Genomic DNA, 56,420 nt, shown 5'->3' with positions numbered 1-56,420 from the left:
GACTCCAATCGGGGCACGGTGGTGGAGTCCGGTAGGAACCGCCTGAACCCTGCCATGATGATGCCTTCCGCCTGCGCTTCGCGCGTCCCGAAGCTGCGCGACCGCATGCCGACGGCGGCACGTGGTTCGAAAAACACGACGGGGACATCGCCGCCTCCTGTCGCCGGGGTCGCGGACGACAACACCCTGGCGTCGGTGGCGACGTCCGACAGCGTCTCCTTGACCAGGTCGTGGTCCGGGCCGGGCCGAAGCGCACGATCCTCCGGATAGCGGGACATCACTGAGTCGCTGACAGCGACAGGAATCTCGTCGAGACGCCAGCTGTGTTCGATGTCGCCGTCGCGGAGCGTGAAGAAGAAGTCCCCCGTGGGCTCGACCACGAACTCTGCGTTGTCGACCGCGTCGAGCAACGCGTGCAGCTGCGGGTACGGCACCGTGCGCACCCGCTCGGCGACCGGACCGACACGCAGCAGAGTCAATGCGCGACTGGCGAGGTTTACCCCGGCCCGCTGAAACCGCTCGTTGTCCTCCTGCGTCAGTGACGAGGTGACGAGATCCCGGTACTCCAGATCCGTCAGCTCGTAGTGCATGATGAGGCCGACGGCATTCAGGACATCGATCCAGGTACCCGCCGCGAGCCCACCCTCGGGGGAGGCCCACGCCGACGAATTCGAACCTGCCAAGCGACCCACCACCGGCGCGGATGCAGAATTGGGTGCCGCCGAGAACTGCTCCACCGTGGCGTCGACGAGCCGCCCCGACTGAGGCAGCCACAACACGCAGTGTCCGTCCAGAACCCCGTCGTTCCAGCGCGGGTCGGGCCGTCCGTGCTTCGCCGACTGATCGTTCGCGGGATTCATGATCGACAATGTGACGGTGTACACGTGAGAGGCGACGCCAAGTTGCTCGTAGGCGTGATGCAGCACCATGGAGCCCTCGACGGACGCATTCCCTTCGAACATCTCCACACGGCTAAGCCACAGCACTGGAAGCAACATCTCGATCAACAAGGCAGGATCGAACTCCTCGGCGCCCAGCAACGCGGCCACCCGCGTGTCATCGATCGACGACGTCATCAACCCATCGACAACATGGCTTTCGTCAGGTAACGCGCCGGGACCGCCGCGAGACCGCGTTGCCCGATCCGGTCGCCGTTCGTGCCGGTACCCTGCGGAGTTCGACATGCACCGCAGACTAGAACGGGCCACCGACAATCCCTGTGGCCGGACCAACGCGCGCAGCCGCTGACCTCGGAACTGGACCGGCTCGCACATAACAAGACATTCGACAGGCTTGACACCGCCGTCCACCGGGGTGGGATTGACCTCGGGCGGGCACTGCAGGGGATGGCCGTTTCGGCGGCCCTATTGATGAGGGTTGTGAAGATCATGGCGTCTGACTCTGGTGCGTCCACTTCTAGCTGGCCAGGGGCATGGCGGCATTTTGGTGGTTCGTGGGTGTGGTCGCGGAGACGGCCAGCGGCTGGCCACCCGTACTGTTTCGTGCACCAGAGTGCATGGGACATTGCCGATGTTCATGACCTCGCCGCAGGTTCAGGTCCAATGGTTGCGTTGGAGGCATGGCAGGAGGGGCGCTGCGCGTTGTGTGGTGGCGAAGTACCGTTGCGTTGGACCGTCGCTGATCATTGCCACACCACAGGATGGGTCCGGGGCTTGCTGTGCATTAGCTGTAACAAGCTGGAGTCGCACCCTCCACGGAGCATCCGCGATCCTGACCGTGCCCAGGCGCTTGTCCGTTACCGCGCCCACCCGCCGACCAGGCTGCTCGGCCTTCGCGTCCAGTACCGAGACGTGCGGGCAGGATGGCGATTTGCGTGTGCCGCGCGACATCAGGCGGAACTCGATCGGCTCCTCGCCGAATTGGAGGCGCAGGAACTCCGGCGGGCCGCGCCAAGTCCCGGGATGAAAGCTGCAGCGCCGGCATACCTGCCCTCTAATGTGCCTGCATCCGGTCCAGCTTGACTGGCTGCGGCGTTATGGCGGCGTGTGACAGCTATGGAAGAACTCATCGTCTGGCCTTCGAGTTCTGACAGCGAGCGGTTTGACCGTGTGGTGAGGGCCTACCGCCGCCAGAGTGGGTCGCGCCGAAAGCTGTCACCGATCCCCGCGCCCTCGGATCTAAGAAGACGACTGATCGTCGGATGGTGGTGGGTTGAGGGTTTGTACGGCGTTTGGGCCGGGGTGGGGGATGGTGGCGATCGTGGGGTGGTCGTAGGTGAAGTCGAGTTGGTCGTAGTCGCGGCGGTAGGCGGCGGGGAGTTCGTTGTCGCCGATGATGATTTGGAGTCGGTCGGAGGCGGCGTCTGCGAGGGTGATGAGGCGGCGGTAGAGCGCGGCGGCGAGGTTGTCGGCGTTGTTGAGTGATGTGCGGGGGCTGTCGATGAGGAGGAAGGCGGGGTACAGGGTGTCGCGGCGTCGGAGCGCCACCGTGATGAGGGTGATCCAATACGCGATCTGGGTGGTGGTGCGGACCCCGCCGGCGGGGCTGAGTTTGATGTAGGACTGGCCGTTGAGAAGCGGCAGGTAGTTGGTGCGGTGGATCTGCGCGGTTTCGACACCAGGGATGCCGATGGCGGCGACGGTGGCGGCGAACTCGGCGTCGAGTTCGTCCATGAGGTCGGATTTGTGTTGGGCGAGTTGGTTCTCGGCGTTGGTGACGGCCGTCTGCAGGCGGTTTACTTCGCCTTGTAGGCGGTCAGCTTCGGCGCCGAGGTCGTCGACGCGGTCCCATTGGCGGAGCACGCCTTCGAGTTCGTGTAGTTGGGCTCGTGCCTGGGTGAGCCGGCGGGTGGCATCGCTGAAGGCTTGTAGTTGCGGAGTGATCCGGTTTCGGGTTCGGGCGTCGAGATCATCGCTGAGCTTGGCGATCAGTTCGTGGCGGTTGACGATGCTGGCATGGGTGTCGGTGAGTTGATCAGCGACTGTGAGGATCAACTCGTCCATCTCGGCGAGTTGGTCGTGGAGTTGGCGCTGCTCGTAGGACGGCTCCGATGTCGGCGCTGTACCGACCGCGAGTGGATCGGGTTGCAGACACAGTCGGCACTGGTCGTGGGGTGTTTCCCGGTGAGTGAGGTCCTGGAGACAGCGCGGGCATACGGCGAACTCGATGCTGGCGAGTCGATCGCCGGCGTCCTGCAGGCGCCGTAGCCGGTCGAGGTCGAGTACCACGCGGCGTCGTTCGCTGGTGTACTCGGCTTGCTGCTGCGCCAGGCGTGTGGCGGTGTCACGGGCCGCGGCGAGACTGCGTTCTGCTTCGCTGAGTAGGTCGCGAAGTGTCAGGGTTTCCCGATCTACTACTGGATCCACCGCGTTGCGGAGTGCGTCCATCTCAGCGAGTGCGGTGGCCTCGTCTCGAGTGGCGGTTTGCACAGCGTTCTCTGCCGTGATCCGGCTCGTGGTGCCGGAATCCCGCAAGAACTGTACGACGAGGCTGTGGTCGTGGTTGGCCTGATCGCGTTCGCCGTTGCGGGTGGCGAGTTCCGAGCGCAGCCGCAGGATTTCGGCGTCGGTCAGGCCGAACAGTAGTTCGAAGACCGATTTGCGTTTGGGTTCCCGGTAGGATTCCTTGCTGGACGCGATATCGCGGTTGATGTCCGCTTGACGGACGTACATGAACGTGAATACGTCCGCGAAACTTATCCGTGCGCCGGCGTTCGTCGTGGTTCGTGTGCGTGCTGCCGCACGTAGGTCGGCGGGTAGTCCCAGCGCGTTCAGTAGCAAGGCGCTCAACGACGGCTCACCGTCGCCTGTGCGCTGGTCAGGCAATCGCTCATGAGTGATGAGGTCGGTTACCCGGACCACCTTGCTCTTCTTACTGTCCAGGCTGCGGGTCAGTCCGAATCGCTCGTTGCCGACGGTGACGCGGAGCTGGATCTCGCGGACGGCGGTCACCGCGACCTGGGCGAGTTCACCGTTGCCGCCGAGCCCGTACTTGATCAGTTCGAATAGCGTGCTCTTGCCCACCCCCACCGGGCCCGCGAGCACAGTCAGTGCGGACGGGAACTGGTAGGTGACCTCCCCGTCGGTGGTGTCGACGGTGACAGTGTCGATGCGGAACCGGGTGGTCATCGGATGACCTGCCGGTGTGGTCGGTCCATCAGCTCAGGCAGGTGCTGGTAGATGAGGTCCTTCAACGCGTTTCCCGACAAGCCAGCGGATGCTTGCGCGATGGCGTGACAGCGATCGGAGATCTCCGCCCAGGGCTCGGTCTGCGCTACCTGGCTGGCGAGGCGTTTGCCGGCAGCGGTCGGAGCGAGAGCCACACTGCCGCGTCGCCCGGCGACATAGTTGAGTAGCCCGCGCCCGACCAGGGCTCCGATCACGGGGTAGTAGCGGTCGTCCCAGGGGCCGTACTTGTAGCGGATCATCGGGGCCTCGACCTCGGTCGGATCATGGTCAGAAGACTGGCTGAGGTGCAGTTGCGGATCGCTCGGATCGAGGTCCGCGAGGACGCGGGGGGCGACCGCCGGATAGCGCACCAAGAAGTCCAACTTGGCCAGTTTGGTCAGACCATCGAGCTTGCGCTGGTGTCCGGCGGCCCCTGCGACGCTGGCGACGAGGAGCAGAACCCGCATCTGATGGTAAGCAAGATCGTCACGAACGGCGGTGAGCGCCTCGACTGAGGAGGATGGCGTGGTCATGGGGTGACCGTCCTCTCGGCTCGAAGCCGGGCGATCTCTGCGGACACGTCGAACTGTGCGCTGAACCAGACATGGCAGCGGGCGGCCAGTTCACACACTCCACCGCGGGCCAGTTCATCGTCGAGCCCGTCAGGCCGCTCGCCGTCAGAGATGCGGGCCAGGTGCTCAGCCAGCGCTTTCCAGAACAGCATGCCCCAGCTGCCGGTGGCGGTGCGGCTGGCGGTGGTCGCTTCATCAGCGGCGCGCATCAGCGCACGCTCCACGGCAGCACGGGCGCCAGTTCCGCCGGGCACGTTCTCGCGCCGGGACCGCCAGTAGTCGCGATAACCGATTCGAAGTTGCTCGGCCCGTTCGATACTCGTATCGGCGCATCCACCTCGGGCCATCTTGACGCTGAGCTTCGTCAGTCGAGCGGGCGGAGTGATCGGTACGTAGCCCAACGGATGAGCGAGTGCCACCCGGATAGCCACGCCAATGTCCTGCACCGTCACGACACGAGAGGCCAGGTCACGCTGCTCCTCAACCGACATCGGTGTCGCGTTCCCGCTGGCCGACCTGGTGCTCAGCACAATCGGAAGCGCCCCGGACGAGACCGGGCCCTGCGCACGCATGCGGGTGCGAAACACTGCCAGCACCGCTTCCCAGACCGCCGATGGGGGAACATCAAGACGCCCCAGCCGCGCGAGTATCGGCAGGGCATACATGCTCGGCGCGGCGTGACCGACCACGCTGCGGTTGGGCCGCTGGTCGTCGATGAACAACACCGAAAGAAACGCTCGGACTTCCTGCAGATGTGTCGTCTCAACCTCGACGCTGGCGGCGATCGCACCGTCGGGCGCTTGCCACCGAGTCGGCAGGCCCTTCCGGTACACCAGCAACAGCCTGGCGAACCCGTCCACCTCGGCCGCCACTACCGCTTGCGTTTCTTGATCCAGTATGTCGCCTGCGGCTTCCTTGTGAAGGACTGTGATCGCCTTCGCCAGCTTCCGCGGGGCGCCGGCCGCTAACGCACCACAGGTCACGAGCCGCGCACGCGGCATACGTCCCAAAGCGAGCCAGCGACCGAACAGATGACCCAGACCGCCTTGATCAACAAGTTGAGAAACGGTGGTCCACGCGCCAGACGCAGGCTCACGGTGCTTGGCCGACACCAGTTCGGCGTCCGACCCGAGCGCGACGACCCAATCCTCATGGCGCTCGCACATGATGCGCCGGTCCGCGTCGGACGGGACGTCGCCGTCAGCGGTCGTCGTGTCGAGGTAGAGGCTCAAACCATCTGCGGCAGCCATGGCCGCTTGCCAGTCATACAGGTCGGCGGTACGGGCACCGGCATCATCAGCGGGAGGAACGCTGACAACGGCATCCGCAGCCGTGTCCACAAGCCCCTCCCCGCACCTCGTGTGTGATCACCGCATCAAACATCACGGCGGACACACCGGACAGCAGAACGATTGCCAAAATCACCCGATCGTGTGACATGACGGCACGCTCTGTGGAAGTCGCGCCGCCCGCAGTCGGTGTTACTCACTCGGGCAGCACACGCTGGCGTACATGCCCGTGGCCGTGTGGTCGATGGCCAACACAGACCGGTGCTTGTGGTGTACGAATCCGAGTTCACGGCCGGGAAGACCAGCGGATCTATGCCGAACACGGCCATGGTCATTTCTGCGGTGGTACTGGTACCGGCTCCCACCGGGCGACCGGTACCAGTACCAAGCCGGTTCAGGCGGCGAGCGGGTGTGGTTCGCCGGTGAGGGCTGATAGGGCGGTGGCGACGTCGTGGACGGCGGCTTTGACGTAGGTCATGGTGGCGTTCTTGTTGTCTCCTTCATCGAAGTGGCCGGCGTAGGCGTGGGCGATGGCGAACCCGAAGTTCCGCTCCACCCAGGTCAGCGTTGTGTGCCGGATCCAGTGCGCGGACACGTTCAGGGTGGTGATCCAGGGCAGGTAGCGGCCGAGGCGGACCCAGAGGTGGTCGTAGCGGCGGTGGGTGATGGGGTTGCCGTTCCGGTACCGCAGCAGTTGCCCGCCCGGGGCATCGGCCGAGCCCCGCTCCTGGGCGTGATCGAGGAGCGCGGTCATCAGCGACCGGGAGACCGGTTGCCAGCGGGCGGTGCCGTCCTTTTCCCGCAGGTAGATCAGGCACTGGTCTTCGTTGAGGTCCCGGGGGCGCAGGGCCAGGGCGCCGCCGGTGCGGCAGGCCGACTCGGTGTGCAGCCGCAGCAGCAGCGTGTCCAGTTCCGGGTCGTCGCCGGTGGTACCAGCGTGGAAGTTGATCTCACTCATCTGGTTGGCGGACAGGGCGTGCCGGACTGATCCTTGCCGCCGGGGCTTCGCGGTCCTGCGGGCGGGGTTCTCGTCGGGCTTGATTAGCTCGTCGTCCTCGGCGTGCCGGTAGATGCAGCGCAGGGCGGCGATGAAGTTCTCGGCGGTGCCGCGCCCACCTCGTGAGTTCCGGCGCTGGATCGCGTTGGCCTTGATCTCCTCGGCGAACTGTTTGATCTCGGTCGGTGTCGGCTCCAGTAGAGTGCGTGATCCCCACTTGGCGCGGATCCGGTTCCAGTACGAGCTGTAGGTCTTGGCGGTGCCGGGGGAGACTGCGTCCTCGACCTGTGGGATGTAGTCGTCGAACGTCGGAACGGGGGGTCGGTCGGCGGGATCGGTCATCAGGTCGGCCGGGTCGACGTTCATCCGCTGCAGCAGCATTCGCGCGGCCGCGACCAGTTCCTGGTTCGCGGCTCCGTCGGCCTGCGCGTTCCGACCGGGGGAAGCGTCCGCGGGGGACGGTGTGAACTGTGTCGTCATCGCGCGCCTCCCGTGGGAGTGCTCTGGCAGCTGTTCAGTGTGGTCAGTGCGGCGTGGTAGGCGGTGATCATCGTGTCCAGGGCCGCGAGCGGGTGCACGACCAGGACGTCGTGGTTCGGGTCCGCGACCACGAGCACGAGATCCCGGGCGCCCAGGCCGTTGCGGCGGCGTAACGCGGCGGGGAGCACGAGGTAGGGCTTGGCGCCCATCACGAAGGCCCCGGTGGGGTCGCGGTGCGCGACGACCGACCCGTCGACCAGCGCGATGCTCAGGCAGTCACCGGCCGTCCAGCCCAGGGCATCGATGGTGGATCGGTTGGACAGCCGGCCTTCACTGTCGAGGCGGCCCATGCCGTAGACGAGCGTCCCGGCTCGGGGCCGCGCCAGCAGCTCACCGACCTGGAGCTGGGTGTTGCGGCCCGCGAGAAGCCGACGGCCGGAGCCACGCGCGAGAGTGGGAGGAACCAGCGGAGCGATCTTGCGCTCAGTCACGCTGGCCACCCCCGCGAAGGGGAGAACGGCGCCGCCGCGCGGCAAACAACGGCGTGACCGACTGGGAGGAGTACTGAATGCTTCCGGGAGATTTCCCTGGCATTGGTGTCCGAGGGGGGACTTGAACCCCCACGCCCTTGTCGGGCACTAGCACCTCAAGCTAGCGCGTCTGCCATTCCGCCACTCGGACTCTGTGGTGGTGCATAGCGTAACGGATCGTCTCCGAGGCCCCCAACCGGCCACCTCCCTCCGCTGATCATGCCGCTGACGTGGGGATTCGCCCTTTGGCTCGGCACGGCGGACCGCACCAACCACGATCGACAGTGGTAGGAAGACCCCGTGACCGACCACACGAACACCACCGCCGAGGCCCAGGACGAGGCCGTGCGGCTCACCAGCGAACTGATCCGCATCGACACCACCAACACCGGCGAACCGGACACCACCGTCGGCGAGCGGGTCGCCGCTGAGTACGTCGCCGAGAAGTTGACCGAGGTGGGCTACGACATCACCTACGTCGAGTCGGGGGCGCCTGGCCGGGGGAACGTGTTCGCCCGGCTTCCTGGTGCCGACCGCTCTCGGGGGGCTCTCCTCGTTCACGGGCACCTCGACGTCGTTCCCGCTGATCCGACCGAGTGGTCCGTTCACCCCTTCTCCGGCGCCATCCAGGACGGCTACATCTGGGGCCGCGGCGCGGTCGACATGAAGGACATGGTCGGCATGACCCTCGCGGTCGCTCGGCGGTTCAGGCGGGATGGGGTGACGCCGCCTCGGGACCTTGTCTTCGCTTTTCTCGCTGATGAGGAGGCTGGTGGGGCGTTTGGCTCGCAGTGGCTGGTGGAGAACCGGCCTGACCTGTTCGAGGGGGTCACCGAGGCGGTTGGGGAGGTGGGCGGGTTCTCGGTCTCGCTCGCGGACGATCTTCGGGCCTACACCATCGAGATCGCGGAGAAGGGCATCGCCTGGATGCGGTTGCGGGTGCGCGGCCGGGCGGGGCACGGGTCGATGATTCATGACGACAACGCGGTCACGAAGCTCGCGGCGGCGGTCGCTCGGTTGGGGAGTCATCGGTTTCCGATCGTGCTCACCGACTCCGTTCGGGCTTTTCTCAGTTCGGTGACCGAGCTGACGGGGCTGGAGTTCGATGAGGACGATCTGGCCGGGTCGGTGGCCAAGTTGGGGCCGCTCGCGCGTGTTGTCGGGGCCACGCTTCGGGATACGGCCAATCCGACGATGCTCACCGCCGGCTACAAGGCCAACGTGATTCCGTCGGTGGCCGAGGCGGTGGTGGACTGCCGGGTGCTTCCCGGGCGTGAGGCGGCGTTCGAGCGGGAGCTCGACGAGATCCTTGGGCCGGACGTCGAGCGGGAGTGGGTCACGCACCTCCCCTCGGTGGAGACCTCGTTCGACGGCGCGCTGGTGGACGCCATGACGGCCGCGATCACCGCGGAGGACCCGGGCGCCCGCACCATTCCCTACATGCTCTCCGGTGGCACGGACGCCAAGGCGATCCACACGCTGGGCATCCGCTGTTTCGGGTTCGCGCCACTGCGGCTGCCGGCCGACCTGGACTTCACCGCGTTGTTCCACGGCGTGGACGAGCGGGTTCCGGTGGACGCGGTCCGGTTCGGCACCCGGGTCCTTGATCGGTTCCTGCGGAACTGCTGATCCGACTGAACCGTTACGCTGCCGCCCGCGTAACGAACCTGTGGCAGTCAGAACGATCAGCACTTGACCAGAACCCGGAGGCACCGGTGCCCGATTTCGTCGGCGGACTACCGCTACACCCGCTCGTCGTCCACTTCGTCGTCGTGCTCCTGGTGATCGCCGTCGGCGGGGCGATCATCATCTCGGTCTGGCCGGCGGTGCGTCGCCGGTTCGGCTGGCTGGTGGTCGCCGCCGCGGGGGTGGGCACTCTGCTGGTGCCGGTCGCCACCGACAGCGGGGAGTTCCTGGAGGGCCGGATCGGTACCAGTCCGGCGATTCAGGCGCACGCGGAGCTGGGGGACCTGCTCGTGTGGTGGGCGTTGGGGCTGTTCGTCGCGGTGACGGCGCTGATGGTCGCGTCCCAGCGGGCGGCGAAGACCGAGGCGGCCGAGGTGGACACCTCTGAGGGTGGCGGCACGGCGGTCGCGACGGACACCAAGCAGGCCAGCGGTACGACCGTCGCCATCATCGTCGCGGCGGTGGTCACGGTCGGCCTTGCCGCGGCGACGGGGATCCACACCTTCCGGGTCGGCGACGCCGGCGCCCGCCTGGTGTGGGAGTTCGTCGAGGACACCCCGCCGGCCAACGGCGGCGGCTGAGTCGCGGCGACTAGGTACTCAGTCCGGGCAGGAGACCGACGGTGCGGCGGCGCTTGAGCACCACCCGTCGGCTCCCGTCCGAGTACAACCTGACGTTGGACAGTTCCCATCCGGCGAACTCGGCGTGGATGGACAGTTGAGTGGCCGCTGCGCGTCCCGACACCCCGGGTGGCAGTCGCAACGGCCGATACTCCCAGTCCCCGTCGATCACCCCGTCAGCACTCATACTGCGATCACCTGTATTCCCTTTCCGGTCGCGGACGCGACGACCACACGCCCGCTGCTCGGGTCAACGGCCACGGAATTGGGTTGTTCCACGGTCGGGAAGCGATGCCGCTCCACGGGCTCCTCGCCCGCCACGTCGAATCCGACGACCTCGTTACGTTCGGTCAGGGTCACCCACACGAGGTCCCGCTGCTGGTCATACGCCAGCCCGTACGGTGAGCCGGCCACCGGATACCGCTGGCGCATCAGCAGCGGGTCCACCGAGAACGCCAGCAGCGCCCCGCCCCGGGTGTCGGCCACCAGCACCCGGCCGAACCGGTCGGTGACCGCGTTGGTCGACCCCTCGCCGGCGCGCAGGCCCTCGTCGACCGTGCCGGCCGGCACGTCCAGTTGGAACACCGCGTTGCGCAGCCGGTCGAACACGACCGCGTTCTCGCCGGTCGACAGGACCTGGTCGGCGCTGTAGAGACCACCGCTGATCATGCGGTAGACCTTGTCGCCCCCCAGGACCGCGACGGCCTTGCGGTCACGCACCGCGACCAGCGTCCGGTCGCCGTACTCGACCGCGCTGACCAGGTCGCCGTCCACAGGCGCGGCGTCGACCTCGCCGTCGGGCAGGGTGATCCGCACCAGCTCACCGTCGACCGAGGCGAGCAGCGGGCCGCCCGGGCCGGCCAGGGTCACCGACCGTGCCGGGCCGGGCAGCGACACGGTGGTCGGGTCGCTGAGCGTGTCGGCGTCGGTCAGCCGGTAGAGCAGCACGGCGGGCGGCTTGTCCACGGCCACCGCGAGCACCTGGTGTTCGGCGTCCACCGCCATCGACGTCGGGGTACCGGACAGTGCGGTCACCGTGCCCGCCGGCGCCGCCTGAGCAGCGGGGGAGCGGGCCGCGGTCGCCGCGACCGGGTTGTCCGACACCATCAGCTCGTCGCTCGGTTCGGTCGTGGAACACGCCGTTCCCGCCGCGGCGCTACAGATTACGGCCGCGACAATCATGCGACGCAACATCGACCTCCGACACGTCTCCGGGGCCCCACGGTCGCGACCACGGTGCGTCACGCCGTCGGGACATCCCTCCAGCATCCTCCAAATACGCTCAGGACGCTAACCCCCGTTTCCGGCGGTTGTGCACCGGGGGCGATCACTGGCGGCGACGGTCTCCAGGCGGTGTCCGACAGCCTCGGCGAGCCCTTCGGCGCGCGCTGCCACTCCCCACATAATTTTGACTATTAAATATCAACTATATAGATGTCCGATATTAGCGCGCCGGAGCGCGCTCAGCCAGGACCAAGAACCAAAAGAGGCCATGAGGGGAGGGGTCTGGTCCGGCACACCGAGCGTCAGCCGAGTCGGGTCTCCGGATAGCCGAGCTCCAGATCGCTCACGTCGTCCAACGCCGCCCGGATCGCCGCCGGCAACGTCAGCTCCTCGGACACCAGCGACCCGAGCAGCTGCCCGGTGTCCCGCGCCCCGACCACGGCCGAGGCGACGCCCGGCCGGTCCCGCACCCAGGCCAGCGCCACCGACAGCGGCGAGGTCGCCAACCCGTCGGCCGCGGTCACCACCGCCTGCACGATCCTGGCCGCGCGCTCGGTCCGGTGGTGGTCAACGTAGGGCGCGTAGTGCGTGGACGCGCCCCGCGAGTCGGCCGGTGTGGCCGCCCGGTACTTCCCGGTCAGCACGCCCCGCCCGAGCGGCGCCCAGGCCACCAGTCCGATCCCGTGGTGCGCGGCCGCGGGCCCGACCTCCCGCTCCAGCCCGCGCTCCAGCAGTGAGTACTCCAGCTGCGCGCTCACCAGTCGCGCGCCGAACGGCTTGTGTCGCTGGGTCGTCGCGGCCGTGCCGAGCTGCCAGCCGCAGTAGTTCGACACCCCGGCGTAGCGGACCTTCCCGCTGGCCACCGCGTGGTCGACGGCCGCGAGCGTCTCCTCGATGGGCACGGTGATGTCCCACGCGTGCAGCTGCCACAGGTCGATGTGGTCCACGCCCAGCCTGCGCAGCGATCCGTCCAGCGCGCTCAGCAGCGCCCCGCGCGATGCCCCGCCGCCGAACGGCCCGTCGTCGCGTCTGGCGACCGCCTTGGTGGCGAGCACGATGTCCTGTCGTGGCACCAGGTCGTCGAGCAGTGTGCCGAGGATGCGCTCGCTCTCGCCGTCGTTGTAGACATCCGCGGTGTCCACGAGCGTGCCGCCGAGGTCGGCGAAGGCGACCAGTTGGCTGGCGGCCTCGTCGGCGTCGGTGTCCTGGCCCCACGTCATGGTGCCCAGGCCGATCCTGGACACCCTCAGCCCGCTGTCGCCGAGGTGTCGTTGCTCCACCGGGGAAGCCTAAGCGGATGACCTCGTTCCCGCTGGCAGAACCCCCGACCTCCGCGCAGATCACAGTGTCGCCGGGGACAGTGTCGGTATGGTCTGCCGATGCGACTTGGACTGAACCTCGGCTACTGGGGTGCCGGCAACGACGCCAACAACCTGAAGCTGGCCAAGGAGGCCGATCGGCTCGGCTACTCGGTGGCCTGGGCGGCGGAGGCCTACGGATCGGATGTGCCAACGGTGTTGGCGTGGGTGGCGGCCCAGACCGAACAGATCGACGTCGGTAGTGGGATCCTGCAGATTCCCGCCCGCCAGCCGACGATGGCCGCGATGACCGCGGCGACCCTGGACACGCTCTCCGGTGGGCGGTTCCGGCTTGGCCTCGGGGTGTCCGGCCCGCAGGTCTCCGAGGGTTGGTACGGGGTGAAGTTCGACAAGCCGCTCGGGCGCACCCGGGAGTACGTGGAGATCGTGCGGCGGGCGTTGCGGCGGGAGCGGGTGTCGTTCGAGGGCAACCACTTCACGCTTCCGCTGCCGGACGGGCCTGGCAAGCCGCTGAAGCTGACTGTCCATCCGGTACGGGAGAGCATCCCGATCTACCTCGCCTCCATCGGTCCCAGGAACCTTGAGCTGACCGGGGAGCTGGCCGACGGCTGGTTGGCGATCTTCTACTCGCCGCGGTTCGGGCCGGAGTCCCTCGAGCTGATCAGGAAGGGCCGGGAGAAGGTCGGTAAGACCCTCGAGGACTTCGACGTGGTGGCGACGGTGCCGATGGTCGTCAGTGACGACTGGCGGGCGGCGGCCGACGGGGTGCGCCCGTACGCGGCGCTGTATGTCGGGGGGATGGGCAGCCGGGAGCAGAACTTCTACAACAACCTGGCCTGCCGGATGGGCTTCGAGGCCGAGGCGGCCGAGGTGCAGAACCGTTACCTGGCCAGGGACTACGTCGGTGCGGCGGGCGCGGTGCCGTTGGAGTTCATCGACCAGACCTCGTTGCTCGGCCAGAAGGAGCGTATAGCAGAGGGCATGGTGGCTCTTGCCGAGTCGGGGGTCACCACACTGTCCATTTCCACGGTGCTGCAAGATCTTGAGCACAGCATCGCGACCTTGCGCGTCGCGGTGGAGGCGCTCGATCTCGCGGGAGTTGGGTAGTTGAGCTGGCTGGAAGCCCTCGTTCTCGGACTTATTCAGGGACTCACGGAGTTCCTGCCCATCTCCTCCAGCGCGCACTTACGGGTTACCGCCGCGTTCGCGGGCTGGGAGGATCCGGGTGCGGCGTTCACCGCGGTCATCCAGCTTGGTACGGAGACCGCGGTGATCCTGTACTTCCGCAAGAAGATCGGGCGGATTCTGGCCGGGTGGTTCCGGTCGCTGCGCCGGCCGTCGATCTGGCGGGATGATCCGGACGCGCGGATGGGTTGGCTGGTGATCATCGGCACGATTCCGATCGCGGTGCTCGGTCTGCTGTTCGAGGATCAGATCGAGCACGCGTTCCGGGATCTGCGGTTGATCGCGATGACGTTGATCGTGTTCGGCATTCTGCTCGGCGTGGCTGACCACTTTGGACGCCGGGAGCGTGATCTGGACCACCTGACGGTGCCGCACGGTGTCGGGTTCGGGTTCGCGCAGGCGTTGGCGTTGATCCCTGGGGTGTCCCGTTCCGGTGGCACGATCACCGCGGGCCGGCTGCTGGGTTATCGGCGGGAGGAGGCGGCGGAGTACGCGTTCCTGCTGGCGGTGCCGGCGGTGTTCGCCTCCGGGCTCTACCAGCTGGCCGACATCGGTGGCGGTCAGGCGCCGGAGTGGGGGCCGACGGTCCTCGCGACGATCGTGTCGTTCGTGGTCGGTTACGCGGTGATCGCGTGGCTGATGCGGTTCATCAAGACGCACAGTTTCATGCCGTTCGTCGCCTACCGGCTGGCGTTGGGCGCCGCGTTGCTGATCTTGGTCGGCACCGGTGTGCTTGAGCCGGATGCCGGCCCGGCCATGTGATCTACTGGCGGGGTGGCGACCGTCGTTCTGCTCAGGCATGCCCGTTCCACCGCCAACGGCTCGGGCGTGCTCGCCGGCCGCATGCCGGGTGTCGAGTTGGACGAGTCCGGCCGTAAGCAGGCGGAGCAGTTGGTGGCCCGGCTCGAGCCGGTGCCGTTGGCCGAGGTGGTGTGCTCGCCGTTGCTGCGCTGTGCGCAGACGGTGGCGCCGCTGGTCTCGGCGCGCGGTATCGAGCCGGTCACCGAGCCGGATCTGTCCGAGGTGGACTATGGCGACTGGACCGGCCGGGAGTTGAAGACGCTGTTCTCCGAGCAGCTGTGGTCGGTGGTGCAGCAGCATCCGTCGGCGGCGGTGTTCCCGGCGGGGGAGGGCCTCGCCCAGGTGCAGACGCGGGCGGTGCGGGCGGTGCGGGCGCATGACGCGCGGATCACCGCCGAGCACGGTCCGCGTGCGGTGTGGTTGCTGTGCAGTCATGGCGACGTGCTGAAGTCGATCATCGCGGACGCGCTTGGTCAGCATTTGGACAGTTTTCAGCGGATTGTGGTGAATCCGGCCTCGGTGTCGGTGGTGCAGTACACCGACACCCGCCCGTTCGTGCTGCGGATGAACGACAACGGGGGCGAGTTGGCCAGCATCGTGCCGCCGGCCCAGCCTGCGGAAACACCGTCGGGTCACGCTGTCCCAGGTGGCGAGACAGGACGATCCGTCTAGTCTGGCAGACACATTTGGTGAACTGTGCGAAACCTGTCGGATCGGCCGGCCAACTGTGCCAGTATCGTGCACCGTTCCTGCGCCGCTCGCATGCGGCGAACATCTGCAGAACAACGTGACCGGACCGGCTTCGTCGGTGGGTCCAAGGAGAGACGATGACGCAGCCATACGGTGGGCAGCCGCCGCAGCAGCCAGGTGGTGGCCAGTACTCCGGCGGGCAGTACCCCGGCGGTGGCCAGCAGCAGCCTGGCGGGTCCCAGAACTACCAGCAGGGGGGCGGCGGTTACCCGCAGGCTCCCGGCTACCAGCAGGGTTACGGCGGGATGCCGGCCGCCCCGGAGGAGCGTGGCGGTGGCGGGCCGGTCGCCCGGCCGGGGGTCACCACGGCCGCGGCGGTCCTGGCGTTCGTCCAGGGTGGTATCACGCTGATCACCTCGGGCATCCTGCTGCTCGGTCTGGCCGCGATCGAGAGCTACAACAACGACGCGAGTGCCGGCGGCGTGGATATCCAGGGTGGTCTGGGTGAGGCGTGGGCGGTCACGATCATCCAGCTCGTCGGTGTCGGCCTGCTCATCTGGGGCGGGGTGAAGCTGATGTCCGGTACGGCTGGGCATTTGTTCACCATCGCGGCCGGTCTGCAGATCGCGCTGTGCATCTACTGGCTGGCCCGCGAGGCGGCGCCGTTCGTGCCGGTGTTGTTGATCGTGATGCCGATCACGGCGTTGGTGCTGGCATTGGGGAAGGCCAACAAGGAGTACGCGCAGTCGCGCTCCGGCCGCCGTTGAGGTAGTCGCTGAGTCAGCTGGCCAGGAGTTCCACCTGGGCGAGGGTGACCGTCGGTGTTCCGGTGTTCTCGGTGATGTCCAGCCGGTAGTGGGTGTAGTGCCCGGGGTTGGTCACGGTGAACGCCCTGGTCTGCCGCCGCCACCGGAAGGTCTCCCTCGTCCGTTCGTCCAGCACGACCCAGTTGGTTCCGTCGGACGACCCGCGCAGCGCCCAGCCGCGCGGGTCGTCCCGGCCGGTGCCGGAGGTCAGCGTGTAGCAGCGGACGGTCGCGCCGGTGCCGGAGGTCCGGTATCCCACCCACGCGGTCGGGGTGCGGAAGGTGACCTGGGTGCGGCTGGTGTCGTCGAACAGCGCGGCCACGTTCGGCCCGTCGCTGCCCTCCCCGTGCCCGTCCACGTCGCAGGTGAGGTCGAACATCGTGCGGGGCTGGGTGTCGGGCGGGGTCAGTGAGGGCGGCAGCGCGTCGGGTTCGCAGCCCCATCGGGATGGCTCGGACCCCATCTGGAAGTCGAGTACCGCGCCCTTGGCGATGACCTCGTGCGGCAGCCAGGCCTTGTCCCACGGGACGCCGTTGACCGTCAGGCCGTGCACGTAGACGTTGGTCGGGCTGTTGTTCGGCGCGTTCACCACGAGCGTGGTGTCCGGGCCCAGTCGTACGGCCATCCTGCGGAACAGCGGTGAGCCGATCACGTACTCGGGGCTGCCGACGCGCAGCGGGTACAGGCCAAGCGCGCTGAGCAGCCACCAGGCCGACATCTCGCCGTTGTCCTCGTCGCCGAGGTATCCCTGGCCGATCTCGCTGCCGGCGTAGAGCCGGGACAGCACCTCGCGCACCTTCTCCTGGGTGCGCCATAACGCGCCGGCGTAGGCGTACATGTAGATGATGTGGTGTGCGGGCTGGTTGGCGTGGCCGTACTGGCCCATCCGCACGTCGCGAGCCTCTGGCATCTCGTGGATGGTGCGCCAGTAGGCGCCGCGGGCGCGGCCGGTCTCCTGGGTGGCGAAGAACTCGTCGAGCTTGGTGGCCAGCGCGGCGCGGCCGCCGAGCAGCGCGGCGAGTCCGGCGCCGTCGTGGGGGACCGAGAACGCGGTGTTCCAGCCGTTGGTCTCCACGTAGTCCCCGCCCCAGGCGCGCGGGTCGTAGGAGGTGGCGGCCTGGCGCCAGCGGCCGTTGTCCTTGCGGCCCTGGAAGAATCCGGTGTTCGGGTCGAACGCGTGCACGTAGTTGCGTGCCCGGTCGAGGAAGTACTGGTGGTTGTCGCGGTCGCCGACGGCGGCGGCGAGGTTGGCGATGGCGAAGTCGTTGACGCAGCCTTCCAGCGTCCAGGACAGTCCTGACTGGACGGACGTGGGCGTGTAGCCGAGGAAGATCGAGCGGGCGAGTCCCTTGCGCCCCACGGCGTCGGCCGCCGGGGTGACGGTGGCGTTGCGCAGGGCGGCCTCGTAGGCGGCGCGCAGGTCCAGGTCGCGGACGCCCTTGAGGTAGGCGTCGGCGAACGCGGCGTCGGAGCTGGTGCCGGTCATCAGGTCGGCGTGGCCGGGGGAGGACCAGCGGGCGATCCAGCCGGAGTCCCGGTACTGCTGGACGAACCCGTTGGCCAGCTCGGCGCAGCGCACGGGGTCGAGCAGCGCGTAGGCGGGCCAGGTGGTGCGGTAGGTGTCCCAGAACCCGTTGTTGACATAGACCCGGCCGGGCACGAGGGTGGCGCCGGTCTGGGTGGGGGTGTTCTTCTTGGCGGGCTTGGTGAACGGGCTGGCGTAGGCGTAGGTGGGGTTCTCGACGGTGCCGGTGTTCTCGTGGCCGCGGTTGGGGTAGAGGAACATCCGGTACAGGTTCGAGTAGAGGGTCACCAGTTGGTCCTCGGTCGCCCCGTCGACCTCCACCCGGTCGAGGATGCCGTCCCACAGTTGGGCGGCGCGTTCGCGCACGGTGTCGAAGGTGTCCTCGTCGGCGATCTCGAGCCACAGGTTGCGTTTGGCCTGTGCGAGGCTGATCAGTGAGGTGGCCACGCGCATGGTGACGACGGTTTCGCCGTCGGGGTCGGGTTCGAACCGCAGGTAGCCGCTGACCTTGCGGGACAGTCCGCGCCGCAGCCGGCCGCCGGAAACGATCGGGCGGTCGAAGGTGGCGTGGACGAACATCCTGGTCGCGCCGGCGGACAGTCCACTGCGGACGTCGGAGTAGCCGGCGACCGTGCCGGCCACGGTGTCCAGGGTGAGGCCGCCGCGCCGGGTGATGTTGTCGAAGATCAGGTTCGCGTCCTCGCCGGGGAAGGTGAACCGGAGCATGGCCGCGTGGTTGGTGGGCGCGATGTCGACCCGGATGCCGTTGGTGAACCGCACGCCGTAGTGGTGGGGGCGGGCGAGCTCGTTGCCGTGGCGGAAGGTCAGTGCGCGGGCTCGGCGGCCGGCGCGGGGGGTGCGGGCGGCGGCCGAGGGCAGTACCTGGAAGGTTTGCCGGTCACCCATCCAGGGGCTCGGCTGGTGACTGACCGAGAACGCCTGTAGGGCCGGGAGGTTCTGGTCGGTGTTGGCGCGCTGGTAGGTGTAGATCCAGTCGGTGGCGCCCGCGTCGGTGACCGGGGTCCAGAAGTTGAACCCGTGTGGCACGGCGGTGGCGGGGAAGGTGTTGCCCCGGGAGTAGGCCTTGGTGGAGTTGCTGCCCCGGGTGGTGATCACGTGGTCGACCGGCCTGCGGTGGTCGACCCGGTGCCGGTCGGCGATGGTGATGTCGTCGAGCCAGCCGGCGAACCGGGCCGGGCCGGCGGGGTTGTCGTAGCTGAGCAGGACCCTGGTCACGACCTTGCCCTCGGCCACGCCGCCGATGCGCACGAACCGCCGGTTCCACTGGTGGGGGGCCAGCGCCTTGGACTCGCCCTGTCCTCTGGCGGTGAGTGGGAAGCCGAGTTGGTCGGTCAGGCCGAGCTCGCTGAGGCGGGAGCCGTCGTCGAAGGCCAGGTCGACCGCGACGTAGGTGCTCGGGTAGCGCAGGTCCTCGCCGAGCAGTTCGGGCAGGATCACGTACTCGAGCACGGTGTCGCGGGAGACCAGCAGGTCGACCAGGAACAGTTTGTTGACCACGCTCGCCTGGCCGCGGCCGGGGTGGCCGCCCTGGTAGCGCAGTGCGCGGACGCCGGTGAAGCCGACGCCGGGTTTGGCGGTGTAGGGCGCGGTGGGGCCGGCGCCCTCGCGGGTGCTCATCGTGGCCCCGGCGGCTCTCGGCGCGCCGTTCTGGTCGTGGTCGACCTCGTCGATCCAGGTCAGTGGGGGGTCGGTGTTCTCGAAGGACGAGAAGAAACCCCGAGCACTCATGCAGCGACACTCCTCGCAGGGTCGATCGACGCCGGTGGCGCATGATCCCATTTCCGGCGCGCGCGGTCACGAAGCACCCTGCTGGCCGGTGCTTGACCTACACCTAGGTCCAGCTCATAGCGTTCCTGACACCCGGTTCGCCGGGATTGTCGGTACCCGGTGCTTCACTGGTTGAGCACTCGTCACACCAGGGGGAACAGTTCGATGAGCATGGAGACCACGGCGTGGAACTCGCTGTACAACGCGATGCACGCCACCGAGGACCGGCGGCCGTTCTCGGCGCGCACGCTGCGGCGCATCGCCGGGTTCGCCCGCCCCCACCGCCGGCTGCTCGGCTGGTTCATGCTGCTCAGCGTGGTCTCGGCGGTGTTGGCCGTGGCCACGCCGGTGCTGGCCGGTCGCGTGGTGGACGCGATCGTGGCCGGGTCGGCGTCCTCGGTGGTGGTGGGCCTGGCGGTGGTGATCGCGGGGATCGCGGTCGCGGAGGCGGGGCTTGGCCTGGTCACCCGGTGGTTGTCGGCGCGCATCGGTGAGGGCCTGATCCTGGACCTGCGCACCACGGTGTTCGACCACGTGCAGCGGATGCCGATCGCGTTCTTCATGCGCACCCGCACCGGCGCGTTGGTCAGCCGGTTGAACAACGACGTGATCGGCGCGCAGCGGGCGTTCAGCGACACCCTCTCCGGTGTGGTCGCCAACCTGGTGATGCTGGTGCTGACGCTGGTCGTGATGATCGGTATGTCGTGGCAGATCACGTTACTGGCGCTGGTGCTGCTGCCGGTGTTCGTGCTGCCGGCGCGGCGCATGGGCACCCGGCTGGCGCGCCTGGAGCGGGAGGCGGCCAACCACAACTCGATGATGAGCACGCAGATGACCGAGCGGTTCTCCGCGCCGGGCGCGACGCTGGTGAAGCTGTTCGGCCGGCCCGGTGAGGAGTCGACCGAGTTCGCGGTGCGGGCCCGGCGGGTGCGGGACATCGGGGTGCGCGCGGCGATGGTGCAGTGGGTGTTCATCACCTCGCTGACGCTGGTGTCGGCGTTGGCCCTGGCCCTGGTCTACGGCGTCGGTGGGTTCTTCGCGCTGCGCGGCGAGTTGGACGCGGGCACGGTGGTCGCGCTGTCGTTCCTGCTGACCCGCTTGTACGCGCCGCTGACCGCGTTGGCCAGCGCGCGGGTGGACGTGATGAGCGCGTTGGTGTCCTTCGAGCGGGTCTTCGAGGTGCTCGACCTGACCCCGCTGATCATCGAGAAGCCGGACGCGGTCGCGGTGCCCGACGGTCCGGTCGCGGTGGAGTTCGACCACGTGCGGTTCGCCTACCCGTCGGCGGACAAGGTGTCGCTGGCCTCGCTGGAGGAGGTGGCGAAGCTGGACACCCGTGGGGGTGTGGACGTGCTGCACGACCTGTCCTTCCGGATCGAGCCGGGTCAGCTGGTGGCGTTGGTCGGTTCGTCGGGTGCGGGGAAGTCGACGATCGCCTCGCTGGTGCCCCGGCTCTATGACGTCGACTCCGGCGCGGTGCGGCTGTCCGGGGTGGACGTGCGCGATCTGGGGTTCGCCTCGATCCGCCAGACGCTCGGGCTGGTCACCCAGGACGGTCACCTGTTCCACGAGTCGGTGCGCTCGAACCTGCTGTTGGCCAGGCCGGCGGCCACCGACGAGGAGTTGTGGGAGGCGCTGGGCCGGGCCCGGCTGGACACGTTGATCACCTCGCTGCCCGACGGGCTGGACACGATCGTCGGTGAGCGCGGCTACCGGCTCTCCGGTGGTGAGCGGCAGCGCCTGACGATCGCGCGGCTGCTGCTGGCCCGCCAGCGGGTGGTGATCCTCGACGAGGCGACCGCGCATCTGGACTCCACGTCGGAGGCGGCGGTGCAGGCGGCGTTGGGTGAGGCGTTGGCGGGGCGGACGGCGTTGGTGATCGCCCACCGGTTGTCCACGGTCCGGGCGGCCGACCAGATCCTGGTGATCGAGGACGGCCGGGTGGTGGAGCGGGGGACCCACACCGAGCTGTTGGCGGTGGGCGGGCGGTACGAGGAGTTGTACCGGACCCAGTTCGAGCAGGCCCCGAACGGGGTGATTGCCTGAGTCGGTGCTGGATGAGCTGCTGTGCCGGGGCTGGCCGGCGCTGGCGGAGTCCGCTGTGGACGGCTGGCTGGTGCGGGTGTCGGCCGGGGTGACCCAGCGGGCGAACTCGGTGGTCCCGCTCGGCGAGCCGGCCGAGGTGGACCGGGCGGTGGCCGAGGTGGAGCGGGTGTACGCGGCGGCCGGTCTGCCGGCGGTGTTCCAGGTGGGGCCGGCGGCGCGGCCCGCCGATCTGGACGCCCGGTTGGCCGTGCGCGGCTACACCACGGGCTCGCCGACGCTGGTGCAGGTCGCGGACGTGGCGACGGTGCTGGCCGGGCTGGCGGGCGCGCCGGTGCCGGTGACGGTCAGCGGTGAGCCGGACGAGGAGTGGCTGGACCTGTGGTGGCGGGTCGACGGCCGGGGTGACGCCGCGGCGTTGGCGGTGGCCACGAGGATCCTCACCGGTGGCCCGGCGCGCTACGCGACGGCCAGGGGCGCCGACGGGCGGGCGGCGGCGGTGGCCCGGTTGGCGCTGGTGGGGGAGTGGGGCGGGTTGTACTGCCTGGCGGTCCGCCCGGACGCCCGGCGCCAGGGCCTGGCGGCCGCGGTGACCCGCGCGCTGGCGGCCTCAGCCGAGAGCGGTGGCGTGCGGCGGTTGTGGCTCCAGGTCCGGGAGGAGAACGCGGCGGCCAGAGCGTTGTACGCCGGCACCGGGTTCACCACGACGGCCCGCTACCACTACCGGACCCAACCAGTGGGGCCCGCTGGACCGGGTCGTTGACCGGTCGTCACTTTCTCGGCTGTGGCGTTCGCTCCATGGTGTGTCGAGGTGGGCCTCGATCCGTGGTTGACCGTAAGCCTCAACCACGGATCGAGGGTGCGTCAGACGGTGGACAGGAAGCGGTCCAGGACGTTCGCGCCGAAGCGCAGGCCCTCGACCGGGACCCGTTCGTCGACGCCGTGGGCCATCAGGCGGTAGTCGAAGTTCTCCGGCAGCCACAGCGGCGCGAACCCGAAACAGTCGATGCCCAGCGGCGCGAAGGCCTTCGCGTCGGTGCCTCCGCCCAGGCAGAACGGGACCACCACACCCTCGGGGTCCTCGGCCACCAGCGCGTCGGCCATCGCGGTGAACCACGGCGAGTCGACCGGGGTCTGCACCGGCGGCTGGTCGGCCAGGAACTCCCGGGTCACCTCCGGGCCGAGCAGGCGGTCCACCTCGTCGAGCAGTTCCCGCTCGGTCCCGGGCAGTACCCGGGTGTCCACCCTGGCCTGCGCCAGGCCGGGGATCACGTTCACCTTGTAGCCGGCGGAGAGCACCGTGGGCGTCGTGCTGTTGCGGATGGTGTTCTCCGCGATCTTGGCCGCCGGCCCGAAGCGGCGCAGGGTCGCGTCCACGCCCTCGTCGCTGGACAGGTCGACCGGCAGGCCCAACGCCGTCCCGGCGCGCTCGAAGAACGCCCGCACGGTCGGCGTCAGGCGCACCGGCCACCGGTGTTCGGCCAGCCGGTTCACCGCGGCCACGAGCTTGGTCACCGCGTTGTCGTCGTTGCGCCGGGAACCGTGTCCGGCCCGGCCGTTGGCGGTGAGCAGCAGGTGCGAGGTGCCCCGCTCGGCCGTGGCCACCGGGTAGAGGCGCACCGGCTCACCGGCCGCGTTGACCGCGCGCACCGTGTAGCCCCCGGACTCGCTGATCGCCGCGCCGACCCCGTCGAACAGGCCGCGGTGCTCGGCCACCAGCCAGTGCGCGCCCCAGTCGCCGTTGTCCTCCTCGTCGGCGACGAAGGCCAGCACGATGTCCCGCCGCGGCGCCCGGCCCTCGGCCGCCCACCGGTGCAGCACGGTCAGCAGCGTGGCGCACATGTCCTTCATGTCCACCGCGCCCCGGCCCCACACGAAGCCGTCGCGGATCTCGCCGGCGAAAGGGTGCACCGACCACTCGGCCGGCTCGGCGGGCACCACGTCGAGGTGGGCGTGCACCAGCAGCGGCGCCAGCGACGGGTCGCGCCCGGACACCCTGGCCACCACGTTGCTGCGCCGCGGCGAGCGCTCCAGCAGCCTCGGCGCCACCCCGGCCGCGGACAGGTGCTCGGCGACGAACTCCGCGGCCTCCCGCTCACCGTGGGAGGAGCCGCCGCCGAGGTTGGTGGTGTCGAACCGGATCAGTTGCGCGCACAGGTCCTCGACCGCCGGCTCACCCATAGCTTCCCTCCACGGCACCGCTCGCGATCGCGGTGACCACCTTGAACGCCTTCATCGCCTCGGTCATCGACGCCGCGTCGAACCCGACCCGGCGCACGTCGAGCTGGTCCACGGTGGGGATGACCGCGGTGGCGGCGGCCAGGTGCGCGGCGTCGAACTCCACCTCGATCCGGTGGGCGGCGGCCGAGCCGGTGAACCGGCCGGCGCGGGTCATCGCGGTGGCCGCCGCGGCGGTGATCTCCTCGGCGGTCACCGCGGGCGGTTTGCAGATCGCCGCGTAGCGGCTCACGCACTCCTTCACCGCGACCGCGCCCGCCCCCGGCGCGTAGTCGGCGGCGTCCAGGCAGGTCAGGTCGTCGCCGGTGACCAGCAGGACCGGTACGCCGTGTTCGGCGGCCAGCGCGGCGTTGAGCCGGCCCTCGCTGGCCAGGACCCCGTCCAGCCACACGCCGGTGATCTGGTTGGGTAGGTAGGTGTGTGACAGCACCCCCTCCACCCCGGCCGCGGTGTGATAGCCCAGGAACACCACCCCGTCCACGCCGCTGTCGATTCCCTGCATCATCGACAGCGGCTTGTGCTTGCCGGTGAGCATCACCGCCCGGGTGTCCAGCTCCTCGAGCAGGATGTTGCGCTGGGTCGAGTGCGCCTCGTTGACCAGCACCGCGCTCGCGCCGCCGGCGACCAGGCCGGCAACACACGCGTTGACGTCCCCGGTGAACACCGGTCGCAGCCGCGTCCACTCCGGGGTTCCGATAGCCACGTCCGCCGTCCAGGTGACGCCGGTGGCGCCCTCCATGTCGGCCGAAATCATGATCCGCACGGGTCACACGTTACGGCTTGGTACACGTTGCCGACAGCGATTGACTTCCTCGGGCGGCAAGTGGTTACTTCCTCTCAACTATCAGGAAGAGGTGATCAACTGTGAGATCGAGGCGTGTCGCGCTCGGTATCACCTTGCTTGTGTCCGCCCTGGTCACGGTACCCGTAGCGGTGCCGGCCGGCGCGGCCACGACCGCACAGGCGGCACCGGCTGTGAAGGCCGAGCGTGGCAACCAGACCAAGCTTCTCCGGGTGGGGGTCACCCAGGAGGTTGACTCGCTGAACCCGTTCATCAGCATCACCAGAACGGGCACGGACATCCTGCGCACCGCCTTCGACTTCCTCACGGTCTACAACCAGGAGGAGCAGAAGCCCATCGGCGGCCTCGCCGAGAGCTGGGAGACCTCCGAGGACCAGCTCACCTGGACCTTCACCCTGCGCCCGGACCTGAAGTGGTCCGACGACCAGCCGCTGACGGCCAAGGACGTGGCCTTCACGTTCAACACGATGCTCACCAACGAGGTCGCGCGCACCGCCAACGGCTCCTACACCGCGCAGTTCGAGTCGGTGGAGGCCCCCGACGAGCGCACCCTGGTGATCACGACCAAGGTGCCGCAGGCGACGATGACCGCGCTGGACGTCCCGATCGTGCCCGAGCACATCTGGTCCAAGGTCACCGACATCGGGGCCACGCCGCAGTTCCCGATGGTCGGCAGCGGCCCGTACACGATCACGGAGTTCAAGGAAGCGCAGTTCACCAAGATGGCCGCCAACGACAACTTCTGGCGCGGCCGGCCCAAGATCGACGAGCTGCACTTCATCTACTACCGCAACGCCGACGCCGCGGTCACCGCGCTGCAGAACGGCGAGATCGACCTGGTCAACCGGCTCACCCCGACCCAGTTCGACTCGCTCAAGGCCGACCCGAACATCGCGCTCAACCAGGCGCAGAACCGCCGGTTCGACGAGATCCTGCTCAACCCGGGCGCGGCCACCGCCGACGGCACCCCGATCGGCGACGGCAACCCCGCGCTCAAGGACATCAAGCTCCGCCAGGCCATCGCCACCGCGATCGACACCGAGACCCTGGTCGACAAGGTCTGGAGCGGCTACGGCGAGGCGGCCGCCGGCTACATCCCGCCGGTGTTCAAGGAGTTCACCTGGACCCCGCCGGACGACCTCAAACGCGAGTTCAGCCTCGAGGAGGCCAACAAGCAGCTCGACGAGGCCGGCTACCGCATGGGCCCGGACAACGTCCGGCTCGACAAGCAGGGCAAACCGCTCAACCTGCGCCTGCTCACGCACGCCGAACGCAACGTCGACGAGACCGCAGGACCGTTCGTCAAGGGCTGGCTGGCCGACATCGGCATCAACGTGACCATCCAGGCGGTGTCGGACACCCAGGCCAACGAGGCCACCACCCGCGGCGAGTTCGACCTGGCGTTCTCCGGCTGGAGCGCCAACCCCGACCCCGACTACGTGCTGTCGCTGCAGACCTGCGCCAACCGGCCCAACGCCCAGGGCACGGGCGGCACGCCGGACTCCTTCCTGTGTGACGAGGAGTACGACAAGCTCTACACCCAGCAGCTGCAGGAGTTCGACCGCGGCAAGCGGGTCGAGATCGTCAAGCAGATGCAGGAGATCCTGCACGAGCGGGCCACGCTGGTCATCCTCGGCTACGAGAACGCGCTCGAGGCCTACCGCAAGGACTCCTTCGAGGGCTTCTCCCTGCAGCCGCGCGAAGGCGGCGTGATCATGAACCAGCAGGCCTACTGGGGCTACTACGGCGCCACGCCCGCTGGTGAGGGCCCGGTCCCGGTGTTCACCGACGACGGCACGGCCGCCGAGGGCGAGGCCGACACGACCGACGCCGCCGCCGCCGAGGAGAGCAGCAACACCGGGCTGATCCTGGCCATCGTCGGCGGCGTGCTCATCGTGCTGTTGATCGGTGGTTTCCTGCTGGCCAGGGGACGCCGCAAGACAGCAGAAGACCGCGAGTAGGAAAGCGAGTAGCGAACACACGTGTCGGACATCCTCACCCCGACCGAGAACGCGCTGGCGGAGGTGTCGCCATCCAGCAGAGGTGGCGGCACCCTCCGCTACGTGCTGACCAAGATCGGTGGCGGTCTGGTCAGCCTGGCGTTGGTCATCGTGCTCGGGTTCCTGCTGTTCCGGGTGTTACCCGGCGACGTCGTCCAGAGCATGTTCCGCGGCCGGCCGGCCTCACCGCAGCAGATGGCCGAGTTCATCGCCCGTCACGGACTGGACAGACCGCTGCCCGAGCAGTTCCTGTACTACGTGACGGGTCTGTTCCAGGGTGACCTCGGCCAGTCCTACGTGTTCAACGTGCCGGTCGCCGAGAAGATCCTCGAGCGGCTCTGGCCGACGGTGCTGCTGGTGGGCACCGCGACGATCATCTCCGTGGCGCTCGGGCTGTGGCTGGGCACCCGGTCGGGGTGGCGGCGGGGGAGCCGGTTCGACCGGGTCTCCACCGGCGTCGCGTTGGCCCTGTGGTCCACGCCCACGTTCTGGCTCGGCATGCTGCTGCTGGCCGCGACCAGCGGGCTGTTCCCCACCGCCGGGCTGGTCTACTCCGACACCCCACCCGACTTCCTGTCCCAGGCACTGGACATCGCCCACCACATGGTGCTGCCCACCATCACCCTGGTCGCGGTGCTCTACGCCCAATATCAGCTGGTCATGCGCTCGTCGCTGCTGGAGGAGATGGGCGCGGACTACCTGACCACCGCCAGGGCCAAGGGCCTGCGCGACGACCTGGTGCGCCGCCGCCACGCGGTGCCCAACGCGTTGCTGCCCACGATCACCCTGGTGTTCCTGCACATCGGCATGGTGATCGGCGGCGCGGTGACCACCGAGACCGTGTTCTCCTGGCCGGGCCTTGGCCTGCTGACCTACGACGCGCTGCGCGTGCGGGACCTGCCGCTGCTGCAGGGCGCGTTCGTCGTGCTGGCCGCCGCGGTGATCTTCATGAACGTGCTCGCCGACGTGCTCTACCGCGTACTCGACCCCCGGGTGCGTGCCTCATGACCGACACCCCCAACACCCCCAGCGCCCGCACCCTGGCCTGGCGCCGCCGCGGCACCGCGTTCGCCGCCGGCTGGCGCCAGTACGCCAGCCAACGCACCGGCCTGGTCGGACTCGGGCTGCTCCTGCTGATCGTGCTGCTGGCCGTGCTCGCCCCCTACATCACCGACCAGGAGGGCCTGGACGTCACCCAGGCCACCGGCGGCCGGATGGAACCACCCAGCGGCGAGTACCCGCTGGGCACCGACCGGGTCGGCCGCTCGGTGCTGCTGCTGACCCTGTGGGGCGCGCGGGTGTCGCTGCTGGTCGGGTTCGTGGCCACGCTGCTGTCCATCGCGATCGGCACCATCATCGGCATCCTGGCCGCGCACTACGGCCGCTGGGTCTCCGCCGGCCTGATGCGGATCACCGACTTCTTCCTGGTGCTGCCCTCGCTGGTGCTGGCGATCGCGCTGTCCACGGTGATGGAACGCGGCATCGGCACGATCATCCTCGCCATCGGGCTCACCTCCTGGCCCGCGGCGGCCAGGCTGGTCCGCGCCCAGACCCTGACCATCGAGGCCCGGCCCTACATCGAACGCTCCAAGGCGCTGGGCGGCGGGGACGTGCACGTGATCAGCAAACACGTGCTGCCGGCGGTGCTGCCGCTGGTGTTCGTCAACACCACCCTCGCGGTCGGCTCGGCGATCGTGCTCGAGTCGACGCTGTCGTTCCTCGGCCTCGGCGACCCGGACCCGATGCGCCCCTCGTGGGGCTCGATGCTGCGCTCGGCGTGGCTGGACAGCGCGGTCATCGCGGGCGCCTGGTGGTACCTGCTGCCGCCGGGCATCGCGATCGGGATCGTCGTGCTGGCGTTCACCATGTGCGGACGGGCACTGGAAGCCGTCCTCAACCCACGGCTGCGGGAGGGCTGAGGCATGTCGGAGAACCCGCCACTGCTGGAACTGAAGGACCTGACCGTCCGCTACGGCGGCCGCGCCCGCGAGGTCGAGGCCGTCCGCGGGGTCGACCTGACCCTGCAGGCCGGCGAGACCCTCGGCCTGGCGGGGGAGTCCGGCTGCGGCAAGTCGACCCTGGCCATGTCGGTGCTGCGGCTGCTGCCGCCCTCCGCCACGATCGGCGGCCAGATCCTGCTGGCCGGCCAGGACGTCTCCACCATGAAATGGGGGCGGCTGCGGGCGCTGCGCTGGACCACGGCTTCGATCGTGTTCCAGGGCGCCATGCACGCGCTCAACCCGGTGCGCCGGGTGCGTGACCAGATCGCCGAACCCATCGTGCTGCACGCCGACACCCCGCCGACGGCCGCCGCGCTGCGCAAACGGGTCGACGCGCTGCTGGCCCAGGTGGAGCTGCCATCGGCCAAGGGCGAGTCCTACCCCCACGAGCTGTCCGGCGGGCAGAAACAGCGCGTGATGATCGCGATGGCGCTGGCCTGCGACCCCCGGCTGGTGATCGCCGACGAGCCGACCACCGCCCTGGACGTGATCGTCCAGGCCCAGGTGCTGGAACTGCTGACCAAACTGGTCGCCGAGCAGGACATCGGCCTGGTGATGATCAGCCACGACCTCGCCGTGCTGGCCGCCACCTGCCGGCGCCTGGCCGTGATGTACGAGGGGAAGCTGGTCGAACAGGGCGAGTCGACCTCGGTGATCGCCAACCCCCAGCACCCGCACACCAGGGCGCTCGCGGCCGCGTTCCCCACCGTCGGCGACCCCGTCTACCGGTACGCGCCGGCCACCAGCAACGAACTGGGCCTGCCCGAGCGGCCGGCGCCGGCCACCGGCGAGCCGCTGCTGGCGGCCAAGGACGTCCAGGTCACCTTCCACGGCCGCGGCCGCCACGTCACCCACGCCGTGGCCGGCGTCGACCTCGACGTGCGCCCCGGTGAGATCGTCGCGCTGGTCGGCCAGTCCGGCTCCGGCAAGACCACCCTCGCCCGCACCATCCTGGGCCTGCAGAAACCCACCGGCGGGCAGATCCTGTTCGACGGCACCCCCATCCCCACCTCGACCCGGGGGCTGCGCACCTACCGCCGCCGCGTGCAGCTGGTGCTGCAGGACCCCACCAGCGCGCTCAACCCCCGCCACAGCGTCTACGAGTCGGTCGCCGAGGGCCTGCGCATCCACCGGGTGCCCGGCGACGAACGCGAGCACGTGGCCGCCGCGCTGGAGGCCGCCGAGCTCCGCCCCCCGGCGGAGTTCATGCCGCTGCTGCCCCACCAGCTCTCCGGCGGCCAACGACAGCGGGTGGTGATCGCCGGCGCCCTGGCCCTGGAACCCCGCCTGCTGGTCGCCGACGAGCCGGTGGCCTCGCTGGACGCCTCGGTGCGCGGCGAGATCCTGGCGCTGCTGCTGCGGCTGCGGGCCCGGCTCGGGCTGGCCGCGCTGGTGATCACCCACGACCTCGGGCTGGCCTGGAACATCGCCGACCGGGTCGCGGTGATGTACCAGGGAGAGCTGGTCGAGGTCGGCGCGGTCGACGACGTGCTCAGCGCACCCCACCACGACTACACCAGGTCGCTGCTGGCCGCGCTGCCGACCACCGGGGTCTGACCAGTCAGTCGCCGGGTCAGTCGCCCGGTCGGGCGCCGACCCGGCGGACCGCCGGGTCGAACACGCTCGCCGCCAGGAACAGCACCGCGCAGCCCAGCATCAGCCAGGCCAGCTCGTGCATCCCGGCGGTGTCGGCGCCATGCCCGAACACCGCCCCGCCCACCGCACCGGCCAGCATCGCGCCCAGATACGAGAACGTGCGCAGCAGCCCGGCCGAGGCGGCCACCCGCGCCGGGTCGGCCTGGTAGTACATCGCGTTCTGGTTGCCCAGGCTGTTGAGCCCCTGCGGGATGCCGATCAGCGCCGAGATCCCGACCAGCGCCCACACCGGGGTGTCGCCCTGCACGAACAGCAGCAGCGCGCACGCGCTCACCTGGGTCACCCCGCCCACGATCAGCTTGCCGCGCACCTGCGCGCGCCGCCCGGTGATCGTCGAGGACAGGATCGCCACCAGGAACGTCGGCAGCAGCACCAGCCCGGCCACCGTCGCCGACAACCCCCGGCCGTGCTCGAGCCACTGGGTGAACCCGAACAGGAACGAGTAGGCCACGGAGAAGGTGACCAGCGTGCGGACGAAGGTGACCAGCAGCGGCACGTTCCCGCCAAGCACCCGCAGGTCGACGAACGGGTCGGCCACCCGTAACTCCCGTACCGCGAACCCGGCGCCGGCCGCCAGCGCCACCACCGCCAGATACCAGCTCGCCGGGTCCATCATGAACAGCAGCAGCGCGGTGAGCGCCACCGCGAACAACCCCATCCCCGGCAGGTCCAGCGGCACCCGCTGGGCGGGCCGCCGGCCCCCACCGGGCAGCCGCCGGGCCCCGTACACCAGACACAGCGCCGCCAGCGGCACGTTCACCAGGAACGTGGCCTGCCAGCCGCCGACGTCGATCAGCAACCCGCCCAGCGGCGGCCCACCGGCCGCCACCGCCTGCCCCGACACCGCCAGCACGGTCAACGCGCCAGAGGGGTTCGCGCCGCCGTCGTGGCGGATCAGGTACATCGCCGCCGGATAGCCCGCGCAGGTCCCCAACCCCAGCAGCACCCGCGCCACCACCAGCACCGGCAGGTTCGGCGCGACGGCCCCCAACACCCCGGCCACCCCGACGGTCGCGGCGCCCACCAGATACAGCGGCCGGGGCCCCACCATGTCCACCAGCCGCCCCGCCACCGGCTGCCCGACCGCGGTCGCCAGATACAGCGCCGACACCAGCCACGCGGTCTCCGATGGCGGCGCGCCGAAGGCCAGCCCGATGGGCACCAGCGCCACCGCGATGATCGAGGAGTTGATCGGATTCAGCACGTTCCCGAGCACCATCGGGGTGATGAGCCGCCGGTCAAACGCGGCAACCGTCATGACACCACGTGCCGTATCGAAGATCGCACGGCCACACGGTAACCCCCGCGCGACCGAAAACCGGCCACTGCGGCAATCAGACCAACGGTCCTGTGTAATCTCAAGCCGCCATGTCTACCACCACCGGGGCCCCACCTGTGACCTCCGCCGACGGCGCGACCACCGCGGAATCCGGGCAGCGGCGCGCACATCCGCTACCGACCCGCACCATCGCGCTCGGCACCATCGGTAGCGTGCTGATCTTCCTCAGCTCGCTGGGCGCGGGCGCGATCCTCGCCCAGGACCCGCTGCTCGGTCGCGGCGCGCTGTCCTGGATCCGGTACGGGCACGGGCGCATGCTCGCCACCCTCGTCCTCTACGTCGGGTTCCTGCTCGTGGTCTGGGCGTGGGTGCGGCTGGGCCGCCACGTGCTCGCCGGCCGCGTCGGCACCCGGCCGGTGCTGGTCGCCGCGGCCTGCTGGATCGTGCCGATGCTGGCCGCCCCGCCGGTGTTCAGCCGCGACGCCTACCTCTACATCGCCTACGGCACCCTGCCCCTGCACGGCTTCGACCCGTTCACCGTCGGGCCGGGCAACCTGGACGTCGACCCCGTGGTGGACAACGTCGACTCGTTCTGGCAGAGCACCCCGGCCCCCTACGGGCCGCTGTTCATCCTGCTGGCCAAGACCGTCATCTCGGTCACCGGCACCAACATGATGCTCGGCGTGCTGCTGATGCGCCTGGGCCTGCTGATCGGCGTGCTGCTGCTGCTGTGGGCGCTGCCCCGGCTGGTGCGCCACCTCGGCGGCCGGCTGCCGGTGGCGATGTGGCTCGCGATCGCCGGCCCGATGACCGTGGTGCACCTGATCGGCGGCCCGCACAACGACGTGCTGATGGTCGGGTTCCTGGCCGCGGGCACCGCGCTGGTGCTGGACCGCAGACACGTGCTGGGCATCGTGCTGGTCACCGTCGGGGTCGCGGTCAAGGCCACCGGCGCGGTGGCGCTGCCGTTCCTGGTGTGGGTGTGGGCCGGACACCTGTCCTCGACCATGTGGCGCAACTTCGCCCGCGCCTGCGCCTGCTCGATCGGGATCTTCGTGGCCACCTTCGCCGCGGCCACCATCGCCTCGGGGGTGAACCTCGGCTGGATCGCCGCGCTGGACGCGCCGACCGCGATCGTGAACTGGCTGTCGCTGCCGACCGGCGCGGGGGAGCTGGTGCACTCGTTCATCGGCCTGGTGATCGACCTGCCGAAGGTGTACTTCGTCAACACGATGCGCGTCCTCGGCGCGCTGCTGATGGTCGTCATCCTGGTCAAGCAGTGGTGGCGGGCCCGCGACGGCGGCCCGGACGCGGTCAAGCGGGCCGCGTTCGCGCTGCTGCTGGTCGCGATCCTCTCGCCGGCCACCCTGCCCTGGTACCTCACCTGGGGCTTCATGCTCGCCGCCGCGCTGCCCTGGAAGCGCCGCCAGCTGGCCGTCCAGGTGAGCCTCGCGGTGTTCCTCGTGCTCACCTACACCCCGGCCGGCGACGACCTGCTCTACGACTGGCTGTTCATCCTGTGCGCCGCCGGCGTGTCGGTGCTGGCCGGGGTCTCGCTGCTGCGCCACGACCCGCTCAACCTGTTCACCACCGACCGCGAGCCGCTCGTCACGGTCGGGCCACGTGCTGCGCACTGAACCGACCACTCTGGACATGACGGCGAGTACCTGGCGACGACCCCTGGTCATCGGCCTGGTCGGCGCGGTGCTGCTGCTCATCGGCGGGCTCGGCGCCGGCGCGGGCGCGGTGACCGACCCGGTGATGTCCGACGGCCCGATCTCCTGGATGCGCTTCGGCCACGGCAAGCTGCTCTCGACCATGGTCGTCTATCTGGGCTACGCGCTGCTGGTGGTCGGCTGGATCCGGCTGGGCCGGGAGGTGATCGCCGGCCGCGTCGGCACCCGGCCGGTGCTGGCCGCCGCGGCCTGCTGGACGGTGCCGCTGCTGGTGGCGCCCGCGCTGTTCACCCGGGACGTGTTCTCCTACCTCGCGCAGGGCGCCATCGCGCTGGCCGGGTTCGACCCGTTCACCGACGGCCCGACCGTGCTGCTGGCCGACCCCGAGTTCATCGAGAACGTGCACCCCTTCTGGCACAGCACCCCCGCCCCCTACGGGCCGCTGTTCATCCTGCTGGTCAAGGGAATCGTCGCGGTCACCGGCACCAACATCGCCGCCGGGCTGCTGGTCGTCAAGCTCACCAACCTGCTCGGGCTGGCGCTGTTGCTGTGGGCGCTGCCCCGGCTGGTGCGCCACCTCGGCGGGAGCCTGCCGGTGGCGGTGTGGCTGATGGTGGCCGGGCCGCTGACCGTGGTGCACCTGGTCGGCGGCCCACACAACGACCTCATCATGATCGGGTTCCTGGCCGCGGGCACCGCGCTGGTCCTGGACCGCCGGCACGTCGCCGGCATCGCGCTGGTCACCGTCGGGGTCGCGGTCAAGGCGAGCGCGGCGGTGGCGCTGCCGTTCCTGGTGTGGGTGTGGGCCGGACACCTGTCCTCGACGCTGTGGCGCAACTTCGCCCGCGCGGCGGCGGGCGCGGTGGCGGTGTTCGCCGCGGTGTTCGCCGTGAGCACGCTCGCCGCCGGGGTCGACCTCGGCTGGGTGACGATGGTGAACGCGTCCTCGCGGCTGGTGAACTGGCTGTCGCTGCCGACCGCGGCCGGCCAGCTGGTGCACGGCATCGTCGGCGCGCCCTTCGACCTGCCCCGCGGCCCGTTCGTCACCGTCACCCGGATCCTCGGCCTGCTGCTGCTGGGCTACGTGCTGGTCCGGCAGTGGTGGCTGGCGCGCGAAGGCGGGGCGGACGCGGTGCGCCGGGCGGCGGTGGCGTTGTTCGCCGTGGCCCTGCTGTCGGCGACCATGCTGCCGTGGTACCTGACCTGGGGCCTGTGCCTGGCGGCGGCGGTGGCGTGGAAGCCGCGCCAGCTCGCGGTCGCGGCGGGCGTCAGTGTGTTCCTGGTCGCACCGTACTCACCCGACGGTGAGCAGCTGACCGACGTGTGGTCGCTGATGATCATCGCGGCGGCGCTGTCGGTGCTCGCCGCGGTCTCCCTGGTGCGGCCGGACCCACTGCGACTCTCCCGGCGACAACCGGAGCGATAACCGGCGCGATAAACGGAGTTGCCGGTGTCGGCGCACTGGGGGAGTCTGCGCGGATGGGCTCCGCATTCCTGGTGAACTTCGTGTACTGCCATCCGATCGGCCACGTCGTCGAGGGACTGCACTACGCGCACGGCTATCACGTGGCCGACCCGGATCGCCGGATCAGTATGGCGCTCAACACAAGCTCGGCCCACGAGCTGACCGGCTACGCCGAGTTCGTCGAGCGCACCTACCCGATCCCGGTGGACCTGTTCGACACCGACGCCGACCACACCAGGGCACTGGCCACCCTTCCGTCCACTTGGGACACTGTGGTGTCCGACTTCCGCGGCTACGACCCGGCACAGCGATCCCTGTTCCCCGGCCTCGCGTCCTGGTTCGACGCGAGCACCGGCCAGCTGAGCGGACAGAAGGGCTTCGCCGGGTTCCCCAAGCCGGTGCCCTACGCGCCGGGGGAGCACCTGCGCCTCACCCTGGCGCCGGACCCGACCAGGATGCCCGGCGACGGCCCGCGGATCGCGATCCTGCCCGGCGGCAGCTCACCGCGCGCCTACTACCCGTCGACCAGCTCCTGGGAGCTGGTCATCGCCGCGCTGGCCGCCCAGTTCCCCACGGCCACGTTCTGTCTGGTCGGCAAGCTGCACGCCGACGAGCGCACCGCCACCACCTTCACCCGCGCCGAGCTCGACCGGCTGACCGCCGCCATGCCCCGCGCCCTGGACGTGGTCGACGAGCCGCTGGTCGACCAGCTGGCGGCGGTGGCCGCCTGCGACGTGCTGGTCTCGCCGCACACCGGTTTCGGCATGGTCGCGCTCGCCGTCGGCACCCCGTGGCTGACCATCGGCGGCAACCGCTGGCCGGAGTACTTCTTCAACGGGGTCCCGTTCTTCACCGTCATCCCCGACCTGGACCGCTTCCCCTGCTACAACCTGATGGCCGAGGACCCGCCCATGGTCACCGACACCGACGGCGGTGAACGCTCGCCGAGCATGACCCAGGCCAGGATCCGGGCCGACCTGGACGAGATCGTCGACGGCGCGGTCCGGCTGATCGACCGCCGGTGGAACTACCAGACCGCGCTGCACGACCACGCCACCCGCATGCTCGACGCCCTCGACGGCGACCGGTCCCGCCTGTGGTCGATCGACAACGTCCTGGTCGACGCCCTCGGCTAGACCCTCGGCTGAGCCGGTCACACCAGGGCGGGCTCGGCGAGGGTGAGCGTGCCCGCGTCGGCGTCCAGGGTGGCCGCCACCCCCAGCGGCACGGTCAGCTGCCCGGGAACGTGACCGAACCCCAGCTCCCACACCATCGGGATGCCCAAGCCCCCCAACAGATCCATCAGCACCGCGTACACCTGCTCCGGTTCCCCGCAGCCGCTCCAGGACCCCAACGCGATGCCGGCGACCCCGGTGAACCACCCGGCCCGCAACAGCTGGGTGACCATCCGGTCGACCTGGTACGGCTCCTCGTTGACGTCCTCCAGCAGCAGGATCGCGTCCTCGGGCGGGGCATCCCCACCGGCCAGCCCCGAGGCCAGCAGGCTCAGGTTGCCCCCGACGATGATCCCGCTGGCGCTGCCGTGGCTCATCGTCGCGACCGACGGGCCGGTCAGCGAGAGCATGGTCTCCGGCTCGAACAGGGTGGCCCGCAGGGACTTCTGCGCGGTGTCGTCGAACGAGCCGGTCGCCACGGTCGGCGAGAACACCGTCGCCAGGCCCAGCTGCGCGCCGATCGCCGAGTGCAGCGTGGTGATGTCGCTGGACCCGGTGAAGATCTTCGGGCCCGCCGCGGCCATCGTCTGCCAGTCCAGCAGGTCGACCATCCGCAGCGTCCCGTAGCCGCCGCGGGCGCAGACCACCGCCTCGATCGCCGGGTCGCACCACGCGCGCTGCAGGTCGGCCGCCCGGTCGGCGTCCCGGCCGGCCAGATAGGGCAGGTCGGGGTGGCGGTCCAGGACGTGGTCGCCGACCTCCACGGTCAGCCCCCACTCCGCCAGCACGCCCACCCCCCGGTCCAGCAGCTCGGGGACCACCGGGCCCGACGGGGCGACCACCGCCACCCGGCTGCCGGCCCGCAACCGCCGCGGCCTGATCCTGCTGGTCGTCATGAGCGCAGCTCCAGCACCGGCACCCCGGGCGGGGTGAAGCCGAACACCTGACCGTAGAAGGACAGCTCGGCCTCGAGCACGGCCCGCATGGTCTGCGCCTTGCGGAACCCGTGCTGCTCACCCTCGAACGTCAGATAGGCGTGCGGCACACCGGAGCCGTCCAGCGAGGCCACGAACCGGTTGGCCTGCACCGGGGTGCACACCATGTCCTCCAGACCCTGCAACAGCAGGACCGGTCCGGCCAGCTGGTCGATCCGGTTGATCGGCGAGCGCTCCACATAGCGGGACTCGTGCTCGGGCAGGGTGCCGACCAGCGAGTCGAGGTAGCGGGACTCGAAGTCGTGGGTCTCGTCGACGAAGCCGAGCATGTCCAGGATCGGGTACATGACGGTCCCGCAGCGGAAGGTGTCGACACTGGTCATCGCCGCCGCCGCGGTCCAGCCGCCGGCCGAGCCGCCGCGGATGGCCAGCCGCGCGGGGTCCGCGGCACCCTCCCGCGCCAACGCGGCGGCCACCTCGGCGCTGTCCTGCACGTCGACCACCCCCCACTGGCCGTTGAGCGACTCGCGGAACTCCCGCCCGTAGCCCGACGAGCCGCCGTAGTCGACGGCCACCACCCCCAGGCCACGGCTGGTGAAGAAGGCGAAGTCCAACGCCAGCGTCGGCCTGGCCTGCCCGGTCGGGCCGCCGTGCACGAACACCAGGTACGGCGGCGCGGTGCCCGGCGGCGCGGCGAAGTCGGGGTTGCGCGGCGGATACACCAGCGCGGGCACCGACCGGCCGTCCTGGCCGGTGAACCGCCGGAGGGTCGGGATCGGCAGGTAGGCCGGGTCGGGCAGGTCGTCGCGGGCGGCGCTGAGCCGGGTGGTCGCGCCGGTGGCCACGTCCAGGCGCACCACCGCGACCCCGGTGGTCGGGGTCCCGGCGGCACTGACCACCGAGGTCCCGTCGGCCACCAGGTCGGCCGACCACCAGGACAGCTCGGTGTCCACGTCGGTCACCGTGGCGGTGTGCTCGTCGAGCACCGCGAGCCGGCTGGACCGCAGGACCGCGAACCGGCCCTCGCCAAGGGCGGTGAACCAGCGGGCGCCGATGGCCCACAGCGGCCCGCCCAACTCCTCGGCGCACGGCGCGAGGTTGGCGGCCGACCCGTCCAGCCCGATGCGGAACAGGTTCCACCAGCCGTCGGGGTCGTTGAGCGCCAGCAGGGACTCCGAGGTCTCCCACTCCACCTGGCACACGCTCTGGCGCGGCCCGCCGGCCAGCACGGTGTGGTCGGCGAGATCGGTGACCGGGGCAACGCACAGGTCGGTGCCGTCCCAGGGCATCCTCGGGTGGTCCCAGCCGATCCAGGCCACCCGGGTGCCGTCGGGGGACAGCCGGGGTCCGGCCAGGAAGTGCTGCCGCGCCCCGAGCGCGGTCACCCCGCCACCGTCGATGGCGACGGTGACCAGGTCGCGGTGCACGTCGGTCGGCAGGTCGCCGGTGACCGTCTCCCGCACGCACAGCACGGTGCCGTCCGGGCCGGGGGACAGGTCGGCGTAGCGCAGCCCGTGTTCCCGCTCGGGCACCGGGGTGATCGGGGTCGGGGCCGCCGGCGCGTCGACCGGGGTGGCGTAGAGGCGCTGGTCGGCCCAGTTGGTGAACACCAGCAGCTCACCGTCCGGGCCGTCGACCACCACCCACGGCCGGCCGCCGTACTCGTGCACGCGGTTGCGGACGTTCCACGGCGCCGGTAAGACCTCGACCGGCCCGTCCGGGCCCTCGTGCAGCACCGCGAGCCGGCCGCCCTCGGTCGGGCGGCTCTCGGCCCACCACACCCGCCCGCGATGCGTGCCGACCCATCGGGGTTCCCCGCCGGACGCGGCCGCCTCGGCGGCGCTCAACGGTGACTCCCAGCTTCCGAATTGTGCGATCTTCACCACGGGCGAAACCCTAACCGGTGGGACGCCCGTAGGGGGCTGTCGATAACGTTCCCGAACAACATCGACTTGTCGCGGAACAGGCCTGCTCGTCGACGTCGTTTGCCGTAGGGTCGGAGGTGCCATGGCTCGTGTCATTCATGTCTTCCGCCAACCTGATCGGTTCGTCGCCGGCACGGTTGGCCAACCCGGCGACCGCACGTTCTACCTGCAGGCTTCGGAGAGCGCCAGGACGATCAGCGTCACGCTCGAGAAGCAGCAGATGTCCGTGCTCGCCGAGCGCATCGGATCGCTCCTGGAGGAGGTCCACCGCCGCTTCGGCGCCGACCTGCCCGATGAGACCCCCGACGACCGGGTCGACCTCGACCCGCTGCGCGTGCCGGTCGAGGAGGAGTTCCGGGTCGGCACCATGGGCCTTGGCTGGGACTCCGAGACCCGCGCGGTGGTCATCGAGCTGCTCGCGATCACCGAGACCGAGGTCGACGAGTCGATCGTGCTCGACGACACCGACGAGGGCCCGGACGCGGTGCGGGTGTTCCTCACCCCGGCCGAGGCGCGGGCCTTCGCCGAGCGCGCCGACCGGGTGATCAACGCCGGCCGCAAACCCTGCCCGCTGTGCGGCGAGCCGCTGGACCCGGCCGGGCACGTGTGCCCCCGGCAGAACGGCTACCGGCGCACCGAGGACGAGACGGAATAACGTGCTGCCGTCCGACCCGGCCGTGGCCGAGCTGCTCGCCCAGGGCCGTATCGAGGTCGAGGGCCGGCTGGTCGACGCCTCCAACGCCACCCTGTTCTGCGAGATCACCGGCGGGGACGCCACCGCGCACTGCGTGTACAAGCCGATCAGCGGCGAGCGGGCGTTATGGGACTTCCCGGACGGCACGCTCGCCGGCCGGGAAGTCGCCGCCTACCTGGTGTCCGAGGCCGCCGGCCTGTCGGTGATCCCGCCGACGGTGCTGCGGCCGGGCCCGTTCGGGCCCGGCATGGTGCAGCTGTGGGTCGACACCAAGGAGGGTGACGACCTGGTCGACGTGCTGGCTCCCCAGGAGGTGCCCGCCGGCTGGCGGGCGGTGTTACGCGCCCACGACCGCCACGGCGACCCGGCGGTGCTCGTGCACGCCGACCATCCGAGCGTGCGGCTGATGGCCGCCCTCGACGTGGTGATCAACAACGCCGACCGCAAGGGCGGGCACGTGCTGCACGGCACCGACGGCCAGGTCTACGGCGTGGACCACGGCATCTGTCTGCACACCGACCACAAGCTGCGCACGGTGCTGTGGGGCTGGTCGGGGGAGCCGCTTGGCGAGGACGTGCTGGCGATGCTGGCCACGCTGCGGGCCGCGGTCGACGACGGGCTGGGGGAGCGGTTGGCCGAGCACCTGACCCGCGCCGAGGTCCGCGCCTTCCACCGCAGGCTGGCCGACCTCCAGCGCATCGACCAGTTCCCCACCCCGGGCGCGGACCACCGCGCCATCCCCTGGCCCGCGTTCTAGCCCGACCGCCCTGAATGCCCCATTCGGGACGCTGACCGTCGCCAATGCCTCATTCAGGGCGGTCGGCGAACTGGACCTGTCGGGTTCGCGCGGTCGGTGCGGCGAACTCCATCAGGCGTCCGCCCTCGTCCACCAGCGCCGCCCGGTCCCTGGCCGACACCGGGGCCCACGGGGTGATCGTCAGCGTGGCCGCCCCGCGCTGGGTACTGATCCGCCACCCGCCGCGCAGGAAACCGTCCACCAGGAACGTCGCCGGGAACACCCCGTTGGGCACGCCGAACAGCCGTTTGCGCAGGTCCTCCGACATCATCCGGGAACGGTCGGCGTAGGAGAGCAGCACGTTGTCGAACTCCGGCAGGAACCGGACCGGCACGGGCAGGTCCGCCTCCGGGCGCGGCGCCTCGGGCAGGTCGTAGAGGTCGCGGCCCTGCTCGTCGGTGAACACCCGCAGGTCGAGCCTGTCCACCACCTCCCGCAGCCGGGTGAGGCCCGACCAGACCTGGATGTCGGCGACCGCCGCCGGCCCGAACGCGGCCAGGTAGCGGCACACCAGCGCGCCGGGGTCGGGGGCCGGGTCCAGCGGACGACCCAGCCAGTCCTGGGCGGTCTGGTAGGCGGTCTGCCCGCTGCGGCCCCACACCGCTCGGGGTGGCACCTGGACCAGCGGCAGCAGACCGCGCGCGGCGTGGGCCAGGGCGGTGGCCGGTCGGTCGGGCCAGCGCAGGGCCAGTGCCGCGCCCAGCTCCTTGGCCGTGTGCGGGCCCCGCGCGAGCACCGCCAGGACGGCCTCGGTCAGGTCGGTGTGGTCCAGGCCGGCCAGCGCGGGCGCGTGCTGGGTGTTGGTGCGCAGGCCGCGGTCCATGATCGGCTGGACCAGGGGCCGCAGCGCGCACGCGTCGGCCGCCGTGACCAGGTGCACCGTGCCCCGCATCAGCGCGAGGCGCACCGCGCGCCGGTCGACCAGCGCGTCGGCCAGCTCGACCGGGTCGAAGTCGACCAGCCGGGTCCACAGCCCGTAGTAGGGCGGGAACGGTGCCTGGGCCTGCATGCCGACCAGGTGGCCGAGCGCGTCGAGCGCGGACAGCTCGGCCCGCTCGATCAGCAGCTGGCGGGCGAGGGTGGCGCGGTTGAGCGCACGCACACTGAGCACGGTCACGACGGTCCCTTGGTCGGCGGCGGAAGTAGTCGGCGGCGGGAGTAACGGAGAATGCGATGAAGGCGTCCTTGCTCGCATTCAACGCGACGACGGCGTCCTTCATCGCACTGGACCGACCGACCCCTCGACCGCGGAGGTTTCGATGAGCGTGTCCCGGCTGGCCGACATTCCCGGCATCGGCGTCGATCTCATGGGTGAGGCCGCCGACGCCGCCGCCGACCCCGACCTGCTGCGGCTGGAGAACCTCGACACCGACCTGCGCCCACCCCGGGTCGCGCTGGACACCACCCGCGCGGCCGTCGACGACGACGCGGCCAACAGCTACCTCCCGTTCCAGGGACGCCTGAGCCTGCGCGCCGCGGCCGCCGCGCACGTCGGCCGGCTCGCCGGCCGCGCCTACGACCCGGCCACCGACTGCGTCAGCGTCGCCGGTGGCCTCAACGGCGTGCTCAACGTCCTGCTCGCGACCGTCGAACCGGGACAGCAGGTCGTCATCGGCGACCCGATCTACGCCGGGCTGGTCAACCGCATCCGCCTCGCCGGCGGCATCCCCCGCCACGTCCCCAGCCGGCCGACCCCCGATGGCTGGGTGACCGACCCGGCCGAGCTGGCCGGCGCCGTGGGCCCGGACACCGCCGCGGTGCTGGTCATGTCACCGGCCATGCCCACCGGCGCGCTGCTGGGCGCCGAGCACTGGGCGGCGCTGGCCCCGGCGGTCGCCGAGCACGACTGCTGGGTGCTCTACGACGCCGCCATGGAACGCATCCGGTTCACCGGCCACCCCGAGCACCCGGCCCGCCACCCGGACCTGGCCGGGCGGACCATCACCGTCGGCTCGGCCACCAAGGAACTGCGGATGATCGGCTGGCGCGTCGGCTGGGTCGTCGGCCCCACGCCGATCATGGCCGATGTCCACCTGGTCGGCCTGACCAACGTCGTCTGCCAGGTCGGCATCGCCCAGCAGGCGGTGGCCGACGCGCTGTCGGCACCCGACGCCGACGCCGACGTGGCCGCGGCGACCGCCACCTGGCGCGAGCGCGCGGAACTGATCCTGCGGGAGCTCGCGGCCTACCCGTGCGTGCGCCCGGCCGGCGGCTGGTCGCTGCTGGTGGACACCCACGCCATGGGACTGGCCCCGGCCGACGCCGCCGCCCGCCTGTTCGACCGCGGCCGGGTCGCGGCCACCCCGATGCCCGGCTGGGGCCCGGCCGGCGAGCGCTACCTGCGCCTGGTGTACGCCAACGAGCCGGTCGAGCGGCTGGGTGACCTGCGGGACCGGTTCGTCGCCGCGTTCGGCTGACCAGCCTCACCCGGTCGGCCGGGTCACCAGCCAGCGGTGCCCGAACGGATCGACGATCACCGCCGCCCGGCCGTAGGGCTCGTCGACCGGCGCGCGCTCGACACTGGCCGCGCGCCGGCTGGCCAGCGCCACGGTCGCGTCCACGTCCTCGACCAGCAGGTGCAGGGTGTGGCTGAACACGCTCGGCGCGTCCGGCGCGCGCACCGGCACCTCCGGGTACAGCGCGGAGGGCTCGGCGAGCATCAGCACCGCGTCCCCCAGTCCGAGCTCGGCGTGCCCGATGGTGCCGTCGGCGTTCTCGTGGGCCTCGCCGTGCCGGTGGCCGCCGAACACCTCCGCGTACCAGGCCAGCGCGGCTCTGGCGTCGGCCACGACGAGGTAGGGGGTCAGCGACGGCGGCCGCACCGGCGGGGGCGCGGCAGGTGTGGTCGCGCCGGCGTAGACCGCGCTGGTCAACGCCAGCCGCAGCCGGGCGGCGAACACCGCGGGCGGGTCCACCGGCGTGGTCGGCGAGTACAACGCGTCCAACGGGTCGGTCACGAGCCGTCACCGTCGTAGCCCCGCCGGAACGCCGCCCGCGCGCGGGCCAGCAGCGACTCGGTGGCGTGCACGGTCCGGTCAAGACTCTTGGCGACCTCGGAGACCGCCAGCCCGTCCAGATAGCGCAGGATCAACGCCGTCCGGTGCTGCGCGCCGAGCCCGTCGAGCACCTCCCGCGCGCGGCTCGCGTCCAGGATCCGGTCCCACGGGTCCGGCTCGGGCGGGGTCCTGCCGTCGAGCAGCCGCAGCCCGTGTTCGGCCCGTTCGGCGCGCCGCCAGTGGTCGGCCAGCGTGTGCCGGGCCAGGCCGAGCAGCCACGGCACCGACGGGCGCACCTTCGGCGCGCGCACCGCGGCCACCGCGGCCAGGAACGTCGCCGCGGTGAGGTCCTCGGCCAGCGGGGCCTGCCCACCTCGGGCCAGCAGATAGCCATAGACCCGCGGCAGCGCCTCGTCGTACAGCGCGAGCAGCCCGAGCGCCGGGTCGGGCCGCACGCCTGGCGTGCTCACGTCCCCCTCATGTCCCTATCGTCGTCCCGGCACGCGACACTCCGACGGGTCGATTCCGGATTTTTCACCCAGACGATCGATAGGGTCCGGTCCGTGGGTGACGACCGGTACGGCGCGCATGTCCTGTCCCGCAAGCCTCGGCGGGCGATCCCCGAGGTGGTCGCCGAGCCTGGCCTGGTGGTCGAGGACCCGGCCAGCGGCTTCTGCGGCGCGGTGACCCGCTTCGAGCACGGCAACGTCGTGCTCGAGGACCGCCACGGCCGCCACCGCCTGTTCCCGCTCACCCCGGCCGGGTTCCTCCTCGAGGGCCGCCCGGTCACCCTGGTACGCCCCACAGTCAGGCCGGACACCACGAAACCGGTGTCGGCGTCGGGCTCGGTGCGGGTGGCCGGACACACCGCGCGCACCGCGCTGGACAGCAGGCTGTGGGTCGAGGGCATCCACGACGCCGAGCTCGTCGAGCGGGTCTGGGGCCACGACCTGCGTGTGGAGGGCGTGGTGGTCGAGCCGCTGCACGGCATCGACGACCTGCCCGGCCTGGTCGCCGAGTTCGGCACCGGACCCGGCAGGCGACTCGGGGTGCTGGTCGACCACCTGGTCGCCGGCAGCAAGGAGTCCCGCATCGTCGACACCCTGCGCGACCCGCAGGTCCTGGTCACCGGCCACCCCTACGTGGACGTGTGGCAGGCGGTGCGCCCGGCGTCGGTCGGCATCCGGGAATGGCCGGTGATCCCGCGCGGCGTGGACTGGAAGACCGGCGTGTGCGACGCGCTGGGCTGGGGCGAGCCGGCCGACGGCTGGCGCCGCGTGCTGGCCCGCGTCAGCAGCTACAAGGATCTCGAGACGCCGTTGATCGGCGCGGTCGAGCGTCTTATCGACTTCGTTACCACTGGTGAGGAGTAGTGACCGGATCAGCACGACTCTGAGAGCATGGGGCCATGGCCGCTGTGCTCTGGCTCCTCGGGGGAATCGCGCTGATCGCCGCGGAGATCCTGTCCGGGGACTTCTTCCTGCTCATGGTCGGGGTCGGCGCGCTGTTCGGCGCCGGCACCGAGTGGCTGACCGGCAACACGGTCCTGGCCGCGGGGGTGTTCGCGCTGGTGTCGATCGGGCTGGTGACCTTCGCCCGCCCATGGCTCAAACGGCGCATGCACGGGGAGTTGGTGCACACCAACGTGGACGCGCTGATCGGCAAGAAGGGGGTCGCGCTGTCGTTGGTCAACGCGACCGGCGGCCAGGTCCGCCTCGACGGCGAGGTGTGGACCGCCCGCACGGTCGACGACACGGCGATCTCGCCCGGGGTGCCGGTGACCATCGTGGAGATCTCCGGGGCGACCGCGGTGGTGCTGGCGGACCCGGAATGATGCGACAACCAGGTGAACGCGGCCAACTTCCCCCGGGACGCGGCCCCACCATGAGAGGGTTCGGGTCGACCTTGTGATCTACTGCCCCAGGGTCCACCAGAAGCCAGCCCGAGCCGGAGTGGAGGCACGTTGACAGTCCTCATTGTCGTCATCGTCGTGGTGCTGTTCGTACTCACGGTCGTGGTGAAGTCGATCCTGGTGATCCCGCAGGCGCAGTCGGCGGTGGTCGAACGGCTCGGCAGGTTCCGGTCGGTGGCCGAGCCCGGCCTGAACTTCCTGGTGCCCTTCCTCGACCGGGTCCGCGCCCGGATCGACCGGCGCGAGCAGGTGGTCTCCTTCCCACCCCAGCCGGTGATCACCCAGGACAACCTGACGGTGTCGATCGACACCGTGGTGTACTTCCAGGTCACCAACCCGCGCGACGCCGTGTACGAGATCTCCGACTACATCATCGGCGTCGAGCAGCTCACCACCACCACCCTGCGCAACGTCGTCGGTGGCATGAGCCTGGAGGAGACGCTGACCTCCCGCGACTCCATCAACGGCCAGCTGCGCGGCGTGCTCGACGAGGCCACCGGCCGGTGGGGAATCCGGGTCGCGCGCGTCGAGCTGAAGGCCATCGACCCTCCACCGTCCATTCAGGACTCCATGGAGAAGCAGATGCGCGCCGACCGCGAGAAGCGCGCCATGATCCTCACCGCGGAGGGCACCCGCGAGGCGGCCATCAAGACCGCGGAAGGCCAGAAGCAGAGCCAGATCCTGTCCGCGGAAGGCGCCAAGCAGGCCGCGATCCTGGCCTCCGAGGGTGAACGCCAGTCCCGGATCCTGCGCGCCCAGGGTGAACGCGCCGCCCGCTACCTGCAGGCACAGGGCCAGGCCAAGGCCATCGAGAAGGTCTTCGACGCGATCAAGGCCGGCAAGCCGACCCCCGAGGTGCTCGCCTACCAGTACCTGCAGACCCTCCCGCAGCTGGCCCAGGGCGACTCGAACAAGGTCTGGATGCTGCCCAACGACTTCGGCAAGGCCCTCGAAGGCTTCGCCAGGGCACTGGGCGCACCGGGCGACGACGGCGTGTTCCGCTACGAACCGCCGGCCTACGAGCCCCCGTCACACCCCGAACAGGACGACGACGAGATCGCCTCCTGGTTCGACACCTCCACCGACCCCAAGGTCGCCCAGGCCGTCCGCGAGGCCGAGGCCGTCGCCCGCCAGGAGGTGCCCAGCCCGCTGGCCACCAAACCGGCCGGCCCGCCCGCCATCAGCGCCGGCACCACCCCGGTCCCGGCACCCGCGCCCATCCAGCACCCCGTGCGCCGGGTCGAGCCGCAGACCCCGCCGCCGGCCGCCCCCACCCAGCAACTGCCCACCCCGACTCCCGCGCCGCGCCCGGCCGCCGCACCCCAGCCGCCGGCCCAACCGCTGGGCCGCCCACCGGAGTCGACCGAACTGTCCGACGAACCGCCCCGCTACTAGCCACTACCGACGGCGCCGCTCACCCCAGGGTGGGCGGCGCCGTTCGCGTCACCGACGCGGCCACGAACGCCACCGCCGGGGTCGGCGCCGCGACACAGCTCGCCGCCCGCCCCGGGCTCACCGTCCGCGCCACCACCCGCACCTGCCAGGCCCGGCCGTCCCCATGCGCCACCGGCACCAGCCACTCATCAGCCGACTCCACCGCCGCGCCCACCCGCACCGAGTCCGGACACCCCACCCCTTCGTCGGCGCGCACCGCCAACTCGGCCACCTGCCCCACCGCGGGCCAGGTCGACCGCCCCCGGCAGCCCTCGGTCACCACCGCCGGCCCGCCGTCGAGCAGCCGCCGCGCCGCCGCGACATCCACCCGGCCGTAGGCATACCCCGTCGGCAACAGCAGCGCGGTGGGGGAGAAGCGGTGCCCACCCAGATGCGTGCACTCCCACACCGCGTCACCGTGGGTCGCCGCCAGCGCCGCGGCCACCGGCCGGCCGAGCAGCGCGCAGCACACGTCCCGGCGGCCGTTGGTGCACACCATCAGCGGCCGGTCGTCCGACACCGCGCCCAGCAACCCGGGCGTGCCGGCCCCGGCCGCGACGAAGTCCAGATCGAGCAGCTGCTTCGCGTCGTGCACCGACGTGCGCTCCAGCCAGGTCCGCCCCGGCGCCGTGTGCGCCAGATACACCTGCCGGGGGACCGGGCGATGCCGGTCGGGATGGCTGCCCGGCCGGCGGATCAGCACGATCCGCACCCCGGTGCCGGCCGACAACCGGGCCAGCTCCCCGGCCACCCCCGGATCCAGATGACTGGCCGACAACGCGTCTCGCCCCCACGGCCCCGGTTGTTCGACACACAGCCAGGAACGCGCGGTCGCGGCCGTACCGGCCAACGGCTCACCGAGCATCGCCGACACCGCGGAGCAGCGGGAAGTATCCATCCACAGCAGACTCTCACAAGCCACTACCAGCGGGACCGGACGGTCCACCACCGTGTCAAAAGGACTCCGTGGACGACAGGGAAAACGAGTTCCCACCCTGCCTAGGGTGGAGATCATGCGTCTCTCGGTCCCACACGCCGATCCAGGCATCCCCGACGCACGCGGACCCGGCCACTACCTGTGGTGGCTGGTCACCAGACAGCCAGGCCGGGTCGCGCTCGGCGTCCTGTTCGGCAGCACCTGGATGATCAGCCTGATCATCCCGCCCTACCTGCTGGCCCACGCCATCGACGACGGGCTACGGCCGGAGAACTTCACCATGCTCGCCAGCTGGACCGCCGCGCTGGTGCTCGCCGGCGCGGTGAACGCCGCCCTCGGCGTCCTGCGCCACCGCACCATGACCTTCGTCCGCCTCGACGCCGGCTTCCGCACCGTGCAGGTGGTCATCCGGCACGCCGTCGCCGTCGGCGCCGAACTGCCCCGCCGCGTCAGCTCCGGCGAAGTGGTCAGCATCGGCGCCGCCGACCTCGACCGCATCATGCGCACCATGACCGTCACCGGTCCGGGCGTCGGCGCGGTGGTCAGCTTCGGCGTCGTCGCCACCCTGCTCATCGGCATCTCCACCCCGCTGGCCCTGGTCGTGCTCATCGGCGTACCCGCGCTCATGCTGGCCCTCTGGCCGCTGCTCAACCGGATGCGCGACACCGAGACCGCCTACCGGGAACAACAGGGCGCCCTCACCGCCCGCGCGGGCGACATCGTGGCCGGCCTGCGCGTGCTGTGCGGCATCGGCGGCAAGGACCGCTTCGCCACCCGATACCACCGCGACTCCGACGCCCTGCGCGCCGAGGGCTACCGGGTCGGCGCGATCTCCAGCTGGATCGAGGCCATCTCCGTCGGCCTCCCGATGGTGTTCCTCGCCCTGGTCACCTGGCTGGGCGCGCGCATGGCCGCCGCCGGCGACATCACCATCGGCGAGCTCGTCGCCGTCTACGGCTACCTCGCCGTGCTCACCACCCCGATCTGGTTCCTCATCGAGGGCGCCCAGGACCTCAACCGCGGCCTGGTCGCCGCCCGCCGCGTCACCCACCTGCTCACCCTGCGCCCCACCATCCCCGACCACGCCACCACCCCCTGCCCACCAGCACCGGCCCCCCTGCACGACCCGACCTCCGGCCTGACCGTCCACCCGGGGGAGCTGCTCGCCATCGCCCCCGCCCTGCCCGCCGACGCGCTCGCCCTCACCGACCGCATCGGCCGCTACGTCGACTCCGACGCCACCTGGGGCGGCGCGCCGCTGGCCAGCATGCCGGCCACCGAGGTCCGCGGCCGCATCGTGGTCGCCGACAACGACGCCCACCTGTTCACCGGCCCGCTGCGCGCCGTCGTGGCCACCGAGCGCGACCACCCGGACAGCGCGATCGACCACGCCCTGCGCACCGCGGCCGCCGAGGACGTGCTCACCGGACTGCCCGCCGGACTCGCCTCCCCGATCGAGGCAGGCGGCCGCGACCTGTCCGGCGGCCAGCGCCAACGCATCCGCCTGGTCCGCGCCCTGCTCGCCGACCCCGAGATCCTCATCCTGGTCGAACCCACCTCGGCCGTCGACGCCCACACCGAGGCCGCCATCGCCGCCCGCCTCCACGACCACCGCCGCCACGCCGCCACCGTCATCATCGGCACCTCACCCCTGCTGCTCGACCGCGCCGACCGGGTCGCCTACCTCGCCGACGGCCGCGTCCTCGCCACCGGCAGCCACACCGACCTGCTCCACACCCACCCCGGCTACCGCACCCTCGTACACCGCGAAGCCGGCGACGAGGAACCCGCCCGGTGAAGCGCCAGAAGCAGCCTGTCCCCAACGCGACCACCACCGTGCAGCGCGCGGAAGCGCGTCAGTTCCAACTGCCCGTCGCCGGGCGGGCCGACGTACGCCGGGCCCACTGGCAGCTCGTCCGCGCCGACCCGACCGGCGCCACCGTCGTCCTGCTCTTCGCCTGCCTGGCCGCCGCCGCCGGTCTCGGCGCGCCCTGGCTCATCGGCCGCATCGTCAACCACGTCGAGGCCGGCCACCCCCAAACGTCCACAGTGGACCTACTGGCCGCCGGCATCCTCGCCTTCGCCGTGGCCACCATCGTGCTCACCCGCTTCGCCCGCTACCTCGCCCACCGCTTCGCCGAACGCGCCCTGGCCAGACTGCGCGAGGAGTTCGTCGACCGCACCCTCGCCCTGCCCACCGGCGTCGTCGAACGCGCCGGCACCGGCGACCTCATGGCCCGCACCACCGCCGACATCGCCACCATCGGCACCGCACTGCGCGACGCCGTCCCCGAAGTGTTCGTCGGCCTGCTGCAGGTGCTGTTCCTGCTCGCCGCCGTCACCGTCATCCACCCGCTGTTCGGCCTGTGCGCCCTCGCCGGCATCGCCGGCCTGTGGTGGGCCGGACGCTGGTACCTCCACCGCGCCCGCGACGCCTACCTCGCCGAAGGCGCCGCCAACTCCGAGATGTCCGAAACCCTCGCCGCCACCGCGGAAGGCGCCCGCACCATCGAGGCCTTCGGCCTGCACCACCGCCGCGTACGCGCCGGCGACGACCGCGTGCACACCGCGTTCCGCACCCGCCTGCGCACCCTGTTCCTGCGCTGTGTGCTGTTCCCCGTCCTGGACTTCTCCTACATGCTGGCCACCGGCTTCGTGGTCCTCGCCGGCGGCCTGCTGCACACCGCCGGCCAGACCACCCTCGGTGCGGCCATCGCCGCCGCGCTCTACACCATGCAACTGGCCGACCCGCTCACCCGCGTGCTGATGTACATGGAGAACATCCAACGCAGCACCGCCTCCATGGCCAGGATCAAGGGCGTGGCCGACGCCGGCGGCCCACCACCGCCCGGCGGCACCCCACGCGACGACCGCATCGAGATCACCGGCGTCCGCTACGCCTACGACGGCCGCGCCGACCGCGACGTGCTGCACGGAGTCGACCTCGCGGTCCGGCCGGGGGAGCGGCTGGCCATCGTCGGCCCCTCCGGCGCCGGCAAATCCACCCTCGGCCGACTGCTCGCCGGCGTCGAGGCGCCCCGCACCGGCCAGGTCACCGTCGGCGGCGTGCCGGTCGCCGACCTCGCACCCGACGAGCTCCGCCGCCGGATCGTGCTGGTCACCCAGGAACACCACGTGTTCATCGGCACCGTGCGCGACAACCTCGCCATCGCCGCCCCCACCGCCACCGACGACCAACTCCACGACGCCCTCCGCGCCGTCGACGCCGACTGGGTACACACCCTGCCCGCCGGCCTGCACACCGAACTCGGCGCCGGCACCGAATCCCTCGACGCCGCCAAAGCCCAACAACTCGCCCTCGCCAGAGTCGTGCTCGCCGACCCGCACACCGTGATCCTCGACGAGGCCACCGCCCTGCTCGACCCGACGACCGCCCGGCACGCCGAACGCGCCATGGCCGCGGTACTGACCGGCCGCACGGTGATCGCCATCGCCCACCGACTGCACACCGCGCACTACGCCGACCGCGTCGCGGTGATGGCCGACGGCCGGATCACCGAACTCGGCAGCCACGACGACCTGGTCGAGGCCGGGGGAGCGTACGCGGCACTGTGGCGCTCCTGGCACGGCGCAAGCTGACTACCGGTACCGCTCGACCAACTCCCGCCCGATCCGCGCCAACTCCGCCCGCACCGCCTCGGACTCGACGACCTCGAGCCCGCCACCCCAGCCGGCGAGCTGCTGGGCGACCATCACCGGCTCCGGCGCCGAGACCCGGACCGTGGCCCGGCCGTCACATTCCCCGACGACCTCGCAGTGGCGGCCGAACTGCCGGCGCAACACCCCCACCAGCCGCGCGGACACCACGACGGTCGCCACGCACGCCGTCTGCCGCCCCTCGACCTCGTCCACGACCGTCCGCCAGGCCGCCTCCAGGTCGAAGTCCGCCGGCCGCGTCGCCGGCTCCTCGGTGAACACCGCCCGCACGATCCGATCGACCCGGAAGGTCCGCCGACCCCGAGTGGTGCCCGCGATGAGATACCAGTGCTCGCCCTTGTCGACCAGCCCCCACGGGTCGACCACCCGTGTGGACTCCCGTTTACCGTAAGTCAACTCCACTCTCAGTTGTCGAACGACCGCGCTTTGTAACAGATCGACCAGCTCAGGCCGCCGACTGACCGGCTCGCCCCACCGCGCCGAGTCGATGACCACCGCGCCGGCCGCGGCCCGCGCGTCGGCACGAAAGGTCTGGGGGAGTGCCTGAACGAGCTTGCGCAACGCCGCCTTGGCCACCGGCGAGACCGCCGCCGCCGGGCCGACGAGCAGGAACAACGCCTGCGCCTCGGTCGAGGTGAGCCCGGACAGGTCGGTACGGGCGCCACCGACCAGCGACCAGCCGCCGTTGCGGCCCGGCTGCGGGTAAACGGGGATGCCGGCCGAGGAGAGGGCCTCCAGATCGCGGCGGGCCGTGGCCACCGAGACCTCCAGCTCGGCGGCGACCTCCGCCGCGGTCACCCGACCGTGGGACTGCAGGTACAGAAGGGTGGCCACCAGCCGGTCCGCGCGCACAGCTGCCAGTCTGCCCGACAAAGTAGGCAGAAGATGAGCACTTTATGCCGGATCGTGGTGGTCACCCCAACGAGAGGACAAGACGATGCTGCGAGGAATGGCCACGGTGAGCCTGTTCGCCGACGATCTGACGGCGGCCACGGACTGGTACACGACGTTGCTCGACGTGCGGCCGTACTTCGTGCGACCGACGGAGGGACCGGCGGCCTACGTCGAGTTCCGGTTCGGGGATTATCAGGCGGAGTTGGGCATCATCGACCGCAGGTACGCGCCGCACCAGGACACCCGGCCCGGTGGGGTAGTGCTGTTCTGGCACGTCGACGACATCGACGCGGCACTGGCCAGGCTGACATCGATGGGCGCCACCGAGCACGAGCCTCGCGTGGACCGCGGCGAGGGTTTCGTGACGGCGTCGGTGGTGGACCCGTTCGGCAACGTGCTGGGGGTGATGTACAACCCGCACTACCTGGAGATCCTGCGCCACAGCTGATCCGGCGTCGCGCCCAGGTCAGTCCTGTGGTGGCGTGTGGTGGATTCGGCGTTCGACGACATCCGGAAGGTAGCTCGCGGCGGTGGCGTAGTCCTTGTCAGCGTGGAGTACGACGAGCCCGCGGATCGCCGCGGTCGCGCCGATGATCAGGTCGACTGTCGACATAGCTCGGTGCGCACCCTGGCGAAGAAGTTTGTGCTGGGCTGACTCGATCCATTGCCATACATTCTTCGGGATGTTGACGTCGGGAAACAGGTTGTCGAACATCTCGCTCATTTGTTCGTACTCGTCAGGATTGCGAGCCGACCGGCGGAATTCGACACGTTGCGGCTGACACGAGCCGACGGCCCCGGCGGAGATCACGTCTGACCAGGCGGTGCGCAGCGAGTCTTCGCGTAGGACGCGCCAGAGCGCTGAAGAGTCGATCAGGTAGAGGATCGCCTGACCTCCTTGTCTGCGTCGTGAAGATCCTGCCAGCCTTCGTAATCCCAAGCCTTGGCCGCCGCTCCGAAGTGCTCTAGGGCGCGGATGCGACGATGACGAGCGGAGTACTCGCGAAGTGCGAGGTTCACCGTGTCCTTCTTGGTCTTAGCCCCGGACAACCGCATAGCCTCGGCGAGAGCGTCGTCGTCGAGGTCGATCTGAGTCACGGTCATCCAAGCCTCCATGTTGGCGATGTATGCAGACATTGTATCTCGTCCACATGTCATGCGGGGAGGCCCAAGCGCGTTACTTAACATAATGTAGATTATCGAACATCTGCTCATGGTGCCGCGAACACGCTAGAACGGGTGTTCGCCAGCGGCGTCGTAGCGAACTACTGTAATGACACCGTTGACTCAACAACCGTGTCAATGGTGGGAAGGAGTTGGCATGACCGCCGACGTGTCGATCCCGATTCCACCCCCTGACGGCTTCACCGTCGACCAATACGTGAAGATGAAACTCGACTACCGGTGGACCGAGTTGCTGGACGGAAGGATTGTGGTGAATCCCAGCCCGCGTCCCTGGCACGGGCTGCTCGTCCGGCGACTCGCCAACGCCCTGGAGGACTCCGCACCAGCGGAGTTCGTCGTTCTGACCGAACAAGACGTCATGTTGAACGACAACACCGCACCGGCGCCGGACATCGTGGTCGTCCGGGCCGAGAGCTTCGATCTTGACCGGGTGGCGCAGCCCGCCAGTGAGGTCGTCCTTGCCGTGGAGGTCTGGTCTCCTGGAAACCGGCTGGAGGAACGCGCGTTGAAACCCAAGCGGTATGCCGCTGCCGGCGTTCCGTTTTTCTGGAGCATCGAGCGTCGCGACGGCGCACCGTTCGTGATCACCTATCGTCTGGACGGCGCGTCAGGTGATTACGTCCAGACCGGCGAGCATGCCGACACGCTGACCACTGACACTCCGTGGAACGTCCGGATCGCGCTGCTGCGCCTGCTGCCCGCCTCGCTCCCCCGAAACGTCAAGTGACGTAACGACGTCTGGGTCAGGCGGCGGTCGCGGCCTCGACGAGTACGCGTTCCACCCGGGCGATCAACGACGCCCGGCGCAGGCACCACACCCGGAACGCCCGGCGGTCGTTGTTGTCCAGCGCCGCGTCGATCTGGGCCGCGGTGTTCAGGATGCAGATCTGCAGACCACTGATCTCCGCACTGGAATCGGGCTTGGACATCGATCGGCTCATCGCGACCACCGCCAACGGGATCGGTGTGGAAACGTCTGTATTCATAGTCGCCCGCCTGGCTCAAGCTGAGCTTGAATCTGGCTGAGGTGATAGCCAATCGAGAGCTAATGCGGCGAGTTCTCCGACACCGCCCGGTCGGCGATCACTGTCGGCCGGCGCATCCACGCCCCGTGTGGCCGCGCGAGCAGCGCCGACAGCGGCTCGGGCCGCCCGAGGTGGAAGCCCTGGGCCACCCGCACCCCGAGCCGCTCCAGCGCGTCGACCTGGGTCGATCGTTCGACCCATTCGGCTACCACCGAGATGCCCAGGCCGCGGGCGATGTCCACGATTCCCTGCACCAGCACGGTGTCCCGGCTGCCGTAGTCGATGCCGCGGACGAACTCGCCGTCGATCTTCACGCCGGTGATCGGGAGTTTCTTCAGGTGGACGAACGAGCCGAAACCGGCGCCGAAGTCGTCGAGGGAGATCCGGCAGCCGCTGGCGCGGAGGCGTTGGGCGAGGGTGCGCGCGGCGGCGAGGTTGGTCACGGCGGCGGTTTCGGTGATCTCGAAGCCGAGCCGGCCGGGTGCGACGCCGGCTTTGGCCAGCCTGCGCACGACGAAGTCGCCGAAGTCGCCGTCCTCGAGGGTGCGGCCGGAGACGTTGACGTTGAACCGGAGGCCGGGGTACGGGTGGGCAACCAGCGCGTCGATCGCGGTGCCGATGACCCAGCGGTCGATGTCGAGCACGAGGTCGCTGCGTTCGGCGGCGGGCAGGAACTCCCCCGGGCTCAGTGGCGGGTCGATGCCGTCTTCCAGGCGCAGCAGCAGTTCGTGGCCGACGACGCGGTTGGTACCCAGCTTCACCATGGGCATCGCGTGCAGGACCAGGCCGCCGTTGGCGATGGCGGCGCGGACCCGGTCCAGGACGGTCACGCGCATGGCGGTGTCCATGTAGTGGCCCTGCTCGTACACGGTGACGCGGTTGCGGCCGGCGGACTTGGACGCGTACAGCGCGAGGTCGGCGTTGGCCAGGACGGACTGCCAGCAGTCGCCGGAGGTGAAGCCGGTGACGCCGGCGCTGACCGTGACCCTGCTGGCGCCGCCGCTGCCGGTCAGCGGCAGGGTGGCCACGGCGGCGCGGAGGCGGTCGGCGAGTTCGACGGCGGCGGACTCCTTGGTGTCGGCGAGCACCACGGCGAACTCGTCGCCGCCGAGCCGGCCGAGGACGTGCCCCTCCCCCAGCCTGGCGCGCAGGACGTCGGCGATGGCGCGCATGACCAGGTCGCCGGCGGGGTGGCCGCGTAGGTCGTTGATGTCCTTGAAGTTGTCCAGGTCGAGCAGCAGGAAGGCGCCGGTGCCGTGGTGGGCGAGGCGTCGTTCCAGCTCACGGGTGAGTGCGCGGCGGTTGAGCAGGCCGGTCAGCGGGTCCTCGTCGGCGAGGCGGATGAGCTCTGCCTGCCATTCGACGCGTTGGCCGGCGTCGACGCCGTCTGCGCGCCAGCGGCTGACGTCCACGACGCGGTAGAGCAGTTGGGTGTCGCCGAACACGGTGCAGCGCACCTCGAGCCAGCGGTGTTCGGCGTCGGCGGCCTGGGACAGCACGACGCCGTCGTGTGGGCCTTCGGGGGCGCCGATCAGCAGGGTCGGCAGGGAGCGCTCGACGCACTGGTCGACGGTGAGGTCGAGGATCTCGGCCATCAGCCGGTTGGCCCAGCGCACGCGTCCACGCAGGTCGGTCACCGCGTAGGCGGTGTCCGAGGTGTCGAGCACGGCGTCGAGCATCTCCACGTGGGAGATGCCGTCGATCATCATGCGGAACGCCTCGTTCGTGCTTGACAGTCAATTGGGCAGGAAGGGTAGCCGAACAGTTCTCTCAGCGCAGCCGTTCGAGTCCGTGCGCGGTTCGCACGACCTGTGCTGCCAGCTCTTTCAGTTCGTGGGGTGGAGCGCCGTCGTCCGTGGCGGTCACCAGGTCCTCGGCGGCACACCGCAGTTGGAACAGGCGGTCCTGTAGATCAGCGAGCTCCACCGCGGACAGTACTACGGAGTCCTCCGGCAGCCCACCGCGCTGGACCGCGGAGCGGCGTTCGTAGGCGCGTTGGCGGCAGGACTGGGTGCAGTAGCGGCGGGGGCGGCCGA

At 70.3% G+C, this 56,420-nt stretch carries 51 protein-coding genes and 1 tRNA gene (2 of these 52 running past the window's edge); 26 read left to right on the top strand and 26 right to left on the bottom strand.

What is annotated here, in order from left to right; all coding sequences use genetic code 11:
- A protein-coding gene (locus ACYVIP_RS21245) for a hypothetical protein (RefSeq protein ID WP_460398948.1) crosses the window boundary here: on the bottom strand, positions 1–1,076 show its 5' portion. Its footprint begins 340 nt before the window's first position; 1,076 of the gene's 1,416 nt are visible here — the first part of the coding sequence; the start codon lies at positions 1,074–1,076; its stop codon lies beyond the left edge, outside the window.
- 270 nt (positions 1,077–1,346) lie between these two features.
- On the opposite strand from ACYVIP_RS21245, the gene ACYVIP_RS21240 reads away from it, so the two are divergent.
- Positions 1,347–1,982 carry an endonuclease domain-containing protein gene (locus ACYVIP_RS21240; RefSeq protein WP_460398946.1) on the top strand — a complete coding sequence of 212 codons (636 nt, stop codon included), beginning with the start codon at positions 1,347–1,349 and terminating at the stop codon, positions 1,980–1,982.
- Positions 1,983–2,138: 156 nt separating this feature from the next.
- On the opposite strand, the gene ACYVIP_RS21235 is transcribed toward ACYVIP_RS21240, so the two are convergent.
- The 6 genes from ACYVIP_RS21235 to ACYVIP_RS21210 all read right to left on the bottom strand — a co-directional run bounded on the left by ACYVIP_RS21235 (position 2,139) and on the right by ACYVIP_RS21210 (position 8,146).
- Entirely contained in the window at positions 2,139–4,088 is a 1,950-nt protein-coding gene (locus tag ACYVIP_RS21235; RefSeq protein ID WP_460398944.1) for a hypothetical protein, read from the bottom strand.
- Positions 4,085–4,660 (bottom strand): hypothetical protein, encoded by a 576-nt coding sequence (locus ACYVIP_RS21230; protein ID WP_460398942.1) that lies wholly within the window; start codon positions 4,658–4,660, stop codon positions 4,085–4,087. The genes ACYVIP_RS21235 and ACYVIP_RS21230 overlap by 4 nt, the downstream gene beginning before the upstream one ends.
- Positions 4,657–6,039, bottom strand: a complete 1,383-nt coding sequence (locus ACYVIP_RS21225; RefSeq protein WP_460398940.1) for a hypothetical protein — start codon at positions 6,037–6,039, stop codon at positions 4,657–4,659. Before ACYVIP_RS21225 ends, ACYVIP_RS21230 begins: the two co-directional genes overlap by 4 nt.
- Before the next feature lie 343 nt (positions 6,040–6,382).
- On the bottom strand, positions 6,383–7,465 hold the full coding sequence (locus tag ACYVIP_RS21220) for a tyrosine-type recombinase/integrase (RefSeq protein WP_460398938.1): 1,083 nt from the start codon (positions 7,463–7,465) through the stop codon (positions 6,383–6,385).
- The gene (locus ACYVIP_RS21215) at positions 7,462–7,956 is read right to left on the bottom strand and encodes a hypothetical protein (RefSeq protein WP_460398936.1); all 495 of its coding nucleotides are present in this window, start codon (positions 7,954–7,956) and stop codon (positions 7,462–7,464) included. Before ACYVIP_RS21215 ends, ACYVIP_RS21220 begins: the two co-directional genes overlap by 4 nt.
- 103 nt (positions 7,957–8,059) lie before the next feature.
- Positions 8,060–8,146, bottom strand: a tRNA-Leu gene (locus tag ACYVIP_RS21210).
- Positions 8,147–8,295: 149 nt separating this feature from the next.
- On the opposite strand from ACYVIP_RS21210, the gene ACYVIP_RS21205 reads away from it, so the two are divergent.
- Complete coding sequence (locus ACYVIP_RS21205; RefSeq protein WP_460398934.1) at positions 8,296–9,624, top strand: M20/M25/M40 family metallo-hydrolase; 1,329 nt, start codon at positions 8,296–8,298, stop codon at positions 9,622–9,624.
- A gap of 86 nt (positions 9,625–9,710) precedes the next feature.
- Positions 9,711–10,262 (top strand): DUF2231 domain-containing protein, encoded by a 552-nt coding sequence (locus tag ACYVIP_RS21200; protein ID WP_460398932.1) that lies wholly within the window; start codon positions 9,711–9,713, stop codon positions 10,260–10,262.
- Between the two features lie 10 nt (positions 10,263–10,272).
- Here the strand turns inward: ACYVIP_RS21200 and ACYVIP_RS21195 are convergent, their stop codons facing one another.
- The 3 genes from ACYVIP_RS21195 to ACYVIP_RS21185 form a co-directional block, all read right to left on the bottom strand.
- Positions 10,273–10,488, bottom strand: a complete 216-nt coding sequence (locus ACYVIP_RS21195; RefSeq protein ID WP_460398930.1) for a DUF5703 family protein — start codon at positions 10,486–10,488, stop codon at positions 10,273–10,275.
- Complete coding sequence (locus ACYVIP_RS21190; protein WP_460398928.1) at positions 10,485–11,483, bottom strand: YncE family protein; 999 nt, start codon at positions 11,481–11,483, stop codon at positions 10,485–10,487. Before ACYVIP_RS21190 ends, ACYVIP_RS21195 begins: the two co-directional genes overlap by 4 nt.
- A 344-nt stretch (positions 11,484–11,827) precedes the next feature.
- Entirely contained in the window at positions 11,828–12,805 is a 978-nt protein-coding gene (locus ACYVIP_RS21185) for an aldo/keto reductase (RefSeq protein WP_460398925.1), read from the bottom strand.
- A gap of 99 nt (positions 12,806–12,904) precedes the next feature.
- Here ACYVIP_RS21185 and ACYVIP_RS21180 point away from each other — a divergent pair, with 99 nt between their 5' ends.
- From ACYVIP_RS21180 to ACYVIP_RS21165, 4 genes are all read left to right on the top strand, one after another.
- Positions 12,905–13,951, top strand: coding sequence for an LLM class F420-dependent oxidoreductase (locus ACYVIP_RS21180; RefSeq protein WP_460398923.1), 1,047 nt, complete (start codon positions 12,905–12,907; stop codon positions 13,949–13,951).
- Positions 13,952–14,791, top strand: a complete 840-nt coding sequence (locus tag ACYVIP_RS21175; protein ID WP_460398921.1) for an undecaprenyl-diphosphate phosphatase — start codon at positions 13,952–13,954, stop codon at positions 14,789–14,791.
- Between the two features lie 12 nt (positions 14,792–14,803).
- Positions 14,804–15,502 (top strand): histidine phosphatase family protein, encoded by a 699-nt coding sequence (locus ACYVIP_RS21170; RefSeq protein ID WP_460398919.1) that lies wholly within the window; start codon positions 14,804–14,806, stop codon positions 15,500–15,502.
- A 155-nt stretch (positions 15,503–15,657) separates the two neighbouring features.
- Positions 15,658–16,287 carry a hypothetical protein gene (locus ACYVIP_RS21165; RefSeq protein ID WP_460398917.1) on the top strand — a complete coding sequence of 210 codons (630 nt, stop codon included), beginning with the start codon at positions 15,658–15,660 and terminating at the stop codon, positions 16,285–16,287.
- 13 nt (positions 16,288–16,300) lie between these two features.
- Here the strand turns inward: ACYVIP_RS21165 and ACYVIP_RS21160 are convergent, their stop codons facing one another.
- Positions 16,301–19,600 (bottom strand): GH92 family glycosyl hydrolase, encoded by a 3,300-nt coding sequence (locus ACYVIP_RS21160; RefSeq protein ID WP_460398915.1) that lies wholly within the window; start codon positions 19,598–19,600, stop codon positions 16,301–16,303.
- Between the two features lie 204 nt (positions 19,601–19,804).
- Between ACYVIP_RS21160 and ACYVIP_RS21155 the strand changes: the two genes are divergently transcribed.
- Positions 19,805–21,685 carry an ABC transporter ATP-binding protein gene (locus tag ACYVIP_RS21155; protein WP_460398913.1) on the top strand — a complete coding sequence of 627 codons (1,881 nt, stop codon included), beginning with the start codon at positions 19,805–19,807 and terminating at the stop codon, positions 21,683–21,685.
- A gap of 4 nt (positions 21,686–21,689) precedes the next feature.
- Positions 21,690–22,445 carry a GNAT family N-acetyltransferase gene (locus ACYVIP_RS21150; RefSeq protein ID WP_460398911.1) on the top strand — a complete coding sequence of 252 codons (756 nt, stop codon included), beginning with the start codon at positions 21,690–21,692 and terminating at the stop codon, positions 22,443–22,445.
- A 101-nt stretch (positions 22,446–22,546) separates the two neighbouring features.
- Here ACYVIP_RS21150 and ACYVIP_RS21145 read toward each other — a convergent pair whose 3' ends face one another.
- On the bottom strand, positions 22,547–23,863 hold the full coding sequence (locus ACYVIP_RS21145; RefSeq protein WP_460398909.1) for a M20/M25/M40 family metallo-hydrolase: 1,317 nt from the start codon (positions 23,861–23,863) through the stop codon (positions 22,547–22,549).
- The gene (locus ACYVIP_RS21140; RefSeq protein ID WP_460398907.1) at positions 23,856–24,683 is read right to left on the bottom strand and encodes a M55 family metallopeptidase; all 828 of its coding nucleotides are present in this window, start codon (positions 24,681–24,683) and stop codon (positions 23,856–23,858) included. The genes ACYVIP_RS21145 and ACYVIP_RS21140 overlap by 8 nt, the downstream gene beginning before the upstream one ends.
- 101 nt (positions 24,684–24,784) lie before the next feature.
- Here ACYVIP_RS21140 and ACYVIP_RS21135 point away from each other — a divergent pair, with 101 nt between their 5' ends.
- From ACYVIP_RS21135 to ACYVIP_RS21120, 4 genes are read left to right on the top strand one after another with little or no spacing between them, the layout of a single operon-like run.
- Positions 24,785–26,683, top strand: a complete 1,899-nt coding sequence (locus ACYVIP_RS21135; RefSeq protein ID WP_460398905.1) for an ABC transporter substrate-binding protein — start codon at positions 24,785–24,787, stop codon at positions 26,681–26,683.
- Positions 26,684–26,713: 30 nt separating this feature from the next.
- Positions 26,714–27,730: an ABC transporter permease gene (locus tag ACYVIP_RS21130; protein ID WP_460399185.1), complete on the top strand. Its 1,017-nt coding sequence runs from the start codon at positions 26,714–26,716 to the stop codon at positions 27,728–27,730.
- Complete coding sequence (locus ACYVIP_RS21125) at positions 27,727–28,641, top strand: ABC transporter permease (protein ID WP_460398903.1); 915 nt, start codon at positions 27,727–27,729, stop codon at positions 28,639–28,641. Before ACYVIP_RS21130 ends, ACYVIP_RS21125 begins: the two co-directional genes overlap by 4 nt.
- Before the next feature lie 3 nt (positions 28,642–28,644).
- Entirely contained in the window at positions 28,645–30,279 is a 1,635-nt protein-coding gene (locus ACYVIP_RS21120; RefSeq protein WP_460398901.1) for a dipeptide ABC transporter ATP-binding protein, read from the top strand.
- 16 nt (positions 30,280–30,295) lie between these two features.
- On the opposite strand, the gene ACYVIP_RS21115 is transcribed toward ACYVIP_RS21120, so the two are convergent.
- Positions 30,296–31,636 carry an MFS transporter gene (locus tag ACYVIP_RS21115; RefSeq protein ID WP_460398899.1) on the bottom strand — a complete coding sequence of 447 codons (1,341 nt, stop codon included), beginning with the start codon at positions 31,634–31,636 and terminating at the stop codon, positions 30,296–30,298.
- Positions 31,637–31,746: 110 nt separating this feature from the next.
- On the opposite strand from ACYVIP_RS21115, the gene mptB (ACYVIP_RS21110) reads away from it, so the two are divergent.
- Genes mptB (ACYVIP_RS21110) through ACYVIP_RS21100 form a run of 3 tightly spaced genes read left to right on the top strand, consistent with a single transcriptional unit; the run spans position 31,747 to position 35,934 of the window.
- Positions 31,747–33,294, top strand: coding sequence for a polyprenol phosphomannose-dependent alpha 1,6 mannosyltransferase MptB (mptB, locus tag ACYVIP_RS21110; RefSeq protein ID WP_460398897.1), 1,548 nt, complete (start codon positions 31,747–31,749; stop codon positions 33,292–33,294).
- 16 nt (positions 33,295–33,310) lie between these two features.
- Complete coding sequence (gene mptB / locus ACYVIP_RS21105; RefSeq protein ID WP_460398895.1) at positions 33,311–34,759, top strand: polyprenol phosphomannose-dependent alpha 1,6 mannosyltransferase MptB; 1,449 nt, start codon at positions 33,311–33,313, stop codon at positions 34,757–34,759.
- A gap of 53 nt (positions 34,760–34,812) precedes the next feature.
- Positions 34,813–35,934: a glycosyltransferase family 9 protein gene (locus ACYVIP_RS21100; RefSeq protein ID WP_460398893.1), complete on the top strand. Its 1,122-nt coding sequence runs from the start codon at positions 34,813–34,815 to the stop codon at positions 35,932–35,934.
- Between the two features lie 17 nt (positions 35,935–35,951).
- Here the strand turns inward: ACYVIP_RS21100 and ACYVIP_RS21095 are convergent, their stop codons facing one another.
- Both ACYVIP_RS21095 and ACYVIP_RS21090 read right to left on the bottom strand, forming a co-directional pair.
- Positions 35,952–36,869: a S66 peptidase family protein gene (locus ACYVIP_RS21095; protein WP_460398891.1), complete on the bottom strand. Its 918-nt coding sequence runs from the start codon at positions 36,867–36,869 to the stop codon at positions 35,952–35,954.
- Positions 36,866–38,794, bottom strand: a complete 1,929-nt coding sequence (locus ACYVIP_RS21090) for a prolyl oligopeptidase family serine peptidase (RefSeq protein WP_460398889.1) — start codon at positions 38,792–38,794, stop codon at positions 36,866–36,868. Before ACYVIP_RS21090 ends, ACYVIP_RS21095 begins: the two co-directional genes overlap by 4 nt.
- Before the next feature lie 121 nt (positions 38,795–38,915).
- On the opposite strand from ACYVIP_RS21090, the gene ACYVIP_RS21085 reads away from it, so the two are divergent.
- On the top strand, positions 38,916–39,488 hold the full coding sequence (locus tag ACYVIP_RS21085; RefSeq protein WP_460398887.1) for a DUF3090 domain-containing protein: 573 nt from the start codon (positions 38,916–38,918) through the stop codon (positions 39,486–39,488).
- A 1-nt stretch (position 39,489) separates the two neighbouring features.
- Positions 39,490–40,284, top strand: coding sequence for an SCO1664 family protein (locus ACYVIP_RS21080; RefSeq protein WP_460398884.1), 795 nt, complete (start codon positions 39,490–39,492; stop codon positions 40,282–40,284).
- A gap of 49 nt (positions 40,285–40,333) precedes the next feature.
- Here the strand turns inward: ACYVIP_RS21080 and ACYVIP_RS21075 are convergent, their stop codons facing one another.
- Complete coding sequence (locus tag ACYVIP_RS21075; RefSeq protein WP_460398882.1) at positions 40,334–41,440, bottom strand: winged helix DNA-binding domain-containing protein; 1,107 nt, start codon at positions 41,438–41,440, stop codon at positions 40,334–40,336.
- A 142-nt stretch (positions 41,441–41,582) separates the two neighbouring features.
- Here ACYVIP_RS21075 and ACYVIP_RS21070 point away from each other — a divergent pair, with 142 nt between their 5' ends.
- Positions 41,583–42,740, top strand: a complete 1,158-nt coding sequence (locus ACYVIP_RS21070; RefSeq protein ID WP_460398880.1) for a pyridoxal phosphate-dependent aminotransferase — start codon at positions 41,583–41,585, stop codon at positions 42,738–42,740.
- A 6-nt stretch (positions 42,741–42,746) separates the two neighbouring features.
- Here the strand turns inward: ACYVIP_RS21070 and ACYVIP_RS21065 are convergent, their stop codons facing one another.
- Positions 42,747–43,280: a VOC family protein gene (locus tag ACYVIP_RS21065; protein ID WP_460398878.1), complete on the bottom strand. Its 534-nt coding sequence runs from the start codon at positions 43,278–43,280 to the stop codon at positions 42,747–42,749.
- Positions 43,277–43,789 carry an RNA polymerase sigma factor gene (locus ACYVIP_RS21060; protein ID WP_460398876.1) on the bottom strand — a complete coding sequence of 171 codons (513 nt, stop codon included), beginning with the start codon at positions 43,787–43,789 and terminating at the stop codon, positions 43,277–43,279. The genes ACYVIP_RS21065 and ACYVIP_RS21060 overlap by 4 nt, the downstream gene beginning before the upstream one ends.
- Positions 43,790–43,882: 93 nt before the next feature.
- Between ACYVIP_RS21060 and ACYVIP_RS21055 the strand changes: the two genes are divergently transcribed.
- The 3 genes from ACYVIP_RS21055 to ACYVIP_RS21045 all read left to right on the top strand — a co-directional run bounded on the left by ACYVIP_RS21055 (position 43,883) and on the right by ACYVIP_RS21045 (position 46,626).
- Complete coding sequence (locus tag ACYVIP_RS21055) at positions 43,883–44,692, top strand: DUF3097 domain-containing protein (RefSeq protein WP_460398874.1); 810 nt, start codon at positions 43,883–43,885, stop codon at positions 44,690–44,692.
- A 35-nt stretch (positions 44,693–44,727) separates the two neighbouring features.
- The gene (locus ACYVIP_RS21050; RefSeq protein ID WP_460398872.1) at positions 44,728–45,153 is read left to right on the top strand and encodes an NfeD family protein; all 426 of its coding nucleotides are present in this window, start codon (positions 44,728–44,730) and stop codon (positions 45,151–45,153) included.
- A gap of 129 nt (positions 45,154–45,282) precedes the next feature.
- The gene (locus ACYVIP_RS21045; RefSeq protein ID WP_460398870.1) at positions 45,283–46,626 is read left to right on the top strand and encodes an SPFH domain-containing protein; all 1,344 of its coding nucleotides are present in this window, start codon (positions 45,283–45,285) and stop codon (positions 46,624–46,626) included.
- Between the two features lie 19 nt (positions 46,627–46,645).
- On the opposite strand, the gene ACYVIP_RS21040 is transcribed toward ACYVIP_RS21045, so the two are convergent.
- On the bottom strand, positions 46,646–47,563 hold the full coding sequence (locus tag ACYVIP_RS21040; protein ID WP_460398868.1) for a sucrase ferredoxin: 918 nt from the start codon (positions 47,561–47,563) through the stop codon (positions 46,646–46,648).
- 115 nt (positions 47,564–47,678) lie between these two features.
- Here ACYVIP_RS21040 and ACYVIP_RS21035 point away from each other — a divergent pair, with 115 nt between their 5' ends.
- The gene (locus tag ACYVIP_RS21035; protein ID WP_460398866.1) at positions 47,679–49,400 is read left to right on the top strand and encodes an ABC transporter ATP-binding protein; all 1,722 of its coding nucleotides are present in this window, start codon (positions 47,679–47,681) and stop codon (positions 49,398–49,400) included.
- A complete protein-coding gene (locus ACYVIP_RS21030; protein ID WP_460398864.1) occupies positions 49,397–51,202 on the top strand; it encodes an ABC transporter ATP-binding protein in 1,806 nt (601 codons plus the stop codon). Before ACYVIP_RS21035 ends, ACYVIP_RS21030 begins: the two co-directional genes overlap by 4 nt.
- Here ACYVIP_RS21030 and ACYVIP_RS21025 read toward each other — a convergent pair whose 3' ends face one another.
- Entirely contained in the window at positions 51,203–52,132 is a 930-nt protein-coding gene (locus ACYVIP_RS21025; RefSeq protein WP_460398862.1) for a helix-turn-helix transcriptional regulator, read from the bottom strand.
- 85 nt (positions 52,133–52,217) lie between these two features.
- Between ACYVIP_RS21025 and ACYVIP_RS21020 the strand changes: the two genes are divergently transcribed.
- A complete protein-coding gene (locus ACYVIP_RS21020; RefSeq protein WP_460398860.1) occupies positions 52,218–52,622 on the top strand; it encodes a VOC family protein in 405 nt (134 codons plus the stop codon).
- Between the two features lie 18 nt (positions 52,623–52,640).
- Here the strand turns inward: ACYVIP_RS21020 and ACYVIP_RS21015 are convergent, their stop codons facing one another.
- Positions 52,641–53,114: a PIN domain-containing protein gene (locus ACYVIP_RS21015; RefSeq protein ID WP_460398858.1), complete on the bottom strand. Its 474-nt coding sequence runs from the start codon at positions 53,112–53,114 to the stop codon at positions 52,641–52,643.
- A complete protein-coding gene (locus ACYVIP_RS21010; protein WP_460398856.1) occupies positions 53,048–53,278 on the bottom strand; it encodes a type II toxin-antitoxin system VapB family antitoxin in 231 nt (76 codons plus the stop codon). Before ACYVIP_RS21010 ends, ACYVIP_RS21015 begins: the two co-directional genes overlap by 67 nt.
- 217 nt (positions 53,279–53,495) lie before the next feature.
- On the opposite strand from ACYVIP_RS21010, the gene ACYVIP_RS21005 reads away from it, so the two are divergent.
- Positions 53,496–54,086: a Uma2 family endonuclease gene (locus ACYVIP_RS21005; RefSeq protein WP_460398854.1), complete on the top strand. Its 591-nt coding sequence runs from the start codon at positions 53,496–53,498 to the stop codon at positions 54,084–54,086.
- Positions 54,087–54,102: 16 nt separating this feature from the next.
- Here the strand turns inward: ACYVIP_RS21005 and ACYVIP_RS21000 are convergent, their stop codons facing one another.
- From ACYVIP_RS21000 to ACYVIP_RS20990, 3 genes are all read right to left on the bottom strand, one after another.
- Positions 54,103–54,288 carry a hypothetical protein gene (locus ACYVIP_RS21000; RefSeq protein WP_460398852.1) on the bottom strand — a complete coding sequence of 62 codons (186 nt, stop codon included), beginning with the start codon at positions 54,286–54,288 and terminating at the stop codon, positions 54,103–54,105.
- Positions 54,289–54,404: 116 nt separating this feature from the next.
- Positions 54,405–56,093: a putative bifunctional diguanylate cyclase/phosphodiesterase gene (locus ACYVIP_RS20995; RefSeq protein ID WP_460398850.1), complete on the bottom strand. Its 1,689-nt coding sequence runs from the start codon at positions 56,091–56,093 to the stop codon at positions 54,405–54,407.
- A gap of 61 nt (positions 56,094–56,154) precedes the next feature.
- Positions 56,155–56,420, bottom strand: partial view of a hypothetical protein gene (locus ACYVIP_RS20990; protein WP_460398848.1) — the 3' portion only. 85 nt of this gene lie beyond the right edge of the window; only the last 266 of its 351 coding nucleotides appear in the window; its start codon lies off the right edge, out of view — the gene reads right to left on this strand; its stop codon occupies positions 56,155–56,157.

The sequence above is a fragment of the Actinophytocola sediminis genome, assembly GCF_054779715.1.
This window is presented reverse-complemented; position numbering and strand designations above follow the sequence as displayed.

Excerpts from the sequence above, each read along its gene's own strand:
- ACYVIP_RS21190 (WP_460398928.1), bottom strand. The coding sequence starts at position 11,483 with ATGATTGTCGCGGCCGTAATCTGTAGCGCCGCGGCGGGAACGGCGTGT.
- ACYVIP_RS21240 (WP_460398946.1), top strand. The coding sequence starts at position 1,347 with ATGGCCGTTTCGGCGGCCCTATTGATGAGGGTTGTGAAGATCATGGCG.
- ACYVIP_RS21010 (WP_460398856.1), bottom strand. The coding sequence starts at position 53,278 with ATGACCGTGACTCAGATCGACCTCGACGACGACGCTCTCGCCGAGGCT.
- ACYVIP_RS21040 (WP_460398868.1), bottom strand. The coding sequence starts at position 47,563 with ATGGATACTTCCCGCTGCTCCGCGGTGTCGGCGATGCTCGGTGAGCCG.
- ACYVIP_RS21230 (WP_460398942.1), bottom strand. The coding sequence starts at position 4,660 with ATGACCACGCCATCCTCCTCAGTCGAGGCGCTCACCGCCGTTCGTGAC.
- ACYVIP_RS21235 (WP_460398944.1), bottom strand. The coding sequence starts at position 4,088 with ATGACCACCCGGTTCCGCATCGACACTGTCACCGTCGACACCACCGAC.
- ACYVIP_RS21125 (WP_460398903.1), top strand. The coding sequence starts at position 27,727 with ATGACCGACACCCCCAACACCCCCAGCGCCCGCACCCTGGCCTGGCGC.
- ACYVIP_RS21070 (WP_460398880.1), top strand. The coding sequence starts at position 41,583 with ATGAGCGTGTCCCGGCTGGCCGACATTCCCGGCATCGGCGTCGATCTC.
- ACYVIP_RS21120 (WP_460398901.1), top strand. The coding sequence starts at position 28,645 with ATGTCGGAGAACCCGCCACTGCTGGAACTGAAGGACCTGACCGTCCGC.
- mptB (WP_460398895.1), top strand. The coding sequence starts at position 33,311 with ATGACGGCGAGTACCTGGCGACGACCCCTGGTCATCGGCCTGGTCGGC.
- ACYVIP_RS20995 (WP_460398850.1), bottom strand. The coding sequence starts at position 56,093 with ATGATGATCGACGGCATCTCCCACGTGGAGATGCTCGACGCCGTGCTC.
- ACYVIP_RS21195 (WP_460398930.1), bottom strand. The coding sequence starts at position 10,488 with ATGAGTGCTGACGGGGTGATCGACGGGGACTGGGAGTATCGGCCGTTG.
- ACYVIP_RS21100 (WP_460398893.1), top strand. The coding sequence starts at position 34,813 with ATGGGCTCCGCATTCCTGGTGAACTTCGTGTACTGCCATCCGATCGGC.
- ACYVIP_RS21050 (WP_460398872.1), top strand. The coding sequence starts at position 44,728 with ATGGCCGCTGTGCTCTGGCTCCTCGGGGGAATCGCGCTGATCGCCGCG.
- mptB (WP_460398897.1), top strand. The coding sequence starts at position 31,747 with ATGTCTACCACCACCGGGGCCCCACCTGTGACCTCCGCCGACGGCGCG.
- ACYVIP_RS21220 (WP_460398938.1), bottom strand. The coding sequence starts at position 7,465 with ATGACGACACAGTTCACACCGTCCCCCGCGGACGCTTCCCCCGGTCGG.
- ACYVIP_RS21035 (WP_460398866.1), top strand. The coding sequence starts at position 47,679 with ATGCGTCTCTCGGTCCCACACGCCGATCCAGGCATCCCCGACGCACGC.
- ACYVIP_RS21155 (WP_460398913.1), top strand. The coding sequence starts at position 19,805 with ATGAGCATGGAGACCACGGCGTGGAACTCGCTGTACAACGCGATGCAC.
- ACYVIP_RS21000 (WP_460398852.1), bottom strand. The coding sequence starts at position 54,288 with ATGTCCAAGCCCGATTCCAGTGCGGAGATCAGTGGTCTGCAGATCTGC.
- ACYVIP_RS21005 (WP_460398854.1), top strand. The coding sequence starts at position 53,496 with ATGACCGCCGACGTGTCGATCCCGATTCCACCCCCTGACGGCTTCACC.
- ACYVIP_RS21115 (WP_460398899.1), bottom strand. The coding sequence starts at position 31,636 with ATGACGGTTGCCGCGTTTGACCGGCGGCTCATCACCCCGATGGTGCTC.
- ACYVIP_RS21160 (WP_460398915.1), bottom strand. The coding sequence starts at position 19,600 with ATGAGTGCTCGGGGTTTCTTCTCGTCCTTCGAGAACACCGACCCCCCA.
- ACYVIP_RS21145 (WP_460398909.1), bottom strand. The coding sequence starts at position 23,863 with ATGGGTGAGCCGGCGGTCGAGGACCTGTGCGCGCAACTGATCCGGTTC.
- ACYVIP_RS21020 (WP_460398860.1), top strand. The coding sequence starts at position 52,218 with ATGCTGCGAGGAATGGCCACGGTGAGCCTGTTCGCCGACGATCTGACG.
- ACYVIP_RS21180 (WP_460398923.1), top strand. The coding sequence starts at position 12,905 with ATGCGACTTGGACTGAACCTCGGCTACTGGGGTGCCGGCAACGACGCC.
- ACYVIP_RS21085 (WP_460398887.1), top strand. The coding sequence starts at position 38,916 with ATGGCTCGTGTCATTCATGTCTTCCGCCAACCTGATCGGTTCGTCGCC.
- ACYVIP_RS21165 (WP_460398917.1), top strand. The coding sequence starts at position 15,658 with ATGACGCAGCCATACGGTGGGCAGCCGCCGCAGCAGCCAGGTGGTGGC.
- ACYVIP_RS21095 (WP_460398891.1), bottom strand. The coding sequence starts at position 36,869 with ATGACGACCAGCAGGATCAGGCCGCGGCGGTTGCGGGCCGGCAGCCGG.